Below are 55477 nucleotides of genomic sequence, written 5' to 3' on the forward strand. Positions count from 1 at the left end.
ACCTGGGGGCCAGTGAGGTGGATGCGCAGGGGCTGGGCCTGCGGCCAGGGCTCGGAGGACAGGGGCTGCAAATCTCGGGCGAAACGCTATCGAACTGGAGCGACGAAATCGACGGCGGCATCGCCCTAAACGGCAGCATGGCCCCCGAAACGCAAGCCATCACCGAAGCAGTGGTGGGCAAGGGCCAAGGTCCGCTGGCGGCATTGGCAACGGCCGGACTGGACAAGCAGCAGCAGATAGCGGCCTACGGTCAGTTGCTGGCTAGCGGTCAGATACAGCTCAACGCGCAGGGCGTGCCCATCGTGCAGCCGGGGCAGGTGCTGCAGTTTGATCTGTCGGACACAAGCGCGGCGCAGCTGGGCGGGCGGGCCATTGCGGTGGAGAGTGCGGGGCGGGAGGCGCTGGCCCAGCAAGCCAGCGCAGCAAGCCAAGGCATGAGTCCCGAGCAGGCCGCTGAGATCTACATGCGATACGGAGGACGCTCTGCCAGCTACGCAGGCTTGGAGCCCAACTGGAGCGGCCGCATGGTGGACGTACCAGGGGGTGCGGTAGACGCCCTGGGCAACCCCACCGGCATGCCCGAGCAAGTCTGGGTCAGTGACAAACCATCGAGCAGTTGGTCGCAAGGCGTAGGCAATGCACTACAAACCGGCGCCATGCTGATAGACGGAGCTGTGCAACTGGGAGTGAATGGCACCATCAACGGCATGCTGGCCCGCCCCGCCAGCGGGCTGGCGGCGCTGCCCGCATTGTTCATCAACGGCACAGAAGCCTACACCGCCATCCAGGCAGACCTGCAAGAGCGCATGAGCCTGCAAAGCAACAACCCTGGGGCCATCGCCATCCAGCAAAGCCTGGGCCAGATGCTGCAGCCCGTGGGACAAACCCTGGACCAGCTGAGAACCGCCAGCGAGAACCGGTTCGGTGATGGTTGGACGACGGCGGGCTTCACGGCTGCGCAAGCGGCGTTGGAAGTGGGTGGGTTCTTGGGCGGCGTAGCGGCCATCCCTGGAGGTCGGGCTGCACTGTACGGGCTGGGGGACAGCATCCAGGGGGGATTGAATACACTGGTGGATGCCATGCCGGTGGGGTCCGGGGATGCTGCGCGCAGGGGCGCGGCGTCGCAGGTGGGGGCTGTGGGGGATTTGGAGAGGCTGAGGGATACCCACAAGACGAACGATGTGTCGCGCTCATACGGTAGCAATGAATTGGAACGGCATTTTGTTGGTCCGCAGCGCCCAATTAGTCGACAGCGTTTAGATATGTTAACTGCGCATCCTGATGCGCACTCAATTGAGCGTCACGGCGGCTCAGTCACAGATCCGCAGCTGATGTATAGATCGCTAACTGGGATTGCCCCCGATGGGCATGTGAAGATTGATGGAAAGAGCGGTAAGGTCATCTTGCCCCCTATGTCTTCCGCTTTCCATTCCGATCAACTTTTAGCTTACGCCGATGATGCCATTCGAAACAACGGCACTTTGGCCACAAAGATCACTCAGAACCCTGGGGCTCAGTATGTAACGCTAACTCCAGAGGATGTCGGTGATCTTGGTTACAACTTGGGGCGAGGTTATGCCCGTATCGGTGGCAGTAAGCTTGATCCAACATTGCAAGGGGCGCCGAAGTTGATTGAAAACCTCAGGAGCGTTCAGGCTACTTATGGGTTCAATCCGCTCACAAATCGGTGGGAGCCTGTGACAATTTTCCCTGCGAGATAACGAATGAATCAATATCCAGTTCTCAAGAATCTACTGGTTTCCATCATGTCGGTAGATGTCGGCTTGTCGCAAGAGCGTGAGGAGGCGGCTTTGGTGGCTTCTCTGGCAAACGGAGAGTATCGTCAGAAAATTCGCCACGAGTTAGAGGCTGCATTTCTCGATGAGGATTTTTCCTGGATGAACCTGCTCGACAATGAAAATTATTGTGTCTTTCCGGCTGACTCCGAGGAAGAGGCAAAAGAATACGTCAAGGCACGACTGTGGAATAGGATAGTTGCGATGGAGTCTTGATCTCGGTCTGCTAGTTTTTTGCTAGCGGGCATCGCCTGATGGACCTCCCAGAGGCTTTATTGCTTGTCGCATCTCGGACGACCATATGGGCGCTTACATACCCGGGGCAAAACTGCCCAATTTCTCATTGCGCCACCAACCAGCCCACCTCGCACAACCAGACCCATGTTAGTGAGGCCCTCCGCGCCAGCGTATTGACGCCATCAAGGGGTATTTACCTCACCCGCTGTCGGGGGCTGTAGGACGTCTCAGGTATTCCAGCCTGGCAGGTCGCGCTGCACCTTGCGCAGTAGTGCAGGCCAGGCAAAGGCGCCGCCCAGGCCGCCCGTCTGCACACGCATGGCCTGGGCCACGCCGCTCACGATCTGGGGGTTTACGGCGATCAACTCGCCACCTGCCTGCGCGTCGATCTGAATGCGGCAGGTGTTCTCGAAGGTGTACATCGAGAGGAACGCGTCGGCAATCGTCTTGCCCACGGTGAGCAGGCCGTGGTTGCGCAGCATGAGGAAGTTGGCCTCGCCCAGGTCGGCCTGCAGGCGTGGCTTTTCTTCGTCGCGGAAGGCCACGCCCTCGTACGCGTGGTACGCCAGCGAGCCCAGCACGAAGGTACTTTGCTGGCTGATGGGCAGCACGCCGCCCTTCTGGGCGCTGACGGCCACACCGGCACGCGTGTGGGTGTGCAGCACGCAGCCGGCTTCGGGCCGGGCCTCGTGCACGGCGCTGTGGATCACAAAACCGGCCGGGTTCACGGGGAAGGGCGAGTCGTGCAGCTTGTTGCATTGCATGTCCACCTTGATCAGGCTCGATGCCGTGATCTCGTCGAACATGAGGCCGTAGGGGTTGATGAGGAACTGGTGCTCGCCCGGACCCGACACCGATTCGGGCAGTTTGGCGCTGATGTGGGTGAAGACCAGGTCGCTCCAGCCGTACAGCGCAACGAGCCGGTAGCACGCGGCCAGGTCGCAGCGCAGCTGCCATTCTTCGGGGCTGACGCTGTCTTGCAGCGAAGGGATGTTAAGCATGGGGTGTCTCCGATGGTGGGGGTAGGACACCCACTGTAGGGCGGTAGGGCGGGCGAGTCTGTCAGGCAGGCTACAGGTGCTTCGCTTTTTGTGAATGCTATGAAAATAATAGCTTCCTAAGTCCATCCATTAAGCGCCAGGGCCGAATTTTGTTCAAATTCCTGTGCCCTGGGGCCCAGCCCGGTCTATCAGCGCCCGTGTCCTTGCTGCTGCCGTATCTGGCGCCGCCCCAGCCAGCCCAGTCCCAGGGCCGCCAGCACCAGCATCCATGGATCGTTCACCGGAATCCCCGTGGAGAGGGCCATCACTTGGAGGTTCAGTGTGATGGTGGAGGACAGGCCGTTGGCGTCCGTGACCTGGATGACCAGGACATAGAGTCCCGGTGTGGTCGGTGTTCCGCTCAGCAGGCCGTTGGGCCCCAAGGTCATGCCCGGGGGCAGGGGGCCGGAGTTCACGGTGAAGGTGTAGGGGCCGGTGCCGCCGGTGACCTGGATCTGTCCACTGTAGGCGGTGTTCGCGACCAGCACGGGCGGAGGGGTGATGGTCAGCGCACCTGTCACGGTGCCTGCACCCAGCAGGTCCAGCTCGCGCCCCAGGGCGTCGGACACCGTGATGGTGAAGCTGTAGGGCGCCGAGCTGGTGGGCGTGCCCGTGAGATCGCCCGTGCCCGACAGGCTCAGGCCCGCCGGAAGAAGCCCTGCGCTGACGAGGAACTGGTAGGGCGCCACACCATCGCTGCCGACAAAGGTCACGCTGTAGGGCACGCCCAGCGCGGGGGTGGGAATGCTGGACGGGGTAACGGTGATGTCCTGCGCGGCGGCGCTGGCGGCCCACAGCACCAGGCTGGCAACGCCGAGCCATGTGGTGAAGCGGCGCAAGCCGTGGCGCAGTGCCTGCGCTGCGCGGGCCATCATCGCGCGCTCCCGTTTTTGCGTGCGAGCTGTTGCTCCAGGGCCGAAAGGCGTTCCGCCAGGGCCATGAGTTCTGCATCCTTGGCGTCCAGCTTCTGGTGGAGGGCCTGGACCGTGGCGGCCGCAAGGCCGGCGACATCGCTGGGCGCAAGCGTCCGGGGGCTGGCGCCCACCTGAAAGCGCTGGTGTACATCCTCGGCCATGGGCCCCAGGTGCAGGCTGGCATTGAGATCGCTCAGATAGCGCCAGGCATACAGCGGCAGGTTCAGCACTTCGCCAAGGACTGCATGGACCGGGGCCGGGCTGATGTCGTGTTTGAGCGTGCGGCTGGAGCCCTGGCTGAGCGTGCCGGCCACCACCAGGCCCCCGCCTGCCTGCATCGACAGCGCATTGCTGCCACTGCCGCTGGGCGCCAGGCTGAAGGCCGAAGCCGTAGCGTGTTGCGTCCAGTACGCGGTGCCTGTGCCATGTGCAAGCCGCGCAGCGATGGCGCCGTTGTTCTGCAGCTCCATCTGCACGCGGGGCAGGGCGGTGGCGCTGGTGTTGTCCACCAGCAGGGCTCCGCTGCCGTCCGCGCGCCGCAGGTGCAACGGGGCAGCAGGGCGCGGCGTGCCCAGGCCCACGCTGCCGTTGCCCGCAATATCAACGCTGGCATGTGGCGCCCCCGGCCGGATGCGCAGGGGAAGGAGGGAGCCTCCGGTGACATCGCGCACGAAGAAATTGGCTTCGTTGCCCGCCACATCCCAGGTCTGGGCTGTGTAGCCGTCAGTGTTGTTCTGCTCTTGCCGCAGCGCCGGGGTGTTGGAGGACAGCACATGCAGATCAAGCACGGGTACGCCGGTGCCCACCCCCACGCGCCCTTGCGGGTCCACAACCAGGCTGTTGGCGGGCGCTCCGGCCAGCCAGCGCACGGGGGTCAAGCTGCCTGTGACATCGTCGATGCCGAGGTAGCTGGCCCCGCCGCTGGCGCTGTCGTTGGCGATGATCTGCCAGTCGTTGCCGGGAAACGCGCCCGCACTGGTGTCTTCAAACTTGATGCGCAGGTTGTTTTCCTTCAGGCGCAGGGTGTCGAAGCCAAAGCTCTCGTTGTTGACGCAGTCAAACCCCATGCAGATGCTGCCTTGCACGATCTGGTCGTCGGCGACCAACTGGTCTTTGGTGGCAAGGCGGAGGGTGCGGGCGGCCTTTGAAGATGGGGCGGACTGCGCGGCGGGGCCGTCGGCTGTATCCCCTTCGCCCGGGGGCAAAAGTGCGGGTGGCAGCACAAACGCACCGCCCGCCACCGACACGTTGCCGGCCAGCATGGCGCCCCTGGGCCCGGCAGCGCTGGAGGCACCCACGGGGTTGGCCGCCACGGGGGTTGCATCGTCGGGCCGCACGGCAGCGGTGGTGGGGGCCAGCGTCAACTCGTAGGTGTAGCGCCCGTCGGGCAAGGGATGGTCTTGCAGCGACAACACCAGCGGGCCGGACAGCACCAGGTCCTGGGGCGCATCGCCCTCGCGGGCGATGCGCAGCACGGCGCGGCCATGGGGTGCGGTGGGGGTCCACTCCAGCCGGGTGGCCTGAAGCCGTGCCGCAATGGCGGGGGGCTGCACTTCGCTGCCGGTTTGTGCGTGCACGAGGGGTGGGCTCAGCAGGGATGCCAGGGTGGCGGCAACCAGGGCGGCAGCGCGCGGCCGCAGCCTGGTCAGGAGGGGCAAGCAATGGTGGGCAGGCATGTTGGCAATCCCTAGCGTGCTGCGGGCGTGGCGTTCTTGGTGGGCACGCCCGAAGCGCCCGGAGCGCCTGTTGGGGCCATCTGCGCTTCGAGCAGGGAGATGCGGGCCCGGATCGCGGCGATGTCTGCCTCGCGCTCGTTCACCTTGCGGGCCAGCGCCTGCACGGCGCCCAGGGTCACGCCGGCCAGATCGCCGGGGGCCAGGCTTTTGTCGTCCTGCCCCAGCTGGAAGATCTTGCGGAAGTCCTCGGCCATGGGGCCGACGTGGCGCTCTTGTGTGGGGCTGGATTTGTAGCGCCAGTGGTAGAGCGGCAGGGCCAGCACCTTCTCCAGCAGGGCGGCGCCATTGACCGGCTCGATGCCGGTCTTGAGCGTGCGGCTGGAGCCTGTGCTCAGGGTGCCGGTGATTGCCAGGTTGCCGTTGGCCGCCAGCGTGAACTGGGGGGTGCCAGCGCCCTGGGTGGCCAGCGTGAGCGCGGTGCCTGATGTCATGTCCCAGCCCGTGGCCGGTGCCGTGGTAAAGCGCAGCACGGCAGGCCCGTTGTTGGCCAGATTCAGCAGTGTGCGCGGGGCCGTTGTGCCGCTGGTTTCCTGCACCAGCACCTGGGCCGTGCCATCGGTGCGCCGGACGTGCAGCGCCGCGCCGGGCGAAGCGGTGCCTATGCCCACTGCGCCGGAGGCCGCAATGTCCAGGCTGCTGGTGGGCGCGCCGGGGCGAATGCGCAAGGGCAGGCGCGAGCCGTTGGTGACGTCGCGCACGAAGAAGTTGGCCTCGTTGGCGCCGATGTCCCAGGTCTGCGCCGTGAAGCCGCCTGCCGACGACTGCTCCAGCCGAATGGCGGGGGTGTTGCCGGTCAGTGTGTGCACGTCCAGCACCGGCGTGGCAGTGCGCAGGCCCAGCCGGCCCGTCGAGCTGACGTACAGGCTGTTGCTGGGGGCGCCAGCACTGACGGTGAAGACCTGGCGGTTGGCCGTGGCATCCTCGACCGTGAAATACGATGCCCCGCCCGAGGCGGTGTCATTGACACGGATCCGCCAGTCGTTGGCCGGAAAGGTGCCAACGCTGGTGTCGTCGAAATGAATGCCGAGGTTGTTTTCCTTGAGCCGGAGCGTGTCAAAGCCAAAGGATTCGTTGTTGACGCAATCAAAGCCCGCGCACAGGCTGCCCTGCACGATCAGGTCGTCGGCCACCACCTGGTCCTTGGTGGTGAAGGTGCTGCCGGTCTTGGTGGGCAGCACAGGGGCGCCTGGCTCGGTCGCATCCACCGCCAACTGGCCCTGAATGACCACGAACGAGCCCGCCGTGATGCGTTGCTGCATCGTGGCCTGTGCCTGGGCGGGGTCCATGGCCGCAGGGGGCTCCAGGCTCAATTCATAAAAATAGCGGCCATCGGCCAGCCCTGCACGCTGGGGCTCCAGCACCACGGGGCCGCGCGCAAACGGCAGGTCGCTGACCGTGCCATCCGGGCGGGCCAGCCGCAGCTTGGCAGCGCCGTGGGGGGCCGCAGCCGTCCAGGTGACGCGATCAGCCTGGCGCGTGGTGGAGATGGCCTGGGCCGGGGATTGGGCAGCACAGGTGGCAGCCGCGAGGGTTGCCATCAGGGCGATGGTGGCTCGGTACAGGGGTTTCATGGGGCTTTCTCGAAGGTGGGCAGGGGCTGCCCAGGGCGCCAATATGGCCATTGCCGCCCGCAGAACCAGCGGCCCATCAGTGGCGACGAGTCTGGCCGAGCGATGCCAGATCGTCAATCGAGTAATGCCAGGGGTCGCGCTGCGGAAAAGCCCTGCGCCTGTGCTCAGCCCGCTTGCGGAATCGGCGCCCGCATGCCCGCGTTGATGAGGTTCCACGCGTTGATCACGCCAATGGCAAAGCCCAGTTCGGAGATTTCCGCTTCGTTGAACACCGCCTGCAGCTTGGCGTATTCCTCGTCGCTCGCATCGCTGTGGGGCGTGGCGGTGATGATCTCGGCCCAGCGGAAGGCGGCGCGTTCGCGCTCGCCGAAGAACGGCGCCTCGCGCCACCCCGCCACGGCGTTCAGGTGGCGCGGGTCCATGCCGTCCTTGACCAGGTAGGTCCAGTGCATGTCCATGCAGTATGCGCAGCCGTTGATCTGCGACACGCGCAGAAACACCAGCTCGGCCAGGCGCGCGCCCAGCGGGCCCTTCTTGATGGTTTCGGAAAGGCTCACCAGGCCCATGAAGGCTTTGGAAGACAGCTTGTGATAGGGCAGGCGGGCGGTGTGTTGGGTGGTCGATGACATGGCGGTTCCTTGGATGTAGGTGGCAATGGTTCGGGGTAGAAAAACCTTGGGCATGAAGGCGGCGGTGGTGTTGCTGCCTTTCATACTGCTTAGACGTTGCCAGGTCTGCCGTTGTGACACTGGGCGCCAAAAATCCTCAAGGGATTTCACCCCAGCGTGGCCGGGATGCCCGCCAGCTTGTCCGGATTGCGCACCGCATAGATCGCCACAATCCGCTCCCCGTCCGTCACAAATGCCTGCGCCGATTCAAGGTGGCCATCCACATAGCGCAGCAGCCCCGGCTCGCCATTGATGAGCGCCATGCGGTACGCCACCTGCGCACCCAGGCGGCGGAACAGCGCCCAGTACAGGTTGGCAATGCGAAACGGCCCCACCAGCGGCTTGGGGAAGGACGGGACCTTGCCACCGCCGTCGCCAATCAGTTGCGCGTCTTCGCTCAGCAGCGCCTCGATGGCGCTGCGGTCGCCACTTTTGGCGGCCAGCATGAAACGCTGCAGCAACTGGTGGTGCACTGCGTGGGGCACCTCAAAGCGTGTGCGCGCTTGCTGCACGCGTTCGCTGGCGCGGTGCACCATCTGGCGGCAGGCGGCCTCGGTTTTGCCCAGCTGGGCGGCGATCTCGGGGTAGTCGTAGTCAAACACCTGGCGCAGCAAGAATGCAGCGCGCTCCTCGGGCCCCAGGCGCTCCAGCACGTACAGGAAGGCCACCGACAGCTCGCCTGCCAGTTCGGCGGCTGCCTCCGGCGTGTTGTGGTGTTGCGCGTCGCCGGTGGTGTGGTCGCGCAGCTCCACCAGCGGCTCGGGCAGCCACCAGCCCACATAGGCCTCGCGCTCGGCCTTCAGTGCCCGCAGCCGGTCGATGGACAGCCGCGTGACCACCGTCACCAGCCAAGCCTCGGCCGACTGCAGCGCGGTGGGGTCCTGGCGGCTCCAGCGCAGCCAGGCGTCCTGCAGCACGTCCTCGGCATCGGCGCGCACGCCCAGCATGCGGTAGGCAATGCCGAAGAGGCGGGGGCGCAGGGTGGTGAAGGGGTCGGTGGCGGGTGGGACGGTGGATGCGGGCTGTGTGGTCATGGTGGTGTGCGTGAGAGACCTGCGGGTCTTTTACAGACGTTGGAGGTCGCGGTCTTGTGACAAGGTCCCCACAGTCGCTTTTGTTTTGATAGCTGCCAGCGCTTGCTGTATAAGCGCTAGAAGCACTTTTGACCTGAAATGGAAAGGATGCAGAGATGGCAGCTTTGTACGCAACCCAGCGCGCGCAAGCAACCCCGCGCGTGGGCCGGATGGGGAACGGCGCGAAGGCGGCGGCAATGCTCTTGTTCGCGCTGGTGCCCTGGGCGACCCCGGTCCAGGCCCAATCGCAAACACCGCTATCCGCCGCTGGTGTTGCCCAGCCGCTGGAAAACCGCTGCGGCTGGTTTCACAACCCCACCCCCAACAACGCCACCCTGACCGACCGTGATGGCGAGTGGGTGGTCTCCACCCAGGGTGGAGACAGTGCCGAAGGCGACTGGCCCGTGTTCACCGACGCGCAGTGGAAGGAAACTAATGGCCACTATGGCTACGGGTGTGCGTGCATGAAGGTGGTGGTGGACCGCAGCGACGGGCGGGTGCTGCGCATTGCTTCGGCGACGGCGAAGCCGTTGAAGGCGTGCCGGGAGGACCGGGCGCTGCCGAAGCCTTGAAGAAGGAAGGGAGTGGCAGTTGGCGGTGGGTGTGGCATTGCCATCAAGCCAAATTCCAGGCCAAAAAACACGGTCCTTCCACGTGGGTCTTCTTGTTGCGGTGGCTATAGTGAGGCCGCGCCCACCAACCACCCCAGTTATGAGCATTCATCTGCGAATCGCGCGCCCCGTGCTGGACCTTTGCCGCACTGTCGCCCAGTACCAGCAAGGCCTGGGCTTTGAAGAACTCGCCCACTTTGCGGACCACGATGGCTTCGATGGAACCATGCTGGGTTTCCGCGACGCGGATTTCCACTTTGAGTTCACCGTCTGCCGCCGGCACCCAGTGACGCCGCAGCCAACGCCCGAAGATCTGTTTGTCTTCTATGTGCCCGATCATCAGGCGTGGACGGAACGTTGCCAGGCGATGCGTGGCGCTGGCTTCAAGGAGGTCGAATCGTTCAATCCGTACTGGAGCCAGCAGGGCTGCACGTTTGAGGATGCGGACGGGTACCGGGTGGTGATTCAGCGAGCTGCATGGCGCAGTCCTCTGACTCCTCAGAGTTAGCTTGCGTAGGCTATGGGACCAACTATCAATCAGATTCGCAATGTATTGCGAATCTGATGGCTGCAGGGGCCGTTACCCAAGACTGAAACCAAAAGCCAATGGTGTAAATAGGCAGCCCATCATTGCTTCGCCGTGCGCAAGAGTTCACAGTGCTGGTTCCTATTTCACTCACTCCAAGGAGAGCACCATGCCCCACGCGTTGAACTGGTTTGAGATTCCCGTGACCGACTTCACCCGCGCCAAGACTTTCTACGAGACGGTGTTGGGCATCACCATTGCGCCGATGGAAATGGGCACGACCAAAATGGGCATGTTGTCGACCGACCCCACCGCCATCGGTGGCGCCCTCGTGCAGGGCGAGGGCAGCATGCCCTCCCAGAACGGGACGATGGTGTACCTGAACGGCGGTGTTGACCTGGCCCCGATGCTGGCGCGCGTAGCGCAGGCGGGTGGGGCGGTGGTGGTGCCCAAGACGGAGATTGGCAACGACTTTGGCTTTTTTGCCCATTTTGTGGACACCGAGGGCAACAAGGTTGGGCTGCACTCGATGAAGTAGTGGGTACCCCGCCCGATGGAAACAGGACCGCCTACGCCACCCGTTCGCCAACACTTCCCGGCTGCGTGAGGCGCTCCAGCCGCGTTAGATACGCCAGCGCCTGCCCATTGCTGGTTCCGCACATTTCCACCGACGGCATCAACCCGCCGCACACCGCCGGTCGCTCAGGCTGCCCAAAAATGCGGCAGCGCGCATCGTCCCCCAGTTGAACGCACCGCACCCCCGCAGGTTTGCCCTGCGGCATGCCCGGGATGGGCGAGCTGATGGAGGGGGCGGTGCAGCAGGCGCCGCAGCCAGGGCGGCAGTTCATGGGTGGTTGCTATTGTTTGCGTAGCTGCTAGCGCTTGTCGGGCAAGCGCTAGAGGCCAATTTGACTCAAATTTTGGCGTTCACTGGCCAGCGGCAGCATCGCCGTGCAGGCGGCTGGATGCCCACAGCACCTGGTCGACCACGGCGCGCACGCGGTCGCGGTGGGCTTGCTGGATGAGGGCGCCGCTGTCGTCAAACGCGCTGCCCGCCGAGCCCAGTGCAAACGCCTTGGGCGCCAGCCAGCATTCGGCGTTGATGAGCAAGGGGGCCAGATGGCTTTGCGAGCGCAGGCCGCCCAGTGCCCCCGGCGACGCGCTGAGCATGCCCACCACCTTGCCGCGAAAGCTCTTGCCGCCGTCCTGCCAGTCAGGGTTGCCTTTGACGGGGCTGGAGGCCCAGTCGATGGTGTTCTTGAGCAGGGCGGTGTAGCTGCCGTTGTACTCGGGCGAGCAGATGACCCAGGCGGGGTGCTGCCACAGAATTTCTTTGAGCCGGATCACGTCGGCGGGCGTGCCCTGGGCTTCGAGGTCGGCGTTGTACAGCGGGATGTCGAACTCGGACAGCTCCAGCAGCGTGACGGTGGCGCCCGCGTCGCGTGCGATGGCGGCGGTGGCGTGGGCCAGTTTGCGGTTGAAGGATTGCTGGCGCGTGCTGCCGGCAAAGATGAGGAGGGAGGGAGTGGTGTGTGGCATGGTGCCTGCGATTGAATCACAGGCGTGCGGCAGGAATCCTGCAAGCGAGGCAGGCCGGGCAGGGTTATTCCGTGGTGTGGCTGCACGGTGTTCGGGGCGGATGTAGCGATCTACGTGCCGCGACCGGCAAGCCGCCCCACCAGCGTCCCCAGCGCTGTGGCAAAGCAACCCAGGCTGAGCAGCGCACGCCACAGGTTGGCGGCATTCCACTGGTCACGCACTTTGGCCCAGTCGGCGGGCAGGGCCTTTGGGTTCCAGGCTTCTGTTGTGTAGTTCAGGGGCAGGTTGACCTGCTGGGTGAAGAACACAATGCCCAGCAGGTAGGCCACGCCGACCACGGCCAGCAGGCGCCACCACAGTGTGCGGTGTTCACGCCAGGCCGTAGCCACGGCCAGCGCGCACCACAGCGGTGGGCCAAAGAACAGCGCAAAGAACAGGGCGTGCCGGACGTTGCGGTTGAAGGCGGACTGCACGGTGGCGTAGGTGGCGCCGTCCATCTGCAACATGGCCAGGTTGACGTTGGCGCTGTAGGTGCCGAAGAACCCGGCCATGAGGCCGAGCCACAACACGGCGAGGGCGTGCGGGATGAGGACGAGCAGGGCAGGCGGCGGGTTGTGGGGGCGTGGGATGGTGGTCATGGCGGGCATGTAGAACGATGCCCGCAGTCTGCCGATGCCCCGCACCCCGCGCCTTATCCTTTGATAAGCCCCATCTCGCTGCGCAGGCGCGACAGAGAGACATCGGTCACGCCCAGGTAGGACGCGAGGTGTTTGAGGGCGATGCGATCCGCCCACTGCGGGTGCTGCTCCAGCAAACTGGCGTAGCGCTGGCGGGCGCTGAGCTGCAAGAACTCCTGTTCGCGTTGCATCTTGCCGTCGAGCAGGGCGCAGAGCACCCGGTGCTCCAGCGCGTCCCACGGTGCCCAGCCCGCGCTGGGCAGTGGGTCACTGGGATGGGTGGGCAAGGGCAGCGCCCACACCACGCTGTCTTCCATCGGTTCCACGTGAAACATCACCGGCTGCTGGCGCAGTGTGGGGGTGATGGGCCAGCACAGGGCGCCGTCCAGAAAGAAGTTCTTGTTGGACTCGGCCCCGTCGCGGTCCAGGTAGTACAGCCGCAGGGCGCCGCGCTCCACCCACCACAGGTGCCGCCAGTGTTCGCCCGCCCGCAGCAGGGGCTGGCCACGCTCCAGCAAGCGCCGTTCGGCGCGTACCCACCAGGTCTCCACGGCCGGAGGCGGGACGCCAAGCAACTCGGTCAGGAAGAGGGTGAGGGGGCTGGAAACAGACACGGCCTGCACAAAGTGGGAAAATCGCGGGTTGCCTGCTGGGGCGCCAAGTGCGCCCGCCACCAGCAGGGCCGGCATGCGGCGCCTTTGACAGGGTGCCCGCGTGCACCGGGTGTTTTGATTATCGGGCCCGCCAGGCCCCGGAGTGTCCCCCCATGTTGTATCCCCAGGAATTTGATGTGATCGTTGTCGGCGGTGGCCATGCAGGCACCGAGGCCGCGCTGGCCGCTGCGCGCATGGGCAGCAAAACCCTGCTGCTGACCCACAACATCGAGACGCTGGGCCAGATGAGCTGCAACCCCAGCATTGGCGGCATCGGCAAGGGGCACTTGGTGAAAGAGGTGGATGCGCTGGGCGGGGCGATGGCGCTGGCCACGGACGAGGGCGGCATCCAGTTCCGCATTCTCAACAGCTCCAAAGGCCCTGCCGTGCGTGCCACGCGCGCCCAGGCCGACCGCATTCTGTACAAGGCCGCCATCCGCCGGATGCTGGAGAACCAGCCGAACCTGTGGCTGTTCCAGCAGGCGGTGGACGACCTGATGGTGGAGGGCGACCGCGTGGTGGGCGCCGTCACGCAGGTGGGTATCCGGTTCCGCTCGCGCACGGTGGTGCTCACCGCCGGGACGTTCCTGGACGGCAAGATCCACGTGGGGCTGAACAACTACGCGGCGGGCAGGGCGGGTGACCCGCCTGCCGTGTCGCTGTCGGCACGCCTCAAGGAGCTGAAGCTGCCCCAGGGCCGCCTGAAGACCGGCACGCCGCCCCGGCTGGATGGGCGCAGCATCGACTTCTCGAAGTGCACTGAGCAGCCCGGCGACGGCATGCCCGGTGGTGTGAACGAGGGCACGGTGCCCGTGTTCAGCTTCATGGGCAACGCAGAAATGCACCCGCGCCAGATGCCTTGCTGGGTGACGCACACCAACGAACGCACGCACGAGATCATCCGCAGCGGATTTGACCGCAGCCCCATGTTCACCGGCAAGATCGAGGGCGTGGGCCCGCGCTACTGCCCGAGCGTGGAAGACAAGATCAACCGCTTTGCCGACAAGGACAGCCACCAGATCTTCCTGGAGCCCGAGGGGCTGACCACGCACGAGTTCTACCCCAACGGTATCAGCACCAGCCTGCCATTCGACATCCAGTACGAGCTGGTGCGCAGCATGAAGGGGCTGGAGAACGCGCACATCCTGCGCCCCGGCTACGCCATTGAGTACGACTACTTCGACCCACGCTCGCTCAAGAGCAGCTTCGAGACGCGGCAGATCCAGGGCCTGTTCTTTGCAGGGCAGATCAACGGCACCACCGGTTATGAAGAGGCGGCGGCCCAGGGCCTGTTCGCAGGCATCAACGCCGCCCTGCAGTGCCGGGGCGACGCGCCCTGGCTGCCTGGCCGCGACGAGGCCTACCTGGGCGTGCTGGTGGACGACCTGATCACCAAGGGCGTGACAGAGCCCTACCGCATGTTCACCAGCCGGGCCGAGTTCCGCCTGCAACTGCGGGAGGACAACGCGGACATGCGCCTGACGGAAGCCGGTCGCAAAATGGGCCTGGTGGATGACGCCCGCTGGGATGCGTTCAGCCGCAAGCGCGATGCTGTTTCACGTGAAACAGAACGCCTAAAGGCCACGTGGGTGAATCCGCGCAGCCTGCCTGCGGCCGAATCCGAGCGGGTGCTGGGCAAGAGCATCGAGCATGAATACAACCTGTTTGAACTGCTGCGCCGCCCGGACGTGAACTACACCAACCTGATGTCCATGGATGGTGGCAAATACGCGACCAACGATGTTTCACGTGAAACGCTGGGCGATTTGAGCGAACCCGTGGTGGAGCAGGTAGAGATTGCCGCCAAGTATTCGGGCTACATCGACCGGCAACGGGATGAGGTGGGGCGCGCCGCGCACTTTGAAAAGCTGCGCCTGCCTGCCGAGCTGGACTACATGCAAGTCACCGCCCTGAGCATCGAAGCCCGCCAGGTGCTCAGCCGCCACCGGCCCGAAACCCTGGGCCACGCCTCGCGCATCACGGGCATCACACCGGCGGCGATCTCGCTGCTGATGGTGCATCTCAAGAAGGGCGGGTTCAAGGAGTTTGCGGTGGCTGCGGCTGCCAAGGCAGAAGGGGAAGTGGCGGCATGACGATGGCAGTGACAAACGACAGCTTGCGCCAACAGCTGCAGGCAGGGGCCGATGCCTTGGCCCTGGGTCTGACCGACGCCCAGATTACCCTGTTGATGGATTTTCTGGCCCTGCTGCAGAAGTGGAACAAGGTCTACAACCTGACCTCGGTGCGCGATCCGCAGGAGATGATGACGCACCATCTGCTGGACAGCTTGGCCGCTGTGCCGCCGCTGCGCCGCCATGTTGCTGTGCTTGCAGGGGAGGGCCACCACGCTGTGCGCTTGCTTGACGTCGGCTCGGGCGGAGGTTTGCCCGGTGTGGTGTTTGCCATCTGCTGCCCCGAGGTGGACGTGAGCTGTGTGGACACGGTGGGCAAGAAGGCGGCGTTCATCCAGCAGGCCGCGGTGGCGCTGAAGCTGCGCAACCTGCATGGCGTGCACGCACGGGTCGAGACGCTGACGACCCCCTTTGACATCATCAGCTGCCGCGCCTTTGCCTCGCTACCCGATTTTGTGACCTGGTCGCGGGCTGCATTGGTAGCGCCGCACGGGGTCTGGCTGGCCATGAAGGGCAAGCACCCCGAGGATGAAATTACGGCCCTGCCCACCGATGTGTCGGTGTTTCACGTGGAACAGCTCACCGTCCCAGGCCTCGACGCCGAGCGCTGCATCATCTGGATGAAGCCGGTCTGACCGTCGGCCGCTAGCTTGTTAGCGGCCGGGGCGGAGTGGTCGCGTAAACTCGGCACCTCACTTCGGGTGCATCCATCTGCGCACCCGTCCAGCACACCGGGAGAGATCATGTTCGGCATCGCAGACTACGGCGCCTTTGTCGCCGCCATTGTGTTGTTCCTGCTCATTCCGGGCCCCGGCAATCTGGCGCTCATCACCTCCACCAGCAAGGGCGGGGTGCGGGGCGGCCTGGCGGCCACGATGGGGGTGATCGCGGGTGACCAGGTGTTGATGTGGGCCGCGGTGGCCGGTGTGGCGGCGCTGCTGGCCACGTACCCCACAGCGTTCAATGCAGTGCAGTGGTTGGGCGCGGCCTACCTGGCCTGGCTGGGCTTCAAGATGCTCACGGCCAAACCCGGCGCACAACCCATCCTCAACATCCAGCCGCGCCACTACTTCAAACAGGCCGGCCTGATCACCTTGCTCAACCCCAAGGCCATCGTGTTTTACATGGCGTTCTTTCCTCTATTTGTGGACCCGGCCCGGCACCAAGGGTTGCTGACCTTTGGCGTGATGGCGGCGACGGTGGCGGTGCTGACGTTTATCTATGGGCTGGTCGCCGTGCTGCTCACGCACCACCTGGCCGAGCGCATGCGCGCCAACCCGCGCATCGGCCGCGTGCTGGAAAAGGTGGCGGGCGTCTTTCTGATCGGCTTTGGCATCAAGCTCGCCATCTCCAAATAAAACAACGACAACAACAACACGGACTGCAACACCCACATGGCCAAAATTTTCTGCGTTGCCAACCAAAAGGGTGGCGTTGGCAAGACCACCACCACCGTCAACCTTGCTGCGGGCCTGGCCAAGATCGGCCAGCGCGTGTTGATGGTGGACCTGGACCCGCAGGGCAACGCCACCATGGGCTCGGGCGTGGACAAGCGCAGCCTCGACCTCACGGTGTACGACGTGCTGCTCGAATCCGCCTCGGTGAAAGAGGCGGCCGTGTTGTCGGACAAATGTGGCTACTGGGTGCTGGGCGCCAACCGCGAACTGGCCGGGGCCGAGGTGGAACTGGTGGCGCTGGAGCACCGCGAAAAGCGCCTCAAATCCGCGCTGGCGGAGGCCGATGGTGACTACGACTTCGTGCTGATCGACTGCCCTCCGTCGCTGTCGATGCTCACCCTCAACGGCCTGTGCAGCGCCCACGGCGTGATCGTGCCCATGCAGTGCGAGTACTTCGCGCTCGAAGGGCTGACCGACCTGGTCAACACCATCAAGCAGGTGCACGCCAACCTCAATGCCGACCTGCAGATCATCGGCCTGCTGCGCGTGATGTTCGACCCGCGCATCACCCTGCAGCAGCAGGTCAGCGACCAGCTCAAGGGCCACTTTGGCGAGAAGGTGTTCAACAGCGTCATCCCGCGCAACGTGCGCCTGGCCGAAGCGCCCAGCTACGGCTTGCCCGGCGTGGTGTTTGACCCGGCGGCCAAGGGCAGCCAAGCCTTCGTCGAGTTTGCGCAAGAGATGGTGGACCGCGTGAAGAACATGCCTGCTGCTGCATCTTCCATGGCAAAAATGGCACCTGGCGCTTGATGGAAAAGCGCTAACAGCTATTAAATTGATAGTAATGAAGGCGTCCAACATCCTGTTGCTGCCCGGCTGGCAGAACTCTGGCCCCGACCACTGGCAAAGCCGCTGGGAGGCTGTGCACGGCTACCAGCGCGTGGAGCAGCACGACTGGATGCGTCCGCTGCGCGGTGACTGGTCGGCGCGCCTGGAAGAGACCGTGGTCGATGCCGACGGCCCCGTGGTGCTGGTGGCGCACAGCCTGGGCTGCGTTCTCACCGCGTGGTGGGCTGCGCATTCGGCCAACGCGCACCGCGTATTGGGTGCGTTGCTGGTGGCACCGGGCGATGTGGAGCGGCCCGATCTGGCCGCGCAGATCCACGGCTGGGCGCCCATTGCACGCAAGCCCCTGCCGTTCCCTGCCGTGCTGGTGGGCAGCCGCAACGATCCGTATTGCAGCCTGGAGCGCGCTGAGGGTTTGGCGCAGGCTTGGGGCGCTCGCTTCATCGACTACGGCGAGCGCGGCCACATCAATGCCGAATCGGGCCTGGGCGATTGGGACGAGGGGCACGGCTGGCTGATGCAGCTGGCCAACCCGGCATGAGCCGCTGGGCCTTGTGGCGCGTGGTGCGCCGTGTAGCCGTCAGCTACCAAATTTCTCAGTGATCCGATCCATGACCAAAATCAACCTGTCCGCCATCGCCGACCAACTGCCCCGCGCCTGGAACTCCACGGTCGTGGGCCAGGCGGCAGGCGCCAATCTCAAGGTGCTGCGCATGGACGATGCCGCCTACCCCGACGAGTCGCACGACTTTGACGAGGCGCTGCTGGTGCTCGACGGCTGCATGCGCCTGGACCTGCAGGGGCAGGTCACCGAGGTGAATGCGGGCGAGGTGTTCATCGTGCCCGCGGGGGTGCCCCACGCCGTCGCGCCCGGCAGCCATGGCACGCTGGTCATCATCGACCGCTGAAGAATCTTTCCCCCATTCCTTTTCGCGAGAAGCATTTCATGGTCACCAAAAAACCCAAGGGCCTCGGCCGAGGCCTGGAAGCCCTGCTGGGCCCCAAGGTCGAAGAAAAAGTGGAGCAGGCCCAGGCGGCCGAAGCCGGGCTGCCCAGCAGCCTGCCGCTGTCCGAGCTGGTGCCCGGCGTGTACCAGCCCCGCACGCGCATGGACGAGGGTGCGCTGTACGAGCTGGCCGAATCCATCAAGGCCCAGGGCATCATGCAGCCCATCCTGGTGCGGCGCCTCACGGGTGGCGACAACGCGGGCAAGTACGAAATCATCGCGGGCGAGCGGCGGTTCCGCGCCTCGCGCCTGGCGGGCTTGGCCGAGGTGCCGGTGCTGGTGCGCGACGTGCCCGACGAGTCGGCGGCCGCCATGGCGCTCATCGAGAACATCCAGCGCGAAGACCTCAACCCGCTGGAAGAAGCCCATGGCCTGCAGCGCTTGGTCAAGGAGTTTGGCCTCACGCACGAACTGGCCGCGCAGGCCGTGGGCCGCTCGCGCAGCGCGGCCAGCAACCTGCTGCGCCTGTTGAACCTGGCCGAGCCCGTGCAGACCATGCTGATGGCCGGCGACATCGACATGGGCCATGCGCGCGCGCTGCTGTCGCTGGACCGCGCTGCGCAGATCACGGCGGGCAACCAGATTGCGGCCAAGAAGCTGTCGGTGCGCGAGGCCGAAGCGCTGGTCAAGAAGATCGGTGCCGAGTTCAGCTTGGTGCCGCAAAAGCCCCAGAAGGAAAAGTCGCGCGACATGAAGCGCGTGGAAGAAGAGCTCTCAGACCTGCTCATGGCCGAGGTCGAGGTGCGCGTGAAAAAGCGTGTGAAACGCCATGGCCGGGTGGAGGACATGGGCGAGTTGGCGATTCAGTTCGGCTCGCTCGAAGCTTTGAATGGCTTGATCGACCGCCTGCGCGGCTGATCGACCGCTGGTCCGGGGCGCGGCGCTGTCGCCGCGCAAACATGCGTGAAATAGCGCACACAAACGGTTTCCACAGGTAACTTGCGCAGGCAAAATGCGTCTGTGCGGGGCCTACACTGCGCTGCGTTCAACACACCCGGGTTGACCGCAAGGCCTCTTCACAGGGCGGCGAAGGTGCCGCCCTGTGGCCCACGATGGTTTGCCGGGTGATCCATGTATCTCCTGGAGCAGACCCCCATGACCTCTTTGCGCTTCGTCCTGACCCCCGCCTGCCTGGCCATTGGCCTGTGCATCGCCAGCTTGGGCGCCCAGGCCCAAACCACCAAAGCCCCCAAAGTCCAGCTGTGGATGGATGTCTCCACCGGCACCATGGCGGGCATGCCTGAGATGGACAGCCTGCCCGGTGGCGGCGGCATGCTCGGCGGCCTGATGGGGGGGATGGGCGGTGGCGCGCAGGGCAGGGCGGGTGGTGGTAACACGTCCTATGGCCACGCCCGCGCCATGTCCATCATGCCGCCGCGTGTCATCGACATCGCCTTGCACAACACCCTGCGCCCCGGCGTCGAAGCCAGCCAGGCCATACCACCTGGCATGCGCATGGGCGAATCCCTTCCGCTGATCCCACCCCGTGCCCAGCCCACCCAGACCGAGCCGGGCGAGGTGCCGCAGGAATACCAGCAGCACCAGCCCAAGGGCCGCATCCTGCTGTACTGGGGCTGCGGCGCCTCGGTGCGTGCGGGCCAGCCGCGCGTCATCGATCTGGCGCGCGCCAAGCCGACCGACTACGCACAGGCGTTTGCCGGCCGCGCCGTGCCCGACCGGGGGCCGCGCGTGGGCCCGGCCTATGCGCTGTACCCCAACGAACGCAACCAGATGAGCCTGTCACGGGACAGCTCGCTGGTGGGCGAACACCAGGTGCGCGGCGACGGCGTGCCTGCCTCCATGAAGTTCACGCTGGGTGCGGCACAAGACCTCATGCCCGCCATCGACCTGCGCACCACCGGCAAGCCGCAGGACAGCATGGGCACCAGCTGGCAGCCCGTGCGCAATGCGCGCGCCTACTACCTGCACGCCATGTCGCAGAGCGGGGACGACCTCATCATGTGGTCCAGCGCCGAGACGCCCGACACGGGCATGGGCCTGTTCGACTACCTGTCGCCCGCCACCATCGACCGCTGGCTCAAGGAGCGTGTGCTGCTGCAGCCCGAAACCACGCAGTGCGCCATTCCGCAGGGCATCTTTGCGGGCGGCGGGCGTGACGCCACGCCCATGCTGCGCATGATGGCCTATGGCGGCGAAAGCCACATCGTGCACCCCCCGCGCCCGGCGGACCCCAAGGCCGCGTGGGAGCCCGAGTGGGCCGTGCGCGTGCGTGTGAAATCACACACCATGGCCATGCTGGGCGAGGAGATGCAGGGGCGGCGCGGGGGCATGGGGGCTGCTCCGCCGGCCGCTTCGGGCGGTGCCTATTCGAGCGGCATGGGCGGTGCGCCGACCGGCCAGCAGCCCGCTGGCGACGGCGGTGCGGAATCCGGCAATGCGGGCAACGTGGTGAACCCCGTCAACCTGCTGCGCGGCATTTTGGGCCGTTAAGAACCCATGTTGGCCCTGCGCATGCCCTGGCCCCTGCCCGCGCTGGTCGCGTGGGCGTGCGCGTGGCTGATTTTTGTGGCGCTCCAGCGTGCGGTTCCGCCCGTGGCTGCCTTGCTGGTCGCCTGCCTGCTGGGGACGGCGGCCAGTGTCCTGGGCGATAGCTGGTGGAGGCGCGGGCTGATTGCGGCGGGCTTTCCGCTGTCGCTGGCGCTGCTGGGCGCGGCCAGCCTGCCCACCTGGGCCTGGCTGGTGCCGCTGGCGCTGCTGCTGCTGGTCTACCCCCTGAACGCCTGGCGCGATGCGCCGCTGTTTCCCACGCCCCACCATGCGCTGCAGTCGCTGGCCTCGCAGGCCCCGCTGCCGCTGGGTGCCCGCGTGCTGGATGCGGGCAGCGGCGTGGGCGATGGCCTCAAGGCGCTGCGCCATGCCTACCCGGCCGCACAGCTGGAGGGCATCGAATGGAGCTGGCCCCTGCGCCTGCTGTGCGCCCTGCGGTGCCCCTGGGCCCAGGTGCGGCGCGCCGACATGTGGGCCGAGGACTGGAGCCCCTACCGCATGGTCTATCTGTTCCAACGGCCCGAAAGCATGGCCCGCGCCGCCGCCAAGGCCCAGGCCGAGCTGGCAACCGGGGCATGGCTGGTGAGCCTGGAATTTGCGGTACCCGGCGTTCTGCCCTGTGCACAGCTGCGTGCGCCCGGTGGCCGCGTGGTGTGGCTGTACCGCATGCCCCTGAACCGCGTCGAGGCATGAAATGGCACTGTTGGATTGCGATTTGAGCCGTTCGCCACGGTTACAGAAAAGATACAAGCTTTTGCTACATTGCGTCCCTGGCTACAACCCCATACAAAACTACCAAGAAACTCACAGCCAGAGGGGGCTGCCAGCAGCACGTGAACGCGCCGGGAGGGGGCGCACCGGCCGCCAGCACCTTCCTTGTCCGGACCTCCCATCCTGCAGGCCCCACCAGCCTCTACGGCGCACCACTCTGACGGGTGTGCCTGTAGTGCGGTGCCGTCTTGCGCGTGGACATGGCCGGGGTTTTCTGGTGCACCACCGACCGATCTGCAAGGAGCATTCATGACCGCCCATCCATCCCGTTTCCGCCCGCGCCTTCTGTGGGTGCTGGCCCTGAGCGCCGCCCTCACGGGCTGCGCCACCATGCAGAGCCATGACAAGCTGGCGACCGACATGCAGAACGCCGGCCGCAGCGGCGGCATTCCCGCAGCCATCGCCCAGCTCGAAAGCACGGCCAAGACCGAAGAAGAAAAAACCGCGCTGCTCTACAACATGGAACGCGGCGAGCTGCTGCGCATGGACCGCCGCTACCCCGACAGCACCAACGCCTTCCTGCTGGCCGACAACAAGGTCAAGGAATGGGAAGAAACCGCCAAGACCAACCCGAGCAAACTCATGGGCACCGTGGGCGCTGCGCTGATCAGCGAACGCCTGAAGGTCTACGAGGGCCAGGACTATGAAAAGGTGTGGGTGACTACGCGCCTGGCGCTCAACCGCATGGCCGTGGGCGACTTTGAAAACGCCCGTGTGGACATCAAGCGCACCCACGAGCGCGAAGCCATCATTGCCGAGTTCCGCGCCAAGGAAACCCTGGCCGCTGAAGAAGAAGCAAAGTCCAAGGGCGCCACCTCTGGCGGCAAGGAACTCAACGGCTACCCCGTCGAGACGCTCAACGACCCCGAGGTGCTGGCCCTCAAGAACGGCTATTCCAACGCTCTGAGCCACTACCTGGCAGGCTTCCTCTACGAAATGCTCAACGAGCCCGGCCTGGCAGCGCCTGGCTACCGCAAGGCCATCGAGCTCAAGCCTGATACCCCCGTGCTGGAAGAAGGCCTGCGTGGCCTGGACAACCGCACCGGCTTCACCTGGAAGCGCCGCCAGCGCATGACCGACGTGCTCTTCATCGTCGAAGCCGGTGACGCCCCGGCGCGCAAGCCCAAGGCCTTCACCATTCCCGTGCCCACGGGCCGTGGTCTGGTCACGGCCAGCATCTCCTACCCCGTGATCGAGCCGTCTTCCGATCCATTGCTGACCACCATTTCCGCTGCTGGCACCGACCTCAAGCTGGAAAAAGTGGTGGACGTGAACGTGATGGCGCGCCGCGCGCTCAAGGACGAAATGCCCGGCATGGTGCTGCGTGGCTTCACCCGCGCCGTGGCCAAGGGCGTGCTGCAGAACGAACTGCAAAAGCGCGGCGGCCTCATCGGCGGCATCATCGGCGCGGCCGCCTCGGTGGCCACCGAGCAGGCCGACGACCGCATGTGGCGCATGCTGCCCGGCCGCGTGTATGTGGCCCGTGGCTACCTGCCGCCCGGCGAGCATGTGGTGAGCGTGAACGGCCGTCAGCTGCCCCAGCCCATCAAGATCGACGGCCAGTACGCCCTGGTGCCCCTGCGCATGTATGAAAACAGCGTGCTGACCGGCGACGTGGCCATGCTGGGGCAGCTGCCCACCGTGGCGGCGGCACCGCAGCCCGCCGCAGAGCCTGCCACCACCGTGCGCACGACGACCACCACCACCACCCGCACGCGCTCGGTGCCCAAGTCGGCGGTCAAGTCCACCTCGGCCACGCCTGCCGCCAAGAACTGAAACCGAACATGTCCCATTTTCAAGGAGCCTCTGGCATGAGAACCCGTTTTGCCCTTGCTGCCGCCGCACCCGCAGTTGCGTGCGCGGTCCTCGCGATGACCCTGGCCACCGCTGCCCGCGCCCAGCTGCACGACCCGGCCACCCCGCTGGCCGTGGCGTCCAAGGTCGCCCTGCGTGGCGAAGCCAATAGCATCGCCGTGCGCGAGATGCGCATCGTGCGCAAGAACGACATCCTGGTGGTGCAGGCCGACATGGCCAACATGGGCCGCACCGACCGCACCGTGTTCTACCGCTTCAAGTGGCTGGACAACGTGGGCAACCAGGTGGGCGATGGCGAATCCTGGAAGCAGATGAGCGTGCTCGGCCTGGGCCAGCAGACAGTCAAGAGCGTGGCGCCCACCTCTGCGGCTGTCGATCTGCGCCTGGAAATGAATGTGGAGCCGCGCTGAAATGAAGCTCCCCCTGAGTCGCTGCGCGCCTTCCCCCTCTCTCACGCTTCGCGTGGGAGGGGGACGCAGCCAGCGCGGCGGGGCGGCCCTTGCGCGGCTGCCCGCGCACAGGGAGCGCCGGTCTCAAGCGGCCCAGGTCGAAAGAAGCGCAACGTATTACTAAGAGGAAACCAACACCATGAGCACCAATACCCTCCGGCGCAGCGCGCTGGTCCTGGCCTTTGCGGCCAGCACCCTGGCCCTGTCGGCCTGCCAGAACCTGTCCTCGCCCACCGTGCGTTTTGACCGCCAGGTCAACTACGGCGATGCCAAGGCCGTCGAGCTGGTGACCAACGAATTCGGCTCCACCGACCTGCAGATGATTGCCGAGAAGATGACCGGCGGTTTGCTCGAAACCGGCATCTTCCAGGGCCGCCCCACGGTGACGATCTCCACCGTGAAGAACAAGACCAGCGAATACATCGACACCACCAACGTGATGAACTCGATCCAGACCTCGCTGGTCAAGTCGGGCAAGGTGCGTTTCGTGCGCTCCATCAATGAGATGCAGGCCGGTGTGGACGAGCTGCAGCGCCAGAACCAGAGCGGCCTGTACAAGCAAGGCACCACCGCCAAGGTCGGCCAGATGACGGCCGCCAAGTACAGCATGGAAGGCGAGCTGACCAGCATCGTCAAGCAGAACAACGCGACCAAGGACGTGTACTACAAGTTCACGCTCAAGCTGTTTGATGTGCAGGAAGGCACGATCGAGTGGCAGGACGAAAAGGAAATCCGGAAGACGAGTAAGAGGTAACCCCCTGAGCGGCTGCGCCGCTTCCCCCTTTCTCTCGCGCTGCGCGCGGGAAGGGGGACGCCGCCAGCGCGGCGGGGCGGCCCTTGCGCGGCGGCCGCTGGCCTGGGCCGCGCCAGTTTCGAAGGATGTCGGCGCTGAGGCCACATCGCTCGATGAATTCATGACTTTCCGTTAGCTCACAAGGAGCACACCATGCAACGCAGAACCACTTTGCACACGGCCCTGGCCGTGATCGCCGCCACCACCATGGCCTGGGGCACGGGCGCCCAGGCGCAGCAGCCCGGCGCGGCGCCCAAGATCGCCGTGACCGACCTGGCCTATGCCCAGCGCGTGTCCGAATACTTTGTGGCCGGCACCTACCAGCGCAGCAGCCAGATGAGCGCAGGCGGCAGCCACAGCGGTGGCTACAGCCACGGCCCCTATGGCGGTGGCGGCTCGCACTCGGGCAGCCACTCGATGCAGGCGTCCGAGCAGGCCAGCGGCACCTACGTGGCCGGGCGCTACAGCTACATCGAGCAGCGCGAGCTGGGCGGCTACACCAACGACATCAAGGGCGCCATCCTGCAGGGCACGTACTTCCGTCTGATCCAGGGCAAGGGCTTTGACGCAGGCAAGCCCCAGCCGAGCAAGGCCGAGCAGGTGCTCAACCAGGTGCAGGGCGGCAAGATGGCCACGCCGCAGGTTCAGCCCCAGGTCAACGACGTGATCAGCCGCATCAAGAAGGGCGAGTTCAACGGCGCCGACTACGTGCTGTTCGGCGTGGTCTCCAGCATCGACTTCACCGACGCGCTCTCGCCCCTGCAAGGCACCACCAGCGCCACGCGCCAGTACGGCCTGCAGCTTCTGGCCGACTTCTCGCTCATCAACACCAAGACCTACGAGATCAAGGCCGCGTTCTCTGCCCAGGGCGAAGGCAACGACACCAAGATTTTGTCGATCCGTGGCGACATCGCCCCCCCCAACCGCGCCAAGGTGATGCGCGAAACCTCGCTGTCGCTGGCGCAGGACGTGTACCAGCAGCTCGCCATGCAGCTGGGCTACACCGACGCCAACCTGTCGCGCGGCGTGCGCCCGCCCGTGGTCTACCAACAGGGCGGCCAGCCCATGCCCATGCCGCAGCCCCAGCAGCCTGAGCAGGTCATCATCTTGAAGTAGCAGGGGTGGCAACCCCGTGAGGCGCTGCCACTCGGTGCCGACCGCCGGGGGCTGCAGCCCCTTGCTCGGCATCTCGCGCTGGGCGGCCACCCGTAGCAGGTGCAGCGCCCGGGGTGGTCGCAGTCATGCCAGACTGTGGCCTGTGCTCAACGTAAAACACCTTTCTGCTTCTACTGCACCTTTGCGGCCCTTGGCCAACCCGGTGCTGGCGTTTTTCGTCGCCACGGCCATTGCCGTGGTGCTGGGTGGCTGCGCCTCGCCCCCGCCGTTCTATGCGGCGGCAGCGTCTGAATCGCTGGTGAATGTGTACGGGCCAGAGGCTTCCACAGAGACGCCCACGGCGCCTGCACAGGCCAATGCACAGGAGGCTCCTGCAGCCACCCAGACGCCACCCCCTGCGGAGCGCTTTGTACTGCGGCCCTTGCCAGGCGCTGATGGCGCCACGCTCCTGGCCCTTACGCGCAGCGAGCGCACCGCCTCGCTGCGCTACCGCGTGATCGTCATCCCCGGCTCCGGCTGCGCAGGCATGGGGCCGATTGCCGACCGCTACTTTGCCGGCCTGCTGCATGCCCAGGTGCTGGTGTTGCACAAGCCCGGCGTGGACCCGCAGGCGCGCACGGCGCCTGCAGACTGCGCACGCGATTTCGTGCAGCAAGACCGCCTCTCCAGCTGGCTGGCCCACGCCCGTGCGGCGTTGGTGGCCGATGCGCAGCAACGCGCGCGCGAAGGCGCACCCGCGCTGCCGCAACTGCTGGTGGGCATCTCCGAAGGCGCCGAACTGCTGCCCGCCCTGGCACCCGAGGTTCCGCAACTCGCGGGCCTGGTGGTGCTGGCTTCCAGTGGCCTTGATCCGCAGGAGGCGGGAGCCCTGCAAGCCCAGCGCCTGGGGGCGCAAGCCGACTGGGAGGAACTGGGCCGCATGGTGGCTGGACGCCGCCCCGACAGCGCCGTAGCGCAGGGCCGCAGCCTGGGCTACTGGCGCGACCTGTGGAACTGGTCCTTGACCCTGCCGCTGGTGCGAAGCCCCTGGCCGTTGCTGCAGGTGTGGGGTGGCGACGATGCGCTGGTGCCCCTTGCGGCCTACGAGCGTTTTGCAGAGCTGGCCTCCTTGCGCACCGTGCCCTATTGCGCGCGCCGCCTGGACGGCGCCAACCACGGCTTGCAGCGCGGTGCGGGGCCGCTCACAGACGGCGTGCAGCTGGTCTGGGCCTGGATCGAGCAATGGGCGCGCAACCCGGCCTCAGGGCTGTGCGCGCCACTGCTGGACCGGCCCCTGATGCTGTTGCCATCAGTGGGCGTTCCCTGAGCCAGGATCGCACCGCAGACAGCTCCGCTGCTGCCGATGCGGTAAAAAAAGGACCCTCAGCCCGACGGTGGCCCTTGCGGCCCGGGAGGGACGGGATTGGCAAGGGCCTGCGCCTGCAGCCAGGCACAGAACACATCCAGCCGGGGCAGGGGGCCGCTGGTGCGGCGGCGCACCACGTAGTCATAGCCGGAGGCCACAAAACCCAGCGGGGCCACCAGCCGCCCCGCCAACACGTCGTCCATCACCAGATGCCAGGGGGCCACGGCAATGCCCAGCCCGCGCACGGCGGCCTCCAGCGTGAAGTAGTAGTGCTCGAACTCGGGCCCCGCCTGTGAAGGCGTGGGCAGCGGCACGGTAGCGCCCGCCGCTGCCCCCCACATGGCCCAGGCATTGCGCCGCGTGCGGGTGTGCAGGCGCAAGGGAGCGAGGGCCGGGTCGACCAGATCGGCGGGCTGGTGCAGCGCCACCCGTTGCGCCAGTTCGGGGCTCAACACCGGGCCCAGGTGTTCGGGGAACAACCGTTGTTCCTTGCTGGTACCCCACGCCCCGGTGGCCTCTTCGGCAGTGATGGCTAGGTCGCCGTGCATGCGGCCCGCACCGGTGCCTGCGTCGGTGGTGCGCAGGCGCACCTCGATGCCCGGGTGCTGCGCCTGGAAGTCGAACAGCCGGGGGATCAGCCACTTCACGGTGAAGGTGCTGAAGCAGGCCACGTCCAGCGGCCCCCGGCTGGGGTCGCTGACCTCACGCACCGCATCGGCGATGTGGGCAAAGGCGGTGGTCAGCACCGGCTGCAGCACATGCGCTGCCGGGGTGAGGGTAGGGCGGGCCTTGGTGCCGTCAAACAGGGCCACGCCCAGGTGCTGCTCCAGCTGGCGCACCTGGCGGCTGATGGCGCCGGGCGTGACTGCCAACTCGTCCGCGGCCGCCGTCATGCGGCCCAGCCGGGCGGCGGCCTCGAACGCGCGCAGGGCACTCAGTGGGGGCAGGCGGTGGCTCATCTATGTGATTTTAGAGCACATAAATTCAGCCAAATCATCGCTTTTCAATCAAGAAATTGATAGCAAAAATAGATGGAATTTCAAGAGATAGATGCTTGAAATGCTTGCAAATTGGCAAGCACTGGTTTGAATGTCTTTATTTGATTTGAATGAACATAGGAAAACTGATGCCCTTTATCCGCACCAACGTTCCGCAGGACACCCCCGCCGCCACGCGCGATGCCATCGTGCAAGGCATTCACCAGGCCCTGGTGGGCGCCATCGGCATGCCGCCGGACGAGCTGTTCAACCTGGTGGCTGGCTACGCCCCCGGCGAATTTGCCTGCAGCCCCACCTTTAACGGCGTGGCGCGCTCCGACCGCGTGGTGGTGGTCGAGATCACGCTGCGGCGCGGGCGCAGCGACGCGATGAAGCGCACCCTCTACGCTGCCATTGCGCGCAACCTGCAGGCCATGGCGGGCGTGGCCCCGGCCGACGTGTTCATCTTCATGCACGAAAACGATTATTCCGACTGGTCCGTGGGCCACGGGCGGCTTGCGATGGACCTGGTGCAAAACAGCGCGGCAGCCTGAGCCGTGGCGCTCGCTACCGGGGCCGGAACATCCTGAACAACTGCTCCGGCCCCACCGTGAAGTAATCGGCCGGGCCCCCGCCGCGCAGGATGTGGCCTGCGTTCGCCGTGTCGTACACCCCGTCCTTGAGCCGCGCCTTGTCGATGTGCACGGCCACCACCTCGCCCAGCACCAGCCAGGTGTCCACCTGCATTCCGTCCGCGCCCTGCAGCTGCAGGATCTGCGTGCTGCGGCATTCAAAGGTGACCGGACTTTCGGCCACGCGCGGCGGTGCGACCAAAGTGGAGGGAAGGGGGGTGAGGCCCGTCAGCGCGAACTCGCTGACCTCGGGCGGCACAGCGGCGCAGCTTTGGTTCATCACGTCGGCCAAATCGCGCGTGGCCAGGTTCCACACGAATTCGCCCGTCTCCTGCACGTTGCGCACCGTGTCTTTGAAGCCGATGCTGGCAAAGCCCACGATGGGCGGCACGTAGTTGAAGGCGTTGAAAAAACTGTAGGGCGCCAGGTTGGTGGCACCTGCTGCGTTCTGCGTGGAGATCCAGCCAATGGGGCGCGGCCCCACGATGGCGTTGAACGGGTCGTGCGGCAGGCCGTGGCCCAGGCGGGGCTCGTAGCTGTGGATGTCATCGCGGCGGGGTGGGGCGGTGGTCATGGGGGTGCAGTGAGGTGGATGGGGATGTGCACGCTGCAGCGGGTGTTCCTTTCACCGCGCAGTCTCCGGGTCGTACATTACCTCCGGCTTCTGCGGGAGGCAGTCACCGGGATTTCAAAGATGCTACTGAAGTAATAGCTAAAAGCGCTTTATGGTCAGCGCTAGGGGGCTATTTCTATCAAAAGGGGTGGCGCCCACTGGAGCAGTGGCTTTGGCGGTGATCAACACGTAAGACCGAAGGGCAGGGCTATCAGCCGCCCCCATGCCCGGGTGGCAGGCCGCAAAGGCTCCGCCCAAAAAAATGGACCCGCGAGGGGTCCATGGGTAGTCGGCGATTTCGGGTCACCGCCGAGGTGCCGGCAGCGCCTTATTTCTGGAACAGCACCAGCTGAGTCTCTGTCGGGGCCATGCCGCCCCTTTCGGCGTTCATCGTCACTTCGTAGCGTGTGCCGGGTAGCGGTATTTGCGATGTGAAGCTGAACGAGAAGTCACCGTTGCCATCTGCCTGCACACGCTGCGACAGCAATTCCTGATTCAGGCCAAACGCACCGACGAGCGTGCCGACCGCATTCACCTTGACATCCACCACCGCGCCAGGCACGGTGCGGGCGCGCACGACCACGGCGCCTCTGTCCACTGTGGCATGGTTGGCATGGCTGGTCACCTGCAGCTGCACCGTGGTGGGCGCGGCGTTCACTTGCGAAGCGATGTTGAAGGTCCAGTTCTGGCGCATGCCGTTGCCCACCAGGTCCCGGGCGGTCACTTCGACCGGATACCGGCCGGTGGGCAGGTCAGCGCGGTAGGTGAAAAACTGCGGCGTGACCTGCGAGGCGGACGTGACATCGCGACCCGCGATCACGATGCGAACGCTTTTGGGGTCTACACCCACACCACCGACGTCATCAAACGTGCCGGACACCGAAGTGGCCGCACTGCGCGGGACCGTTTCCCCGTCGCGCGGCGACACGTGGCGAATCACCGGCGGTTTGGCATCGGCGATCAAAGGCTGGGTCAGGGTTGACGAAACCGTGCGGTCCCCGACACGCAAGGTGGCGACCGTGGGCCGCGAGGGCGCCAGGTTGTCCATGCGGCGGATGGTGTACGCGCCCTCATACACGCCGGGCGATACCTCGCGCATCGGCACGTTGTCGATGACACCGGGAATGTCGAAATCCGCCCGGCCTCCGGGCGCGCCGTTCAGCGTAAAGCGCAATTCCGCGCCGGGCTCCATCCTGTCAATGGGGGCGACCGAGAAACGGTCGATCTTCAGTCCGGGTGGCGGTGCGGCCACCACGTTCCGGTCACCAATGTTGGCCGGAAGCGTGTAGTTGCTGGTGATGGTGCGGTTGCGCACCTTCAGCGTGGCGCGCACGGCGCTGCCTTCGTTGAGCCGGTCCTGGCGGCGGACTGTGTAGCTGCCCGTGTACACGCCCCGTTCGGTTTCCTGCAGCACGATGGCGCGGGGCACGCCAGCCACACGGAGCTGAACCTTGCCCCGCGGTGTGCCTTCTACCGTGAACTGCAGGTCGGCGCCGGCCCGCAGACCGTCGTCTGTCGCTACCTGCAGTGATCGCAATTCAGGGGCGGCGGGCTGCGCCATGACCGTACCTGGAACGACCATCAGGGCGCTGGCGACGGGAAGAAGCAGGAAAAGGGCTGCCACATGGTGGCGAATCTGTTTTGTCATGGGGTTCAAACCTGGTGCTAGGGATGAACTCACTGTGGGTGCAACACATGTTTCCAAACGTAGGCGGGCAGCGAAAAGTTCGAAGGACAAGACGCCGTTGGCGCGTCAGGAGCGCGCCGTTTTGAGCCCTTTCACGCGTGTGTAGGCCGGTGGTGCAGCCTCGCACAGCCTCTATTGCACAGGCGCCGGGTGTTGCTGCCCCAGAAACCGCCCCGGTGGCTGCCCCACCGACTTGCGCACCATCGCGCTGAACGCACTGGGGCTGTAGCCCAGCTCGGCGGCGATCTGGCCCATGGGCATGCGCCCGGCAGCCAGCGACACGGCCTTGGCCAGGATGACCTGCTGGCGCCACTGGGTGAAGGTGCTGCCCAGTTCGGAACGGAACAGCCGCGCCACGGTGCGCGGGCTGGCGCCGGTGTCCTGCGCCCAGTCGGCCAGTGTTTCATGGCGCGTGGGGTCGGCCAGCACGGCCTCGCACAGGTGGCGCAGGCGCTTGTCCTGGGGCAGGTCCACGCCCAGCTTCACGGCGGCGGCGCGGGCCAGTTCATCGCGGATGAGGGCGCTCAGGTGCTGCTCGCGCAGCCGCTGGGCGGGCGTGAGAGCGGGGCCGCCGTCGGGCGTGGTGGGCATCTCGCGCACCAGCGAGCGCAGCAGGTCGGACACCTCCAGTACGCGGCACTGGCGCCAGGCGGCCGAATCGTCTTCGCCGCGATGACTGGCGCCCGGGCCATCGCCGCGATGACTGGGGCCGGCGCCATCGCCGCCGAGGGCGCCGGGCCCGCACCGGCCGCGCGGCTGGTGGAAGTACAGCGTGCGCAGGTCGGCGTCTTCCACCATGGTCACGGCATGTTCCACGCCGGGTGGAATCCAGAGCGCGCGCGACGGCGGAACGATGTAGGTGCCGTGGTTCACCGTGAGCCGGATCACGCCCGTGGTGGAGATCGCAACCTGAGCCCAGGGGTGGCTGTGGGGCATCACCTGGGTGTCGGCGGCCAGCCAGCGCAGCTTGGCGCGCACCGGGCGGGCGGTGGTGGGCACAAACAGCTCGGGCGTGAGCGAGCCCACGTACGACAGCCCGCGCCCCGCTCCGCGCGAGCTCCCGGCCTTTGGACGGGGGACGACCTGGGCGGCAAAGTGCTCCACCACCGGCTCGGGGGATGGGGCGGGTGCGGCGGCGGGGTTTGGCATGTTTGCGATAGAAGTTGGCCGCCTATCGTAAACCTGCCGAAGCCTGCGTGCCTAAGATCAAGCCCATGACCGCTTCATCCTCTGGCGCCACCGCCAACCCCGTGCCCTTGCGGCAGGACGCCCGCACCATCGGCCTCGTTGGCCTGGCCCATGGCAGCTCGCATTTCTTCCACATGCTGCTGCCGCCGCTGTTCCCGTGGCTGATCGGCGAGTTTGGCTTCAGCTATTCCGAGCTCGGCCTGCTGGTGTCGGTGTTTTTTGTGATCTCGGGCGTGGGCCAGGCGCTGTCGGGCTTCATCGTGGACCGCGTGGGCGCGCGGCCGGTGATGTTTTTTGCGCTGTCGAGTTTTGCGGCGGCGGGCCTGGCGGCGGGCACCGCGCAGGGCTACTGGGGCCTGTTGCTGGCGGCCGCGCTGGCCGGGCTGGGCAATGCGCCGTTCCACCCGGTGGACTTCACCATCCTCAATAAGCGCGTGTCGCCCCAGCGCCTGGGGCATGGCTTTTCGGTGCACGGCATCAGCGGTAACCTGGGCTGGGCCACGGCGCCGGTGTTCATGGCGGGCATTGCCACGGCCACGGGCTCGTGGCGCACGGCCTGCCTGTGCGGGGGCCTGTTCGCCCTGGTGGTGCTGGCCATCATGGTCTGGAACCGCGATGCGCTGGACGACCGCCAGGGCGCCTGGGCGCACCAGGCCAAGGGCGGGGCAGGGGCTGCCAAGCCCGAGCACCCCATGGCCTTCCTCAAGCTGCCCTCGGTGTGGCTGTGTTTCTCGTTCTTCTTCTGGAGCACCTGCGCCCTGAGTGCCATCCAGAGCTTCGCCAGCCCCGCGCTGCAGTCCATGTACGGTCTGCCGCTCAGCATCACGGCCATGGTGGTCACCGGCTACATGCTGTGCGGCGCGGTGGGCATGTTGATCGGCGGCTTCCTGGTGGGGCGTGTGCAGCGGCTGGAGAAGATCATCTCGGTGTGCCTGCTCGGCTCGGCCGCGCTGCTGGTGGTGGTGGGCCTGGGGCTCCTGCCCGCCATGGCTGCCGTGGTGGTGGCTTCGGTGGCTGGCCTTGGCACAGGCCTGGCCGGCCCTTCGCGCGACATGCTGATCAAGCGCGCTGCGCCCCCGGGCGCCACGGGCCGTGTGTACGGTACCGTGTATTCGGGTCTGGACCTGGGCTTTTGCCTGGCCGCCCCGGTGTTTGGCGCCATGCTGGACCACGGCATGACCTCAGGCATCTTCTACGGCTCGGCCTTCACGCTGGCGCTGAGTGTGGTGTCGGCGGCGCTGGTGGGGGTGGGGGTTGCGGCACGGGCTGCCAGGCCCCTGGCGACGGCGGTCTGAAGGACGCTGGGGCAGCTACGGGCACTCCCGCCGCGCTGGCGAGGCTGTCGAGAGACAGGTCGAACGCGTTCTAATGCCAGGCTGAACGCGCGCCCCGCGCCGGTAGCCCCAGCCGGGGCTTGGCCGCAACGGAGCTTGCTGCTTTTGGTCACCAACCCTTCATTGCCCTGTTCGTACACACCCATGCGCAAGATTGCTTTGGAATCCATCGCGGCGGGCACCTTCGCTGCGCTGGCCATGATGCCGGCGGGCTGGCTCTTTCGGCTGCTGGAGATGCGCGTCGGGCACTACGGCCCCAAGTTTGCGGCCCTGTACCTTGCGCAGCCCGGGCCCGTCACGCTATTCGTTCAACACCTGGTTCTAGGCTGGGTGTCTGCCCTTCCCCTGGTAGTGTTGCCACTGCACCGTATGGTCACAGGCGGGGCGCTGGGTGTGGGTGCTGTCTACGGTGCACTTTATTACGCAACCGTCAACTCGCTGGCGCTCCCGATCTACTTTGGTGATCCATTGCCCTGGAGCCTGGGGCTGGCCGTGGTGCTGCCGAGCCTGGTGGTGCACGTGGTTTTTGGTGTGGCGGTGGCTTTCGGAGTGCTGGCGATGAGGCGCAGGGGCGGGGGTGGACGTTAAATATCGTCGCGGTCGATTTGCAGCCGACGATCTCTCAGTCCGACAACTCTTAGGCTCCCGCATACTCCTGCCATGCCATTTCCCCTTGAAGAACGCCGCGCCTTGCTCAACGTGAAGGGCGTGGGGCCGACCGTCGTCGCTCGGCTTGAACAGATGGGCTTTGAATCGCTGGCGCATCTGGGCAAGGCCAATGCCCTGGACATTGTTTCCACGGCCTCGGCCATGGTGGGCTCCACCTGCTGGAAGAACAGCCCCCAGGCCCGCGCAGCGATCCAGGCGGCCATTGCACTGGCCCAGTCGCGGCCTGCTTGACCTTTCAGCTGCAAGCCTGGGTGGGGTGTGTTGCAATGCGGCCCGGCGATGGGGCAACAAGTGGCCCCTGCTGCTGCCTCACACCATTTCCAGGACACCCCATGACCCACCCCATCTACAACGCCAGCATCCCCGTCTTTCGCCAGATGCTGGGCTCCCTGAAAGACGTGCTGGCCAAGACCGAGGCCCATGCCACGGCGCGCAAGATCGAGCCGGATGCCCTGCTGCAGGCCCGGCTGTTCCCCGACATGTTCCCCATGGCGCGCCAGGTGCTGATTGCCTGCGACTTTGCCAAGGGCGTGGCGGCGCGCCTGGCCGGGGTGGAGGTGCCGTCCTTCCCCGACGCCGAGCGTCCCGGTTTCGCCGACCTGAATGAACGCATCGACACCGTGCTCACGTTTGTCGAAGGCCTGCCAGAGGCTGCGTTTGCCGATGCCGCCACGCGCCAGATCACCATCCAGCCCGGCACGCCGCGCGAAAAACAGTTCGTCGGCGAGCACTACCTGCTGCACTACGGTCTGCCGCAGTTCTTCTTCCACGTGAACGCGACCTATGCCATTGCGCGGCACAACGGTGTGGAGCTGGGCAAACGCGACTACATGGGCAAGTACTGATCAGTGCCTGTGCGCAGACGGTCACCTCGGTGGCCGCTACTGCGCATAGTTCAGCGGCAGCGCCGTGGTGAACTTGATTTCTTCCATCGCAAAGCTCGAACTCACGTCTGACAGCGCCACGGCCTGCGTGAGCCGCTTGTAGACCGAATCGTAGGCGCGGATGTCGGGCACCACCACGCGCAACAGGTAATCCACATCCCCGCTCATGCGGTAGAACTCGACGATCTCGGGGATGCCCATCACGGCATCCCGCAGGGTGTCAAACCATTGCTGGTGGTGCTGGTTGGTCTTCACGGCCACGAACACCGTCACACCCACATTCACCTTGCGCGGGTCCACCAGGGCGACATGGCGGGTGATGTAGCCCTTCTCGCGCAACCACTGAATGCGCCGCCAGCAGGGCGTGTTGGACAGGTGCACGGCCTCGGCCAGCTCGGCCAGCGGCGTCTCGGCGTTGTGTTGCAGCATCGCCAGCAGCTGGCGGTCAATGGAATCCAGATTCTGTTTCAAGGGATATGTGAGAAATCGTTTCCCTTATTGGGCGTTAATCAGGGCATAAAAGCAAAGTTTTTTCAGGGCTGTCGTTACATACTGTCAAGGCATCGTTGGCACGGAATCTGCGTCAAGTCCCCGTAATTTCGCACCGTGCATCCACCCGGTGCGTGGTGCGCTGTTTGCCCATGGCACGCCGTTCCTGGCCCCTCCCGTCGCCCTTTTTTCAAGGATTTCATCCATGTCGCTTTCTGTTTTTCGACGCAACCCCTACGCCCTGGGACTGAGCATTGCCGCATTGGCCGTGCTGGCCGCCTGTGGCGGCAGTGACGGCCCCACCACCCCGGTGGCCACGCCTGAGCCCACCGAGCAGTACGTGCCGCCCGAGCCGCCCTCGGGCTACACGCCCAAAACCATCAGCTATGCCAACAAGGACATGGTGGCGGCGGCCAACCCGCTGGCGGTGAAGGCAGGTGTGGACATCCTGGCCAAGGGCGGCACGGCCACAGATGCCGCCATTGCCGTGCAGATGGTGCTGAACCTGGTGGAGCCGCAGTCGTCGGGCATTGGCGGTGGCGCCTTCATGCTGCACTACGACAAGGGCGCCAACAAGCTGCTGGCCTACGACGGCCGCGAGACCGCGCCCAAGGCCGCCACGCCCAACCTGTTCATCGGCGCCGATGGCAAGCCGCTGGCGTTTCTGGCGGCGGTGGACGGCGGCCTGTCGGTCGGCACGCCGGGCGTACTGCGCATGCTCGAAGCCGCGCACAAGGCCCACGGCAAGCTGCCGTGGAAGGACCTGTTCGAGCCTGCCATCAAGCTCAGCGAAGACGGCTTTGCGATCTCGCAGCGCATGAGTGTGTCCATTGCCGGGTCGGCCGCGCGCATCAAGGCCCAGGGCGAGCCCGGATCCAGCTATTTCCTCAACGCCGACGGCACCGCCAAGGCGGCGGGCACGCTGCTCAAGAACCCTGAATTTGCAGCCACGCTCAAGGCCATTGCAGCGGGCGGTGCCGATGCGTTCTACAAGGGGGACATCGCCAAGGACATCGTGGCCAAGGTGGTCAGCCATCCCACCAACCCCGGCAAGCTCGCGCTCGATGACCTGAGTGATTACACCCACAAGGTGCGCGAGCCCGTGTGCGGCGTCTACCGCGTGCAGTACCGCGTGTGTGGCATGCCCGCGCCCAGCTCGGGCGGCATCGCGGTGCTGCAGACGCTGGGCCTGCTGCAGGGCTTTGACCTGGCGACCATGAAGCCCAACACGCTCGACTCCGTGCACGTGGTGTCCGAGGCCTACCGCCTGGCCTATGCCGACCGCGCGCTGTATGTGGCCGACCCTGACTTCGTCAACGTGCCCCAGGCCGGGCTGATCAATGCCGACTACCTCAAGGAGCGCGCCAAGCTCATCAGCCTGCAAAAGAGCATGGGCGTGCCGGTGGCCGGCATCCCGCCTGGTGTCACGGGCGCCACGGGCAAGGACAGCTCACTGGCCCTGCCATCGACCACGCACATGTCCATCATCGACAACGCGGGCAACGCCGTGTCCATGACCACCACCATCGAGAACGGCTTCGGCAGCCTGCAGATGGTGCGCGGCTTCTTGCTGAACAACCAGCTCACCGACTTCTCGTTCACGGCCACCGACGCGGCAGGCAACCCCATTGCCAACAGCGTGCAGGCCGGTAAGCGCCCCCGCAGTTCCATGGCACCCACCATCATCTTCAACGCCGCCACGGGCGACCTGGAAGGTGTGGTCGGCTCGCCAGGAGGCAGCGCCATCATCCAGTACACCGCCAAGACCATCCTGGGCATGACGGACTGGGGCCTGAACGTCCAGCAGGCCATCAACCTGCCGAACTTCGGTGCGCAGACCAACGCCACCACGTCCATCGAAAAGGGCTCGCTCATCGACACCGCTGCCATCCGCGACGGACTCAAGGCGCGTGGCCACACCGTGGCGCAGACCGACTCCTTCACCAGCGGCCTGCATGGAGCGGTGTTCAACGGTGTGCGGTCCAACGGCAATGCGGGCCTGCTGTCGCGCAACCCAAGTGCGGGCACCTATGCCGGCGGCGCCGATCCCCGCCGGGAGGGGTTTGCGCTGGGCAACAACTGAGCTGCGCAATGTGATCGGTGGCGGCTCCAGAGCAGGGGCTACGCTGATACTGATGAAGGCTGCCGGGTGGACTACCGGGCAGCCTTTTTTTGTGGGTGCTCCGTGGTGACCGCCGGATGCTTTTCGCCCGCCAGCGTCTGGAGCAAGCGGGTGAAGGTCGCTGTCGGGCCCACGTTGTCCTCGGCGCGATAGACCAGCGTCAGGGGCACATTCAGCCGCCCGCCATCCACCAACGGCCGGTAGGCAATGGCGTGGCGGTGCACGCCCAGCATCGATGAAGGCACCACGGAAATGCCCGTGCCCGCAGCCACCAGGTTGAGGTTGGTCAGCATGCGCGCCACCTCGGCCACCACGCGGGGGCGCACGCCCTGCTCGGCACACAGCGCCAGCAGGTTGGCATACAGGCCGGGCGCGCCCGGGCGGCGCACCAGGATCATGGGCTCGCCCTCCAGGTCGGCAATCTGGATGGGCAGCGGCTTGCCGCGCCGCTGGCGTTGTGCCAGCGGGTGGTCGATGGGCAGGGCCACCATGGCGGGCTCGTGCTGCAGCGTATCGAACACCAGGCCCGCAGGCCTCGCCACGGGTACGCGCAGCAGGCCGCAGTGCAGGCGGCCATCGGCCACGGCCTCGGTGATCTCGGCGGCGTTGTTCTCGCCAATCTCCAGCACCAGACCGGGGTGGCGGGCGCGGCACTCCCGCAGGGCAAACGGGGTGAATTCATGGGCGGCGGCCGAGCTGGTGAAGGCAATCACGAGCCGGCCGGTCTTGCCCTCGGCCAGCAGCTGCATGCGGCTTTGCAGTGCGTCGAAGTCATGCACCAGTCGGGCGGCATCGGCCTGCAAGGCGTGCCCGGCCTCGGTCAGGGTGACGCCCTTGGCGTGGCGCTTGAACAGCACCAGGCCCACCGTGTTTTCAAGGGCCTTGATCTGCTGGCTGAGCGGTGGCTGGGCCATGCCCAGCAGCTCTGCCGCGCGGGTCATGTGCCCGGCTTCGGCCACCGCGAGAAAGTAGCGCAACTGGCGGATGTCCATGTCAGAGGTCGGGTGCAGATGGCAGGATGTTCATATGTACATCGTATCGCCTAGGGCATTTTTGCCTATTTGACGTATTGAAAGCCGGTTTCTACGATGCAGCGGCATCCGGTTTGAAACGGCCCATAAGAATCCTCAAGGAGACACATCCACCATGACTGCCCCGCAACCCCATTTGCCTCTGCCCCGCCTGGCCCTGCTGGGCCTGGCGTGCCTTGCGGTGGCCGCCTGTGCGCCCATGGCGCCCAGCAGTGCACCAGCGGCCAGCGCGGTCTCTGCCAAGGCCGAGGCCGCCCCCGTGGCTGCGGCCTGCCCCAAGGACCTGGCACCCATCGCCCGCTGCCTGTCGGGCCAGGATTCGGCGGGTGCGTATTACCTGATCGCCATGCCGCAGCAATGGAACGGCCACCTTGTGCTGCATGCCCACGGGGGCCCCGCGCTGGGTGCGCCCAGGATGGAGCGGTCGGTCGAAGACCTCACGCGCTGGTCCATCATGGTCCGTGCGGGCTACGCCTGGGCGGGCAGCACCTTCCGCCAGGGCGGCGTGGAGGTGCGCGCAGCGGCCGAGGACACCGAGCGCCTGCGGCAGATCTTTGTGCAGCACGTAGCGCAGCCGCAGCGCACGGTGCTGCACGGCCAGTCCTGGGGCGCCAGCGTGGCAGCCAAGGGGGCCGAGATGTTCCAGACCACCGCCAATGGCAGGCGCCCTTACGACGCCGTGCTGCTCACCAGCGGCGTGCTGGCAGGCGGCACGCGCTCGTACGACTTCCGCACCGACCTGCGCGTGGTCTACCAGTACCTGTGCAACAACCACCCCCGGCCCACCGAGGCGCAGTACGCGCTGAATATCGGCCTGCCTGCCGACGCTGCGATGACGCAGGCGGACCTGTCAGCGCGCCTGAACGAATGCCTGGCCCTGAACAAGCCCGCTGCCGAGCGCACGCCCGAGCAGCAACGCAAGGTGCAGACTATCGTGGATGTGATCCGCATCCCTGCGAATTCCATCCAGGGCCATATGAACTGGGCCACGTTCCACTTCCGTGACGTGGTGCAGCACCGTACGGGCGGCGCGAGTCCGTTTGGCAACCAGGGGGTGTTGTACCGGGGCTCGCCAGACGATGCCGCCCTGGACGCGGCCGTGCTGCGCTACCGTGCCGACCCTGCGGCCGTGACCCGCTTCGCGCAGGACACGGACCTGACCGGCCGCATTCCCGTGCCTGTGCTCACCGTGAAAGGCGTGGACGACCCCACCGCCTTCGTCGAGCTGGATGCAGCCTTCAAGGCCACCATGGCGCAGGGCGGCAGCGCGGCGCGCCTGGTGCAGACCTTCACCCAGCACAACACCCACAGCTACCTGAGCGACCCGACCTACCCCACGCTTTTGGCGGCGCTGCTGCGCTGGGTGGACACGGGCGACAAGCCCACGCCCGAGGGCATTGCGCGGCAGTGCGCAGGCATGGAGACCCCCTTTGGCAAGGGCTGCGCCTTCCTGCCTGGCTATGTGCCTGCGCCGCTGGCCAGCCGGGTGGCTGAGCGCGAGCGGCCGTAAACCAGCCGCCAGCGCAAAAAACAAAGGCCCCGCTGGAACAGCGGGGCCTTGTGTCAATGTGCTACAAAATTCATAGCTTATCGCGCTTTCTAGATAAGCGCCAGGTGCCAATATCTCCAAAAAATCACAGTCAGAGCACCTGTCTTCTCACACCGGGTGCAGCCCCGGCCGGGGCCGCCCCGCCGCCTCTGCTTACTTGACGGAGGCAAGCGCCTTGTTCAGCGTGGCGCTGGGGCGCATCACGGCGTCCAGCTTGGCCACGTCGGGCAGGTAGTAGCCGCCGATGTCGGCAGGTGCGCCCTGCACGGCCGCCAGCTCGGCCACGATGGTCTGCTCGTTGTCGGTCAACTGCTTGGCCAGGGGCGCAAACTTGGCGGCCAGCTCGGCGTCTTCGGTCTGTGCGGCCAGTTCCTGCGCCCAGTACAGCGCCAGGTAGAACTGGCTGCCACGGTTGTCCAACTGGCCGGTCTTGGGGCTGGGGTTCTTGTTGTTGTCCAGCAGCTTGCCCGTGGCGGCGTCCAGCGTCTGGGCCAGCACCTTGGCCTTGCCGTTGCCGGTCTTTAGGCCCAGGTCTTCCAGCGACACGGCCAGCGCCAGGAACTCACCCAGCGAATCCCAGCGCAGGTGGTTTTCTTCCACCAGCTGCTGCACATGCTTGGGGGCCGAGCCGCCCGCGCCCGTTTCGTACATGCCGCCACCGGCCATCAGTGGCACGATGGACAGCATCTTGGCCGAGGTGCCCAGTTCCATGATGGGGAACAGGTCGGTGAGGTAGTCGCGCAGGATGTTGCCGGTGGCGCTGATGGTGTCCAGGCCACGGATCACGCGCTCCAGCGTGTAGCGCATCGCACGCACTTGGCTCATGATCTGGATATCGAGGCCGACGGTGTTGTGCTCGTGCAGGTACATCTTCACCTTGGTGATGAGTTCCTTTTCGTGCGGGCGGTACGAGTCGAGCCAGAACACCACGGGCATGCCGGAGTTGCGGGCGCGGTTGACGGCCAGCTTCACCCAGTCGCGGATCGCGGCGTCCTTGACCTGGCACATGCGCCAGATGTCGCCAGCTTCCACGTTCTGGCTCAGCAGCACTTCGCCGGTGGCCAGGTCGGTGATGTTGGCCACGCCGTCTTCAGCGATCTCGAAGGTCTTGTCGTGGCTGCCGTATTCCTCGGCCTGCTGGGCCATCAGGCCCACGTTGGGCACGGTGCCCATGGTCTTGGGGTCGAACGCGCCGTGCCACTTGCAGAAGTTGATGATCTCCTGGTAGATGCGGGCGAAGGTCGATTCAGGCATCACGGCCTTCACATCCTTCAGGCGGCCGTTGGCGTCCCACATCTTGCCGCCGTTGCGGATCATCGCGGGCATGGAGGCGTCCACGATGATGTCGTTGGGCGAGTGGAAGTTGGTGATGCCCTTGGCCGAATCCACCATGGCCAGCTCGGGGCGGTGCTCGTGGCAGGCGTGCAGGTCGCGCTTGATCTCGTCGCGCTGGCTTTGTGGCAGCGTCTCGATCTTGGTGTACAGATCGACCATGCCGTTGTTCACGTTCACGCCGAGTTCTTCAAAGGTCTTGGCGTGTTTCTCGAACGCATCCTTGTAGAAGATCTTCACGCAGTGGCCGAACACGATGGGGTGCGACACCTTCATCATCGTGGCCTTCACGTGCAGCGAGAACATCACGCCGGTCTTGCGCGCGTCTTCGATTTCCTTTTCGTAGAACTCCAGCAGCGCCTTCTTGCTCATGAACATGCTGTCGATCACTTCGCGGTCGAGCAGGCTGACCTTGGGCTTGAGGATGATGGCCTTGCCGCTCTTGGTGATCAACTCCATCTTCACGTCACGGGCGCGGTCCAGCGTCATGGACTTTTCGCCGTGGTAGAAGTCGCCAGCGTGCATGTGCGAGACGTGCGAACGCGATGCCTGGCTCCACTCGGCCATGCTGTGCGGGTTCTTGCGTGCGTATTCCTTCACGGCCTTGGGCGCGCGGCGGTCGGAGTTGCCTTCGCGCAGCACGGGGTTCACGGCCGAGCCGATGCACTTGCCGTAGCGGGCCTTGATCTCTTTTTCCTTGTCGTCCTTGGGCTGGTCCGGGTAGTCGGGCAGGGCGTAGCCCTTGGCCTGCAGCTCGGCGATGGCGGCCTTGAGCTGCGAGACGGACGCACTGATGTTGGGCAGCTTGATGATGTTGGCGTCGGGCTGCAGCGTTTTCTTGCCCAGCTCGGCCAGGGTGTTGGGAGCGCGCTGGTCTTCCTTCAAAAACTCGGGAAACTCGCCCAGCACGCGGGCGGCCACGGAGATGTCGCTCTCCGTCACATTGATGCCTGCGGGCGCCGCGAACGTGCGGACGATGGGCAGGAAGGAGGCCGTGGCCAGACGGGGTGCTTCGTCGGTCAGGGTGTAGATGATGGTCGGTTGCTGGGTCGTCATGGCTTGTCTCACGAAACAGAGTAGGTAGGTGCCCCCGGCTGCGTCGCAGCGGGGCCAAACGCGGATGCTCTCTGATTCTCCTTGCTCGGGGCTGTCACCGCCCGCTGTTTTTGCAATCGAATCTCACAATGCAAAATTATCATAAGCCCGGGGCACTTTTTTTCACCAAATAGGTGGTAATCACCCTGCGGCGCTCTGCAGTTTGACCGCGTTGGCGGCAGCGCGCCACCCCCTGTACACCCTATGAAAGGCCCCCTGGAACAGTCACCACGCGGCCAGGCAGGACGGCAAACTGCGCCCAGTGCGCGGGCAGGGCTTCGGGCGCCGTGCCGGTGAAGGCCCCGAAGGCGGGCAGGATCAACTGTCCATCGCCCCACCCAAAGCACGGCGCCCGCAGCGCATCCCGCGCCGGGCCGCGCAACCGCAGCGTGGGGTGCAGGTGCCCGGCAACCACCGTGTGGCCCCCAACGGCCTGCGGGTGGTGGCAGGCCAGCACCGGCACATGGGCGCAAGGCAACCAGGGCTCGTTGACCAGCGCCAGAGCCAGCGTGGCCGGTGGGTCGCCCGCATGCAGGTCGTGGTTGCCGCGCACCAGGGTCATCGCCACACGGGCATGGCGCTGGCGCCAGGGCAGCAACTGCTGCCACAGCGCATCGGCCGCGCCGCTGCGTGCGTGCAGAAAGTCGCCCAGAAACACCAGATGGTCGGCGCCGGTGGCAGCGAGCACCGCATCCAGCCGCGCCAGGTTGTCGGCCGTGGTGCCATGCGGCACCGGCTGGCCCGCGCGGCGGAAGGTGGCTGCCTTGCCGAAATGCACATCCGCCACCAGCACCATGCGGGCAGCGGGCCACCACAGGGCGCGCTGGGGCAGCAGCTGCAGCGCGGTGCCGCAGGGCAGGGTGATGGCGTGCGCACCGATGGTGTGCGTGGGGGTGGCCAGCGAGGTCATGGTGCTCAGAATCCGTGGCGTCTGCGGGCGCGACGAGGGCTGTCCCCGGCCGGGTCTCGGCGCGTGCGCCGTGCCGAGGTCGCGGAGCCTTCAGGGAGGTCCCACGCCATGTCCGTGGATTGCACAGGGTGCTGCGCCAGGTGGGTGCCCGTGGTGGCGTCGGCCGCCTGCTCCAGCGCTTGCACCATGCGCGCCAGCCGGTCGGCCAGGGTCTCGGTGCTCAGGCGCTCGCGAAAGCGCTCCACCATCAGCGGCAGGGCAAACGGGGTGGGGCGCGTGAGGGCATGGATGGACAGGGTCTGCGCCTGCATGCCGCGCAGCGTTCGGGCCAGTCGCTCCATGTCCAGCTCGTTCGCCAGCAGCTCGGCACGGGCCTGGGCCAGCAGCAGGTTGTCGGGGTCGTACTGCGCAAACACGTCGTAATAGAGCGACGACGAGGCCTGCAGCTGGCGGCTGCTGCGCTGCTCGCCGGGGTGGCTCTGGAAGATCAGGCCCGCAATGCGCGCGATCTCGCGAAAGCGCCTGCGCGCCATTTCGGTGGCGTTCAGGCTGGCCAGCACTTCATCTTCGAGCCCGCTACCGATGGTGGTGTACGTGCCTTCGCCGATCAGGCGCGGCAGTAGCGCGGGCCAGTCCACGGGCTTGGCCGACAGCAGCTCCAGCCCGTAGTCATTGACCGCGATGGAGAAGGTGTTGGGCACCTGCTGCGACGCGCGCCAGCCCAGCAGCCCGGCCAGGCCCAGGTGCACCAGGCGGCCTGCCAGTGGGTACAGGTACAGGTGCCAGCCCTCGCGCGTGTGCAGGGTCTCGGCCACCAGGCGACTGGGTGTGGGCAGGGCCGACCAGGCCTGCTGCAGCTCCAGCAGTGGCTGGGCGCAGCGCATCTCGGGCGTGGTGAACTTGCCGCGCTCCGCCTGCGCCAGCTGTTCCAGCATCGCATCGGCCAGCGTGTTCGACAGCGGCATGCGCCCGCCGCTCCAGCGCGGTAGCGCAGCGCTGCCCTTGGGGGCGATGCGCACATAGGCCGTCATCTGCTGAGTGCGCACCAGCTCCAGCAGGCGGCCCGCGAACATGAACACATCGCCCTTGCGCAACCGGGCGATGAAGCTCTCTTCCACCGACCCCAGGCGCCCGCCGCTCACAAACTGCACCTGCATGCTGGCATCACTCACGATGGTGCCGATGTTGCTGCGGTGGCGGCGCGCCAGGCGCGCATCGGGCACGCGCCAGATACCCTCGTCGTCGGGCACCACGCGGTGAAAGTCCGGGTAGGTGGCCAGCGATGCGCCGCCCTGGCGCACGAACTGCAGCGCCCACTGCCAGTCGTTGTCGGCCAAGGCCGCGTAGGCGGGTGCGCGGCGCACCTCGGCCAGCAGCGCGTCGGGCACAAAGCCGCCGCCGAGCGCCACGGTGACTAGGTGCTGCACCAGCACGTCAAGCGGCGCACGCGGCGTGTGCCGGTCTTCAATGCGGCCCTGCGCCAGTGCGTGGCGCGCAGCGGCTGCCTCCACCAGCTCCAGGCTGTGCGTGGGCACCAGCGTGATGCTGGAGCTGCGCCCCGGCGCATGGCCCGAGCGGCCTGCACGCTGCACCAGCCGCGCCACGCCCTTGGCCGAACCGATTTGCAGCACCTGCTCCACCGGCAAAAAGTCCACGCCCAGGTCCAGGCTGGAGGTGCAAACCACGGCCTTGAGCTGCCCGGCCTTCAGGCCTCGCTCCACCCAGTCGCGCACCTCATGCCCCAGCGACCCATGGTGCAGTGCGATGGTGCCGGCCCAGTCGGGCCGTGCCTCCAGCAGCGCCTGGTACCAGCGCTCCGCCTGAGACCGGGTGTTGGTGAACACCAAGGTGGACGCTGCCGCTTCGATCGACCGCACCACCTGCGGCAGCAGGCTCAGCCCCATGTGGCCCGCCCACGCAAAGCGGTCGGCACGCGCGGGCAGCATCACCTGCACCTCCAGCCGCTTGTCGATGCGGCCTTGCACCAGCACGGCGGGCGGTGGCTGTGGCGCTTCCGCCGTGCTGGGCAAGGGCTGGGGCAGCAAGGTGTGCAGGGCCTCCTCCAGGTTGCCCAGCGTGGCCGACATACCCCACACCTGCAGCGCCGGGTTCCAGCCCGACAGGCGCGCCAGCGCCAGTTGCACCTGCACGCCGCGCTTGTTGCCCACCAGTTCGTGCCATTCGTCCACCACCACCAGGCGCACGCTGGCCAGGCGCTCACGCGCATCGGCGCGGGCCAGCAGCAGCGACACGCTTTCGGGCGTGGTCACCAGCAGCGTGGGCAGACGGCGGTCTTGCGCGGCGCGTTCGCCGCTGGCGGTGTCGCCGGTGCGCAGGCCGCTGGTCCAGGTGGGGGCCAGTTCGGGCAGCGGTGCCTGCAGGGCGCGCAGCGAATCGGCAGCGAGTGCACGCATGGGCGTGATCCACAGCACGGTGAGCGGTGGTGCCGCAGCGCGGCGCGTGCGCAAGGCGGTGCGGGCGGTGGGGGCTTCTTCAGTCGCCGGTGCAGTACCGGCCCGCACCAGATGCCGCAGCGCGCCCAGCCACACCGCATAGGTCTTACCCGCGCCCGTGGTGGCGTGCAGCAGGCCCGAGCGGCCCTCGCCCATCGCGCGCCACACGTCTTGCTGGAAGCCGAAGGGCTGCCACCCGCGCGCCGCCATCCAGGCGGCTGCGGCACTCGGTGCCACCGGGGGAAGGGGCTTGCGCGGGCGGCGTGTCGTGCTCATGCGGCCGCGTCCTGCCCAGGCAGCAGTGCCATCAGCGTTTGCAAGGTATCGGCCTCGGCCACGGGTTTGTCTTGCCGCCAGCGCAGCATGCGCGGAAAGCGCACCGCAATGCCGCTCTTGTGGCGTGGGCTGCGCGCAATGCCTTCGAAGCCCAGCTCAAACACCAGCGTCGCGTCCACGCTGCGCACAGGCCCGAAGCTCTCGCGCGTGGTCTTGCGGATGATGGCATCCACCTGCGCAATCTCGGCGTCCGTCAGGCCCGAATAGGCCTTGGCAAAAGGCACCAGTTGCCGGTCCGGGTCGTCCTGCGGCCCGGTCCACACGGCAAAGGTGTAGTCGGTGTAGAGGCTTGCGCGGCGGCCGTGGCCGCGCTGGGCGTAGATGAGCACCGCGTCCACGCTCATGGGGTCGATCTTCCACTTCCACCACACGCCCACATCCTTGGTGCGGCCCACGCCGTACTGCGCGCTGCGGTGCTTGAGCATGAAGCCCTCGGTGCCCATGCTGCGCGCGGCCTCGCGCTGGCGTGCCAGGTCTTGCCAGTCGGCGCCATGCAGCAACTCGCTCAGGCGCAGGGCCTTGTGGGGCGGGGGGGCGATGGCGGTGTCATTGGGCGGCTGCAGCGTGGCCTCCAGCAGCGTGCGGCGGGCCTGTTGCGGCTCTTGGCGCAGGTCCTGCCCGGCGTGTTCGAGCAGGTCGTAGGCCACCAGCGCCACAGGCAGCTCGCGCAGCAGCTTGGGGGTCAGCGTCTTGCGACCCAGGCGCTTTTGCAGGTCGGCAAAGGGGCGGGGCTGGGGCTCGCCCGGCAGCCACACCAGGATCTCGCCATCGACCACTGTGCCGTCAGGGAGCTGCTCCATCGCGGCCTCGGCCAGTTCGGGGAAGCGGTCGGTCACCAGCTCTTCGCCGCGTGACCAGATCCACACCGCACCGCCCCGGCGCACGATCTGCGCGCGGATGCCGTCCCACTTCCATTCCACCAGCCAGTCACCTGGCGTGCCCAGCAGTGCGGGCATCTCGGCCACGGGCTGGTTGAACGGGTGGGCCAGGAAGAACGGGTAGGGCTGGCCTGCATCGGCAGCATCCTGCGTACTGGCATCGTCGTCCACCGGCGCGATCAGCGCCTGGTAGTCGCTGGCCTGGGGCTGCCGGCCGATCTGCGTGTAGCCCATCAGCCGGTGCGCGATGCGCTTGGGGTCCAGCGCGCTCACCGTGGCCAGCGCTTGCGTCACCTGCAGGCGCGACACTCCTACGCGGAAGTTGCCGGTGATGAGCTTGAAGTACACAAAGCGCTGCTCGGGCGCCAGCATGTTCCATTGCGTGCGCAGACGGGTATCGGCGTCACCCTGCGGCAGGGCGCGCAGGGGCAGCAGCTGGGCCATCCATTCGGCCAGTGTCAGTTCGGTGGGCTGGGCGGGCGGGGGCAGCAGCAGCGCCAGCGTTTCGGCCAGGTCGCCCACGGCCTGGTAGCTTTCTTCAAACAGCCACTCGGGCAGGCCCGCAGCCTCTTGCGCCAGCGCCTTCAGGCGCTTGGTCGGCACCATCTGGCGGGGTTTGCCGCCTGCGAGAAAGTAGGTGGCCCAGGCCGCATCGGCAGGCGGCACCACGCGCAGGTAGGCCACCAGCGCCGCGAGCTTGGCCGACTGTGCGGTGGTGGCGTCGAGCGCCTGGAATAGCTGGGCAAAGGCCTTCATGCCTTCGCCTTGGGTGCGGGTTCGCTGCTTGGCTCGGGCGCAGCCCCTGCATCGTCCTCGTTGTCATCGGCGCCGTATTCGGTGGCGAACACCTGGGCGTCCAGCCCCTGCTCGCGCAGCCAGCGCACCATCACGGCCGTGCTGCCGTGCGTCACGATGACGCGCTCCGCGCCCGTGGCGCCAATGGCTTTTTGCAAGCTGGGCCAGTCGGCGTGGTCGCTCATCACAAAGCCCCGGTCCACGCCCCGGCGTCGGCGTGCGCCGCGCACCAGCATCCAGCCGCTGGCAAACGCGTCAGAAAAATCACCAAAGCGCTTGAGCCAAGGGGTGCCAGCGGCCGAGGGCGGCGCCAGCACCAGCGCGCGTTTCAGGTCGGCCTTGGTGAGGCCCGTGTCCGTCACGCGCAGCGTGGGCGGCAGGTCCACTCCCGCCGCGCGGTACACGGCGTTGAGCGGCTCCACCGCGCCATGCACCACGATGGGCCCGATGCTGGCGTCCACCCCATGCAGCAGCCGCTGCGTCTTGCCGAAGGCATACGCATACAGCACGCTGGCCTTGCCCGCCGCTGCGTTCGCCGCCCACCAGGCATTAATGTCGGCAAACAGCGCGGGCTGCGACGGCCATCGGTAGATCGGCAGGCCGAAGGTCGATTCGGTGATGAAGGTGTGGCAGCGCACCGGCTCGAACGGCGGGCAGGTGCCGTCGTCTTCGAGCTTGTAGTCGCCCGAGGCCACCCACACCTGGCTGCCATGTTCGACGCGCACCTGGGCCGAGCCCAGCACATGCCCGGCCGGGTGCAGCGACACGCGCACGCCATGGTGGTCGATGGCCTCGCCGTAGGCCAGCGTCTGCAGTGCGATGTCCGCCCCCAGCCGGTTGCGCAGCGTGCCCGCGCTGTCGTGGTGCGCCAGGTAGTGCGCCGAGCCCATGCGTGCGTGGTCTGAATGGGCATGCGTGATCACGGCCCGCTCCACCGGCCGCCAGGGGTCGATGTAGAAATTGCCCTGCGGGCAATACAGGCCTTCGGAGCGGTGGACGATCAGGTCGCTTGCGTGCATGGTCAGGACATCGTAGGCGGCGGGCCAAAGCCGGGGCGCGGGCTGGGGATTGCGTGACGACGCTTCATGACTAAAATTTGAATAAAAATGGCTGCTAGCGCTTATATGATGAGTGCTGGCAGCTATAAATATGTGAGCAATTGCGCTGGACGTGATTCATTCCGTCAGCGCGGTCAACGCCTCGTCCCATCATCTTGTGCAGCTTCACCCTGTCTGCAGGCCAACACCGCTTTTGTATGCGCACCGAAATCGCCCGCCCGTCAGACGCCGTTGCCATTGCTGCCGTGTTGCGCGAGGCCGCGCAGTGGTTGGTCGATCAAAAAATTCCGCTCTGGCTCGTGTCTGATTTCACAGATGACAGCGTGCAGCGTGATGTGGATGGCGGGTTGTATGTGGTCGCCAAAGCGAGCGAAGCTGTAGTTGGTGTGGTGCGCTTCCAGCGCGAAGACCCAGTCTTCTGGCCGGACGCTGAACCGGGCACCTCCGCGTTCTTGCACAAGCTGGCCGTGCGGCGTGCTTGGGCGGGGCAGGGGGTATCTACGGCACTGCTGGCATTTGGGTGCCAGCACGCAGGCAGCCTGGGCCTGCGCTATCTGCGGCTGGACTGCGTGGCCGACCGGCAACCGCTGCGAAGGCTGTATGAGGGCTTTGGTTTTACCCTGAACGACTGTGTGCGCAAAGGCAGCAGAGAGTTTGCGCGGTACCAGATCGTGCTGTAGCCGCGCTGTGACCATCTTCAGGAAGGAACGATTCATGCGCCGTGTTTGTGTGTTCCGCCGGTTCGTCATGGCGTTGTTGGTGGCCGTCGCCATGGCCCCATTCCTGACCACTGCCCAGGTGGCTGGCAACCCCGCCCCGCGCACCAATGCCTTCAACGACCCCTTTGTGCAGGTCACCAGCGCCATCCCGGCTTGCCCCGTGCCTGAAGGCCCGCTCTACACCGAGGCCGAGGTGCGCGAGCTGGCGCATGTGCGATCGCAACACGGCGGCAGCTGCCACCGCGTGGGGCGCTGCCGCCTGCCCAACTCGTACCTGTACGACGCCGAGATCATCCCGCGCGTGCAGCGCTACATCCAGCAGGATGGCCGTTTTGACGACACCAGCGTGTGGGTGTTGGGCGAGCGGCGGCTGGTGACACTGATGGGTTGTGTGCGGTCGCAGGCGCAGGCTGAGGCGCTGGAGAAAGCCGTGTGGCTGGTGGACGACGTGATGGGGGTGATCAACCTGCTGCAGGTGGGCGTTGAGCGCGATGGCGTGCGCTACCCGGTGCGGTCAGTGCCGTAGCCGGTGCACCGGCCTGCCACGGCCCTTTTATCCCAGCCGCACCCGGCGCGCAATCGGTCCCGACACGGGGCTTGCATCGCCGGTGCCACACATGGCGCGTGGGGGCTTGGGCTGGCCTGTTTCCTGCTGCATATTGCCGTTTCTCCTATTTCATCAAGGAAATTTCGCCATGCAATTCAAGCGTTCCCTGCTTGCGGCCGCTACCCTGGCCCTGGCAACCGTTGCTCCCACCGCGTCGGCAAAACCGTTCAAGTGGGCAGGCTCCAGCGACATCCAGACCATGGACATCCATTCGCAAAACAGCGCCCTGGGCAATGGCATCCATGCGGCTGTGTATGAGTCGCTGGTGATGTTCAACAGCCGCACGCTCAAGGTCGAGCCACTGCTGGCCACCTCGTGGCAGCAGGTCAGCCCCACGCAGCTGCGCGTGAAGCTGCGCCAGGGGGTGAAGTTCAGCGACGGCTCGGCCATGACGGCCGATGACGTGGTCTATTCGCTGCAGCGCGCGATGAGCAAGACCTCCACCTACTCTATCTACACCCAGGGCATGGACCGCATCGCCAAGGTGGACGGCGAGACCATTGACATCTTCCTGAAGAACCCCAACCCGGTGATACTGAACCAGCTCACCGAGCTGCGCGTGATGAGCAAGGCCTGGGCCGAGAAGTACAACTCGGTCGAGCCCAAGGACATCAAGGCCAAGGACGAGACCTATTCGCATCGCAATGCCATGGGCACCGGCCCCTTCGTGCTCAAGGAATGGGTGCCCGACCAGAAGATCGTGTTCGCGGCCAACCCCCACTGGTGGAATGCAGGCAAGGCCGAAGGCAACGTCACGGAGATCACCTACACCCCCATCAAGTCCGAAGCCACGCGCATCGCCGCGCTGCTGTCGGGCGAGGTGGACATGGTGCGCGACACCAGCATTCAGGATCTCGCCCGCATCAAGGCCAACCCCGCCCTCAAGGTCATGGAGATGGTGGAGAACCGCACCGTGTACCTCGCCATGGACCAGTTCCGCGAAGAGCTGGTGGGCAGCAACATCAAGGGCAAGAACCCGCTCAAGGACCTGCGCGTGCGCAAGGCGCTCTACCAGGCCATCGACAGCGCCACGCTGCAGCGCGTGACCATGCGCGGCATGTCCAAACCCACCGGAGCCATCGTGTCGCCGCTGGTCAATGGCTGGACGGAAGCCGTGGACAAGCGCCTGCCCTTTGACGCCAATGCCGCGAAGGCCTTGCTGGCCGAGGCAGGCTACAAAGACGGCTTCGAGGTGGACTTTGCCTGCAGCAACAACGCCATCGTGCAGGACGAAGAGCTGTGCCAGGCGATCACCTCCATGTGGTCGCGCATTGGCGTGAAGGCCAAGCTGCGCACGCTGCCAGCAGTCACCTACTACCCCATGGCACAGCGGCACGAGGCCAGCATTGCGCTGCTCAGCTGGGGTGTGCCTACATTCGATGCGCTGTACACCCTGCAGTCACTCGTCCGCACCAAGACCACGGGCGGCGACGGCAACTACAACCTGGGCCGCTACACCAATGAACGCATGGACTACATCGTGGACCGTGTGAAGACCGAAACCGACCTGCCCGTGCGAAACCGCCTGCTCACCGAAGGCCTGCAGCTGCAGAACGACACCGTGGCACACATCCCCCTGCACAACCAGATGCTGGCCTGGGCCATGAAGAAAAACGTGGAGCTGGTACAGCGGCCGGACAACCGGATTGACTGGCGTTTGATCAAGGTGAACTGACGGGCAGGGGGGCGAAAGGCCGTCCGCTGACGGACGGCCTTTCGCGGCGCGCTCACGCTGGCAGATTCAGCCGCAGCACGCTGTTTTCACTGCCCACGTACAGGCTGTTGGCATCCGGGCCTGGGCTGATGAATTTCACTATGTTCAGGCTGGCGGGCAAGGAGCCCAGGCGTACGCCGCCGGGCGTCGGGTCGGCCTGCCCGGCCACCAGCTCCAAGCCCTTGGCAACGGTCCAGCGGTACACGGCGCAGGCGTTGGAGATGATGAACACCTCGCCGGGCCGACCAGGCAGGGTGCAGAGCTTGTGGTAGTGCATCGAATACGCATCGGTTCCACTTACCGGGGGCAGGGCAAAGGACTGGCGCGTAGTGCCTTCCAGGCGCACCAGTTCGGGCACGTGGTGCTGCACGCCCTTGCGGTCCGCGGTCAGCACGGGCCGGTTGCACAGCACCCACGACACGGGCGAGTTGCCACCCTCGAAGGCGAGGTCCGTCACGTCCATGTGCCAGGGGCGTTGATCCAGCAGGGGGTAGTTGTCGGGAGAGTGGATGAGTTGCGGGTCGCCCACCACCACTTGCACCTGCCCCGCAGCGCTGATGGTGCCGATCAGCGAGACGCCGGAGTTTTTGAAGGGCATCCAACTAAGCGGAATTGGGCGGACCCGCGTGGCAAACCACAGCAGGCCGGTTGTGTCGGCCCGCAGCGCGGACAAGCCCAGGTCGTTGGACGGGCTCATGCTGTCCAGGAGACTGCTCTTGGCCCAAGGCTCCCAGGCCGTGCCGGCCCCGCCCCTGGGTGCGCGCAGCAGTGTCTTGGTGTCCTGGTCGTAGGTCACGAGGTAGCCATATGCGCTGGACAACAGCCGAAAGCTGGAAGGGTAGGTGACAGGCATCGAAGTCACTTGGCCCGCCGGTGTGACCGTGCGCAGCGGCGTAGGGACCGACTGCGGCGGCGTACCGGGCAATCGGATCTGAGCCCCCACTGCCACATACAGCGGGCCCGATGCTTCCGAGGTGGCGTGGGCACCCCGCTCAAAGTCAAATCGCGCCCCGTCGCCACTGCTGTCCGCGTGTCCGCGTTGGTCGGCCAGGCCGACCCAAGGTTGCGGCACAGCGGTCGGTGTTTTCACCCTGTCCAGCACCAAGAGCACGCCGGGGCTCTCGATGGAGGATTCGTCCAGAGGGCCCCGCCACGCATGCGCCACCAAGTGTCCGGTGAGGGGGTTGGACACCGCCGCATCCACCCGCCCTGGCAGGTGCCAGACGTCCGTGCGCGTGCCATCCAGCGCGTAGTGGGCCATCGTGTTGAACGCAGCGTCAAAGCCCCAGTACATGTCGATGCTGCCTTTGACGGGCGCGAAGGGTTCGGCGTGGGCCACACTTCTCCAGTTGTTCGGCAGGACTTCCCAGAAGTCTGGGCCTGACGGGGCCCTCGCCAGTTCCGCCCATTGCACGCGGTTGTTCTGAAAATCATCGGTAAACCTGCGCACTGCCCCAGTGGGGGATACGATCAAGCGGCTGTTATTGGGCACTGGCAGCAAGGAAACCACGGTTCCATCGGAGGCCAAAGTTCGCAGCGTGTAGTTGGTGGCGCCAGCATCGCGGTCCAGAAAGTACACCAGCCCATCGCCCGCCAGCAGCGGGTTCCCGAACCAGAGGATCTGCGCCGCAGGGCCTTTGCCATCCTGCATGGTGGTGGCGTTGGGTTGGCCTGCCAGCGTCACCAGCGTTTCATTGTCGAAGAACGAAACCACAGTGCTGGAATCGCCCACCGCAGCATGGGCGATCACGTACCGGTCTTGCGCATCAAAGACCCCGAAATTCACGGGCACCTGTTGGTTGAACGCAAAGTACGACAGCGTACCTTCTGGGGTGATCCTTCCTACTTTTTGTTCACGGCCGTACCTGCCAACGAACCAAAGATCGCCCTTGCTGTTGAAGGCATGTCCCGCCATCACTGGGGGCAAACGTGCATCGGCCAACGCGCCAGACAGAAAACCTGAGCCGCCCAATGCGCCCGCCATCAAACTGAGCGAGGCTGGCCCCGGCGCGGGACCGGGCGGTGGGGCTGGCGCGGGGGCAACCTCTCCCCCGCCACCGCCGCAGGCCGACAAACCAGAGGCCGTCATCCACAGGGCAAAGTGGCGGCGAGTGAGGGCAGAGGAAACCTTCTCGGTCGAAGTGCGCATGGACAGTCTTGTGAAAGTTGAGAAATCACTGCTTATAAAACACCGATGTAGCAGATGTGGAGGTTGTTACCAGGAGTTGCAGTGACGCGCGTGCCAGCTGTGAGCACCGAGCACTGCGGGCACGCAGAGTGCGCGGGCGTTAGCGCGCGGGCTGCAGCATGATGATCGCCATGCCCGCCAGCGCGACCAGCACCCCCACCACATCCCAGGGCGTGGGCCGGATGCCATCGACCACCCACAACCAGGCCAGCGCCGCGCCGATATAGACCCCGCCATAGGCCGCATACACGCGCCCCGCGCCTGCGGTGTCATGCAGCGTGAGCAGCCACGCGAACAGGGCGAGGCTCAGCGCTGCAGGGAGCAGCAGCCACATCGGTTTGCCCTGTTTGAGCCACAGCCAGGGCAGGTAGCAACCCACAATTTCAGCCAGGGCGGTGGCGATGAAGAGCAACAAGGTCTTCATCATTGTTCGGGGCCGCGAATGGCGGTGGATGGTGGTGTCTCTGGGCTGGTTGCCAGCCACTGGCGCAGCGCCAGTTCGCCCTTGGCGGTGAAGTGCACGACGCGCGAGCCCTGTGCCCGGTGCGCCCATCCGCCGTCGAACAGGCGTTGCAGCAACGCAGCGCCCAGCGCGCCGCCCAGATGGTGGCGGCGCTCGCTCCAGTCCAGGCAAGGGCGGCACAGCATGCGCCGCTGCTGCGCCAGTGCCGTGGTGTCAATGTCCACCTGGGCAAACCACTGCGCGCCTGCGGGCGTCACCGCTGCACCCTGGGGCGTGGCGTCCAGCAGCCCCTGGCGCACCAGGGCTTCGTAGAACTGCACGCCCACTTCGCCGGCCAGGTGGTCGTAGCACATGCGCGCGCGGCGCAACGCGGGCTCCCGGGGGCTTGCGCGCAGGCGCACGGCACCGGCGCGGAAGGCCACGTTCATGAGCGATTCCAGCAGGTGCGCCACATCGCGATCAGCCAGCCGGAAGTAGCGGTGGCGGCCCTGGTGCTCGACGGTCAGCAGGCCCGCATCGAGCAGCTTGGCCAGGT

53 protein-coding genes (1 of these 53 cut by a window edge) are annotated in these 55477 nt (G+C 66.1%); 29 read left to right on the forward strand and 24 right to left on the reverse strand.

What is annotated here, in order from left to right:
* Window positions 1-1721 (forward strand): hypothetical protein (locus KW832_RS19820; RefSeq protein ID WP_218301399.1); only part of this gene is annotated, 1721 nt, incomplete at its 5' end.
* A gap of 45 nt (window positions 1722-1766) precedes the next feature.
* A complete protein-coding gene (locus KW832_RS19825; RefSeq protein WP_218301398.1) occupies window positions 1767-2012 on the forward strand; it encodes a hypothetical protein in 246 nt (81 codons plus the stop codon).
* Between the two features lie 248 nt (window positions 2013-2260).
* On the opposite strand, the gene KW832_RS19830 is transcribed toward KW832_RS19825, so the two are convergent.
* From KW832_RS19830 to KW832_RS19855, 6 genes are all read right to left on the reverse strand, one after another.
* On the reverse strand, window positions 2261-3034 hold the full coding sequence (locus KW832_RS19830) for a class II aldolase/adducin family protein (protein ID WP_218301397.1): 774 nt from the start codon (window positions 3032-3034) through the stop codon (window positions 2261-2263).
* Between the two features lie 188 nt (window positions 3035-3222).
* Window positions 3223-3948, reverse strand: a complete 726-nt coding sequence (locus KW832_RS19835; RefSeq protein ID WP_121421766.1) for an Ig domain-containing protein — start codon at window positions 3946-3948, stop codon at window positions 3223-3225.
* Complete coding sequence (locus KW832_RS19840; RefSeq protein WP_218301396.1) at window positions 3945-5564, reverse strand: tail fiber domain-containing protein; 1620 nt, start codon at window positions 5562-5564, stop codon at window positions 3945-3947. Before KW832_RS19840 ends, KW832_RS19835 begins: the two co-directional genes overlap by 4 nt.
* Before the next feature lie 110 nt (window positions 5565-5674).
* Window positions 5675-7294: a tail fiber domain-containing protein gene (locus KW832_RS19845; protein ID WP_218301395.1), complete on the reverse strand. Its 1620-nt coding sequence runs from the start codon at window positions 7292-7294 to the stop codon at window positions 5675-5677.
* Window positions 7295-7458: 164 nt separating this feature from the next.
* Entirely contained in the window at window positions 7459-7923 is a 465-nt protein-coding gene (locus KW832_RS19850; RefSeq protein WP_121508892.1) for a carboxymuconolactone decarboxylase family protein, read from the reverse strand.
* A 146-nt stretch (window positions 7924-8069) separates the two neighbouring features.
* The gene (locus KW832_RS19855; RefSeq protein ID WP_218301394.1) at window positions 8070-8996 is read right to left on the reverse strand and encodes an RNA polymerase sigma-70 factor; all 927 of its coding nucleotides are present in this window, start codon (window positions 8994-8996) and stop codon (window positions 8070-8072) included.
* Between the two features lie 155 nt (window positions 8997-9151).
* Between KW832_RS19855 and KW832_RS19860 the strand changes: the two genes are divergently transcribed.
* From KW832_RS19860 to KW832_RS19870, 3 genes are all read left to right on the forward strand, one after another.
* The gene (locus KW832_RS19860) at window positions 9152-9607 is read left to right on the forward strand and encodes a DUF4087 domain-containing protein (RefSeq protein WP_255577862.1); all 456 of its coding nucleotides are present in this window, start codon (window positions 9152-9154) and stop codon (window positions 9605-9607) included.
* A 139-nt stretch (window positions 9608-9746) separates the two neighbouring features.
* A complete protein-coding gene (locus KW832_RS19865) occupies window positions 9747-10154 on the forward strand; it encodes a VOC family protein (RefSeq protein WP_218301393.1) in 408 nt (135 codons plus the stop codon).
* Between the two features lie 187 nt (window positions 10155-10341).
* Window positions 10342-10710: a VOC family protein gene (locus tag KW832_RS19870; RefSeq protein ID WP_218301392.1), complete on the forward strand. Its 369-nt coding sequence runs from the start codon at window positions 10342-10344 to the stop codon at window positions 10708-10710.
* 31 nt (window positions 10711-10741) lie between these two features.
* On the opposite strand, the gene KW832_RS19875 is transcribed toward KW832_RS19870, so the two are convergent.
* From KW832_RS19875 to KW832_RS19890, 4 genes are all read right to left on the reverse strand, one after another.
* Window positions 10742-11020 carry a YkgJ family cysteine cluster protein gene (locus KW832_RS19875; protein ID WP_121421772.1) on the reverse strand — a complete coding sequence of 93 codons (279 nt, stop codon included), beginning with the start codon at window positions 11018-11020 and terminating at the stop codon, window positions 10742-10744.
* Window positions 11021-11099: 79 nt separating this feature from the next.
* Window positions 11100-11711 carry an NADPH-dependent FMN reductase gene (locus tag KW832_RS19880; RefSeq protein WP_218301391.1) on the reverse strand — a complete coding sequence of 204 codons (612 nt, stop codon included), beginning with the start codon at window positions 11709-11711 and terminating at the stop codon, window positions 11100-11102.
* Window positions 11712-11821: 110 nt separating this feature from the next.
* Entirely contained in the window at window positions 11822-12349 is a 528-nt protein-coding gene (locus tag KW832_RS19885; protein WP_121508891.1) for a DUF1772 domain-containing protein, read from the reverse strand.
* 53 nt (window positions 12350-12402) lie between these two features.
* On the reverse strand, window positions 12403-13077 hold the full coding sequence (locus KW832_RS19890) for a Crp/Fnr family transcriptional regulator (protein WP_255577863.1): 675 nt from the start codon (window positions 13075-13077) through the stop codon (window positions 12403-12405).
* A 77-nt stretch (window positions 13078-13154) separates the two neighbouring features.
* Between KW832_RS19890 and mnmG the strand changes: the two genes are divergently transcribed.
* From mnmG to KW832_RS19960, 14 genes are all read left to right on the forward strand, one after another.
* Window positions 13155-15134: a tRNA uridine-5-carboxymethylaminomethyl(34) synthesis enzyme MnmG gene (gene mnmG / locus KW832_RS19895; protein ID WP_218301390.1), complete on the forward strand. Its 1980-nt coding sequence runs from the start codon at window positions 13155-13157 to the stop codon at window positions 15132-15134.
* Window positions 15131-15808 (forward strand): 16S rRNA (guanine(527)-N(7))-methyltransferase RsmG, encoded by a 678-nt coding sequence (rsmG, locus tag KW832_RS19900; protein ID WP_218301389.1) that lies wholly within the window; start codon window positions 15131-15133, stop codon window positions 15806-15808. Before mnmG ends, rsmG begins: the two co-directional genes overlap by 4 nt.
* Window positions 15809-15916: 108 nt before the next feature.
* A complete protein-coding gene (locus tag KW832_RS19905) occupies window positions 15917-16531 on the forward strand; it encodes a LysE family transporter (RefSeq protein WP_055402191.1) in 615 nt (204 codons plus the stop codon).
* Window positions 16532-16567: 36 nt separating this feature from the next.
* Window positions 16568-17380 carry a ParA family protein gene (locus KW832_RS19910; protein ID WP_218301388.1) on the forward strand — a complete coding sequence of 271 codons (813 nt, stop codon included), beginning with the start codon at window positions 16568-16570 and terminating at the stop codon, window positions 17378-17380.
* A gap of 34 nt (window positions 17381-17414) precedes the next feature.
* A complete protein-coding gene (locus KW832_RS19915) occupies window positions 17415-17957 on the forward strand; it encodes an alpha/beta hydrolase (protein WP_218301387.1) in 543 nt (180 codons plus the stop codon).
* Between the two features lie 70 nt (window positions 17958-18027).
* Window positions 18028-18324 carry a cupin domain-containing protein gene (locus KW832_RS19920; RefSeq protein ID WP_010465108.1) on the forward strand — a complete coding sequence of 99 codons (297 nt, stop codon included), beginning with the start codon at window positions 18028-18030 and terminating at the stop codon, window positions 18322-18324.
* A gap of 38 nt (window positions 18325-18362) precedes the next feature.
* Window positions 18363-19280: a ParB/RepB/Spo0J family partition protein gene (locus KW832_RS19925; protein WP_055402181.1), complete on the forward strand. Its 918-nt coding sequence runs from the start codon at window positions 18363-18365 to the stop codon at window positions 19278-19280.
* Between the two features lie 237 nt (window positions 19281-19517).
* The gene (locus KW832_RS19930; RefSeq protein ID WP_218301386.1) at window positions 19518-20873 is read left to right on the forward strand and encodes a hypothetical protein; all 1356 of its coding nucleotides are present in this window, start codon (window positions 19518-19520) and stop codon (window positions 20871-20873) included.
* A gap of 6 nt (window positions 20874-20879) precedes the next feature.
* Entirely contained in the window at window positions 20880-21623 is a 744-nt protein-coding gene (locus tag KW832_RS19935) for a hypothetical protein (RefSeq protein WP_055395759.1), read from the forward strand.
* Between the two features lie 327 nt (window positions 21624-21950).
* Window positions 21951-23477, forward strand: a complete 1527-nt coding sequence (locus tag KW832_RS19940) for a COG3014 family protein (protein WP_218301385.1) — start codon at window positions 21951-21953, stop codon at window positions 23475-23477.
* A 35-nt stretch (window positions 23478-23512) separates the two neighbouring features.
* On the forward strand, window positions 23513-23926 hold the full coding sequence (locus KW832_RS19945; protein WP_055395763.1) for a YcfL family protein: 414 nt from the start codon (window positions 23513-23515) through the stop codon (window positions 23924-23926).
* 178 nt (window positions 23927-24104) lie between these two features.
* On the forward strand, window positions 24105-24719 hold the full coding sequence (gene lpoB / locus KW832_RS19950; protein ID WP_218301384.1) for a penicillin-binding protein activator LpoB: 615 nt from the start codon (window positions 24105-24107) through the stop codon (window positions 24717-24719).
* Between the two features lie 192 nt (window positions 24720-24911).
* Window positions 24912-25874, forward strand: a complete 963-nt coding sequence (locus KW832_RS19955; protein ID WP_218301383.1) for a hypothetical protein — start codon at window positions 24912-24914, stop codon at window positions 25872-25874.
* Window positions 25875-26064: 190 nt separating this feature from the next.
* Window positions 26065-27180, forward strand: coding sequence for an alpha/beta hydrolase (locus KW832_RS19960; RefSeq protein ID WP_370628765.1), 1116 nt, complete (start codon window positions 26065-26067; stop codon window positions 27178-27180).
* Between the two features lie 56 nt (window positions 27181-27236).
* On the opposite strand, the gene KW832_RS19965 is transcribed toward KW832_RS19960, so the two are convergent.
* Window positions 27237-28178, reverse strand: coding sequence for a LysR substrate-binding domain-containing protein (locus tag KW832_RS19965; protein ID WP_218301381.1), 942 nt, complete (start codon window positions 28176-28178; stop codon window positions 27237-27239).
* A gap of 167 nt (window positions 28179-28345) precedes the next feature.
* On the opposite strand from KW832_RS19965, the gene KW832_RS19970 reads away from it, so the two are divergent.
* Window positions 28346-28750 carry a tautomerase family protein gene (locus tag KW832_RS19970; protein ID WP_218301380.1) on the forward strand — a complete coding sequence of 135 codons (405 nt, stop codon included), beginning with the start codon at window positions 28346-28348 and terminating at the stop codon, window positions 28748-28750.
* Window positions 28751-28763: 13 nt separating this feature from the next.
* Here KW832_RS19970 and KW832_RS19975 read toward each other — a convergent pair whose 3' ends face one another.
* From KW832_RS19975 to KW832_RS19985, 3 genes are all read right to left on the reverse strand, one after another.
* The gene (locus KW832_RS19975; RefSeq protein ID WP_218301379.1) at window positions 28764-29402 is read right to left on the reverse strand and encodes a flavin reductase family protein; all 639 of its coding nucleotides are present in this window, start codon (window positions 29400-29402) and stop codon (window positions 28764-28766) included.
* Between the two features lie 367 nt (window positions 29403-29769).
* The gene (locus tag KW832_RS19980; RefSeq protein WP_218301378.1) at window positions 29770-31089 is read right to left on the reverse strand and encodes a hypothetical protein; all 1320 of its coding nucleotides are present in this window, start codon (window positions 31087-31089) and stop codon (window positions 29770-29772) included.
* A gap of 171 nt (window positions 31090-31260) precedes the next feature.
* The gene (locus KW832_RS19985; RefSeq protein WP_218301377.1) at window positions 31261-32277 is read right to left on the reverse strand and encodes a helix-turn-helix domain-containing protein; all 1017 of its coding nucleotides are present in this window, start codon (window positions 32275-32277) and stop codon (window positions 31261-31263) included.
* Between the two features lie 65 nt (window positions 32278-32342).
* On the opposite strand from KW832_RS19985, the gene KW832_RS19990 reads away from it, so the two are divergent.
* The 4 genes from KW832_RS19990 (at window position 32343) to KW832_RS20005 (ending at window position 35164) form a co-directional block, all read left to right on the forward strand.
* Window positions 32343-33611, forward strand: coding sequence for an MFS transporter (locus KW832_RS19990; RefSeq protein ID WP_121422976.1), 1269 nt, complete (start codon window positions 32343-32345; stop codon window positions 33609-33611).
* 183 nt (window positions 33612-33794) lie between these two features.
* Complete coding sequence (locus KW832_RS19995) at window positions 33795-34238, forward strand: hypothetical protein (protein WP_218301376.1); 444 nt, start codon at window positions 33795-33797, stop codon at window positions 34236-34238.
* Between the two features lie 72 nt (window positions 34239-34310).
* A complete protein-coding gene (locus KW832_RS20000; RefSeq protein WP_055395781.1) occupies window positions 34311-34550 on the forward strand; it encodes a hypothetical protein in 240 nt (79 codons plus the stop codon).
* Window positions 34551-34651: 101 nt separating this feature from the next.
* Window positions 34652-35164, forward strand: a complete 513-nt coding sequence (locus tag KW832_RS20005; protein WP_055395783.1) for a DUF1993 family protein — start codon at window positions 34652-34654, stop codon at window positions 35162-35164.
* Between the two features lie 36 nt (window positions 35165-35200).
* On the opposite strand, the gene KW832_RS20010 is transcribed toward KW832_RS20005, so the two are convergent.
* Window positions 35201-35662: an Lrp/AsnC family transcriptional regulator gene (locus tag KW832_RS20010; RefSeq protein WP_055395804.1), complete on the reverse strand. Its 462-nt coding sequence runs from the start codon at window positions 35660-35662 to the stop codon at window positions 35201-35203.
* 235 nt (window positions 35663-35897) lie between these two features.
* Here KW832_RS20010 and ggt point away from each other — a divergent pair, with 235 nt between their 5' ends.
* Window positions 35898-37775 carry a gamma-glutamyltransferase gene (ggt, locus tag KW832_RS20015; protein ID WP_218301375.1) on the forward strand — a complete coding sequence of 626 codons (1878 nt, stop codon included), beginning with the start codon at window positions 35898-35900 and terminating at the stop codon, window positions 37773-37775.
* 71 nt (window positions 37776-37846) lie between these two features.
* Here ggt and KW832_RS20020 read toward each other — a convergent pair whose 3' ends face one another.
* Window positions 37847-38806: a LysR family transcriptional regulator gene (locus tag KW832_RS20020; protein ID WP_218301374.1), complete on the reverse strand. Its 960-nt coding sequence runs from the start codon at window positions 38804-38806 to the stop codon at window positions 37847-37849.
* Window positions 38807-38960: 154 nt separating this feature from the next.
* On the opposite strand from KW832_RS20020, the gene KW832_RS20025 reads away from it, so the two are divergent.
* The gene (locus KW832_RS20025; RefSeq protein WP_218301373.1) at window positions 38961-40355 is read left to right on the forward strand and encodes a hypothetical protein; all 1395 of its coding nucleotides are present in this window, start codon (window positions 38961-38963) and stop codon (window positions 40353-40355) included.
* A gap of 192 nt (window positions 40356-40547) precedes the next feature.
* Here the strand turns inward: KW832_RS20025 and KW832_RS20030 are convergent, their stop codons facing one another.
* The 5 genes from KW832_RS20030 to KW832_RS20050 form a co-directional block, all read right to left on the reverse strand.
* The gene (locus KW832_RS20030) at window positions 40548-42782 is read right to left on the reverse strand and encodes an NADP-dependent isocitrate dehydrogenase (RefSeq protein ID WP_055395789.1); all 2235 of its coding nucleotides are present in this window, start codon (window positions 42780-42782) and stop codon (window positions 40548-40550) included.
* 241 nt (window positions 42783-43023) lie between these two features.
* Window positions 43024-43731 (reverse strand): ligase-associated DNA damage response endonuclease PdeM, encoded by a 708-nt coding sequence (gene pdeM, locus KW832_RS20035; protein ID WP_121507996.1) that lies wholly within the window; start codon window positions 43729-43731, stop codon window positions 43024-43026.
* A 5-nt stretch (window positions 43732-43736) separates the two neighbouring features.
* Entirely contained in the window at window positions 43737-46460 is a 2724-nt protein-coding gene (locus KW832_RS20040) for a ligase-associated DNA damage response DEXH box helicase (RefSeq protein WP_218301372.1), read from the reverse strand.
* Window positions 46457-48154 (reverse strand): ATP-dependent DNA ligase, encoded by a 1698-nt coding sequence (locus tag KW832_RS20045; protein ID WP_218301371.1) that lies wholly within the window; start codon window positions 48152-48154, stop codon window positions 46457-46459. Before KW832_RS20045 ends, KW832_RS20040 begins: the two co-directional genes overlap by 4 nt.
* A complete protein-coding gene (locus KW832_RS20050) occupies window positions 48151-49212 on the reverse strand; it encodes a ligase-associated DNA damage response exonuclease (RefSeq protein ID WP_218301370.1) in 1062 nt (353 codons plus the stop codon). The genes KW832_RS20045 and KW832_RS20050 overlap by 4 nt, the downstream gene beginning before the upstream one ends.
* Before the next feature lie 236 nt (window positions 49213-49448).
* Between KW832_RS20050 and KW832_RS20055 the strand changes: the two genes are divergently transcribed.
* The 3 genes from KW832_RS20055 to KW832_RS20065 all read left to right on the forward strand — a co-directional run bounded on the left by KW832_RS20055 (window position 49449) and on the right by KW832_RS20065 (window position 52252).
* Entirely contained in the window at window positions 49449-49931 is a 483-nt protein-coding gene (locus KW832_RS20055; protein ID WP_176887722.1) for a GNAT family N-acetyltransferase, read from the forward strand.
* 34 nt (window positions 49932-49965) lie between these two features.
* Window positions 49966-50496, forward strand: a complete 531-nt coding sequence (locus KW832_RS20060; protein WP_218301369.1) for a BON domain-containing protein — start codon at window positions 49966-49968, stop codon at window positions 50494-50496.
* 169 nt (window positions 50497-50665) lie between these two features.
* A complete protein-coding gene (locus tag KW832_RS20065) occupies window positions 50666-52252 on the forward strand; it encodes an ABC transporter substrate-binding protein (protein WP_218301368.1) in 1587 nt (528 codons plus the stop codon).
* Window positions 52253-52304: 52 nt separating this feature from the next.
* Here KW832_RS20065 and KW832_RS20070 read toward each other — a convergent pair whose 3' ends face one another.
* The 3 genes from KW832_RS20070 to KW832_RS20080 form a co-directional block, all read right to left on the reverse strand.
* Window positions 52305-54440 carry a hypothetical protein gene (locus KW832_RS20070; protein WP_304505084.1) on the reverse strand — a complete coding sequence of 712 codons (2136 nt, stop codon included), beginning with the start codon at window positions 54438-54440 and terminating at the stop codon, window positions 52305-52307.
* A gap of 139 nt (window positions 54441-54579) precedes the next feature.
* Window positions 54580-54903 (reverse strand): YnfA family protein, encoded by a 324-nt coding sequence (locus KW832_RS20075; protein ID WP_218301367.1) that lies wholly within the window; start codon window positions 54901-54903, stop codon window positions 54580-54582.
* On the reverse strand, window positions 54903-55477 hold the 3' portion of the coding sequence (locus KW832_RS20080; RefSeq protein WP_218301366.1) for a helix-turn-helix transcriptional regulator. The gene runs 151 nt beyond the window's last position; the window shows 575 of its 726 coding nt (coding positions 152-726); its start codon lies off the right edge, out of view — the gene reads right to left on this strand; the stop codon is at window positions 54903-54905. Before KW832_RS20080 ends, KW832_RS20075 begins: the two co-directional genes overlap by 1 nt.

The organism is Acidovorax sp. sif0632 (genome assembly GCF_019218805.1).
In the GTDB taxonomy this organism is placed as follows: domain Bacteria; phylum Pseudomonadota; class Gammaproteobacteria; order Burkholderiales; family Burkholderiaceae_C; genus Acidovorax; species Acidovorax facilis.

Excerpts from the sequence above, each read along its gene's own strand:
- KW832_RS19995 (WP_218301376.1), top strand. The coding sequence starts at position 33,795 with ATGCGCAAGATTGCTTTGGAATCCATCGCGGCGGGCACCTTCGCTGCG.
- lpoB (WP_218301384.1), top strand. The coding sequence starts at position 24,105 with ATGAGCACCAATACCCTCCGGCGCAGCGCGCTGGTCCTGGCCTTTGCG.
- KW832_RS20045 (WP_218301371.1), bottom strand. The coding sequence starts at position 48,154 with ATGAAGGCCTTTGCCCAGCTATTCCAGGCGCTCGACGCCACCACCGCA.
- KW832_RS19985 (WP_218301377.1), bottom strand. The coding sequence starts at position 32,277 with ATGCCAAACCCCGCCGCCGCACCCGCCCCATCCCCCGAGCCGGTGGTG.
- ggt (WP_218301375.1), top strand. The coding sequence starts at position 35,898 with ATGTCGCTTTCTGTTTTTCGACGCAACCCCTACGCCCTGGGACTGAGC.
- KW832_RS19905 (WP_055402191.1), top strand. The coding sequence starts at position 15,917 with ATGTTCGGCATCGCAGACTACGGCGCCTTTGTCGCCGCCATTGTGTTG.
- KW832_RS19885 (WP_121508891.1), bottom strand. The coding sequence starts at position 12,349 with ATGACCACCATCCCACGCCCCCACAACCCGCCGCCTGCCCTGCTCGTC.
- KW832_RS20060 (WP_218301369.1), top strand. The coding sequence starts at position 49,966 with ATGCGCCGTGTTTGTGTGTTCCGCCGGTTCGTCATGGCGTTGTTGGTG.
- rsmG (WP_218301389.1), top strand. The coding sequence starts at position 15,131 with ATGACGATGGCAGTGACAAACGACAGCTTGCGCCAACAGCTGCAGGCA.
- KW832_RS19970 (WP_218301380.1), top strand. The coding sequence starts at position 28,346 with ATGCCCTTTATCCGCACCAACGTTCCGCAGGACACCCCCGCCGCCACG.
- KW832_RS19915 (WP_218301387.1), top strand. The coding sequence starts at position 17,415 with ATGAAGGCGTCCAACATCCTGTTGCTGCCCGGCTGGCAGAACTCTGGC.
- KW832_RS19845 (WP_218301395.1), bottom strand. The coding sequence starts at position 7,294 with ATGAAACCCCTGTACCGAGCCACCATCGCCCTGATGGCAACCCTCGCG.
- KW832_RS19980 (WP_218301378.1), bottom strand. The coding sequence starts at position 31,089 with ATGACAAAACAGATTCGCCACCATGTGGCAGCCCTTTTCCTGCTTCTT.
- pdeM (WP_121507996.1), bottom strand. The coding sequence starts at position 43,731 with ATGACCTCGCTGGCCACCCCCACGCACACCATCGGTGCGCACGCCATC.
- KW832_RS19930 (WP_218301386.1), top strand. The coding sequence starts at position 19,518 with ATGACCTCTTTGCGCTTCGTCCTGACCCCCGCCTGCCTGGCCATTGGC.
- KW832_RS20055 (WP_176887722.1), top strand. The coding sequence starts at position 49,449 with ATGCGCACCGAAATCGCCCGCCCGTCAGACGCCGTTGCCATTGCTGCC.
- KW832_RS19990 (WP_121422976.1), top strand. The coding sequence starts at position 32,343 with ATGACCGCTTCATCCTCTGGCGCCACCGCCAACCCCGTGCCCTTGCGG.
- KW832_RS19910 (WP_218301388.1), top strand. The coding sequence starts at position 16,568 with ATGGCCAAAATTTTCTGCGTTGCCAACCAAAAGGGTGGCGTTGGCAAG.
- mnmG (WP_218301390.1), top strand. The coding sequence starts at position 13,155 with ATGTTGTATCCCCAGGAATTTGATGTGATCGTTGTCGGCGGTGGCCAT.
- KW832_RS19870 (WP_218301392.1), top strand. The coding sequence starts at position 10,342 with ATGCCCCACGCGTTGAACTGGTTTGAGATTCCCGTGACCGACTTCACC.
- KW832_RS19975 (WP_218301379.1), bottom strand. The coding sequence starts at position 29,402 with ATGACCACCGCCCCACCCCGCCGCGATGACATCCACAGCTACGAGCCC.
- KW832_RS19940 (WP_218301385.1), top strand. The coding sequence starts at position 21,951 with ATGACCGCCCATCCATCCCGTTTCCGCCCGCGCCTTCTGTGGGTGCTG.
- KW832_RS20075 (WP_218301367.1), bottom strand. The coding sequence starts at position 54,903 with ATGAAGACCTTGTTGCTCTTCATCGCCACCGCCCTGGCTGAAATTGTG.
- KW832_RS19865 (WP_218301393.1), top strand. The coding sequence starts at position 9,747 with ATGAGCATTCATCTGCGAATCGCGCGCCCCGTGCTGGACCTTTGCCGC.
- KW832_RS19955 (WP_218301383.1), top strand. The coding sequence starts at position 24,912 with ATGCAACGCAGAACCACTTTGCACACGGCCCTGGCCGTGATCGCCGCC.
- KW832_RS19890 (WP_255577863.1), bottom strand. The coding sequence starts at position 13,077 with ATGCCGGCCCTGCTGGTGGCGGGCGCACTTGGCGCCCCAGCAGGCAAC.
- KW832_RS19875 (WP_121421772.1), bottom strand. The coding sequence starts at position 11,020 with ATGAACTGCCGCCCTGGCTGCGGCGCCTGCTGCACCGCCCCCTCCATC.
- KW832_RS19880 (WP_218301391.1), bottom strand. The coding sequence starts at position 11,711 with ATGCCACACACCACTCCCTCCCTCCTCATCTTTGCCGGCAGCACGCGC.
- KW832_RS19920 (WP_010465108.1), top strand. The coding sequence starts at position 18,028 with ATGACCAAAATCAACCTGTCCGCCATCGCCGACCAACTGCCCCGCGCC.
- KW832_RS20025 (WP_218301373.1), top strand. The coding sequence starts at position 38,961 with ATGACTGCCCCGCAACCCCATTTGCCTCTGCCCCGCCTGGCCCTGCTG.
- KW832_RS19855 (WP_218301394.1), bottom strand. The coding sequence starts at position 8,996 with ATGACCACACAGCCCGCATCCACCGTCCCACCCGCCACCGACCCCTTC.
- KW832_RS19825 (WP_218301398.1), top strand. The coding sequence starts at position 1,767 with ATGTCGGTAGATGTCGGCTTGTCGCAAGAGCGTGAGGAGGCGGCTTTG.
- KW832_RS20020 (WP_218301374.1), bottom strand. The coding sequence starts at position 38,806 with ATGGACATCCGCCAGTTGCGCTACTTTCTCGCGGTGGCCGAAGCCGGG.
- KW832_RS20070 (WP_304505084.1), bottom strand. The coding sequence starts at position 54,440 with ATGCGCACTTCGACCGAGAAGGTTTCCTCTGCCCTCACTCGCCGCCAC.
- KW832_RS19835 (WP_121421766.1), bottom strand. The coding sequence starts at position 3,948 with ATGATGGCCCGCGCAGCGCAGGCACTGCGCCACGGCTTGCGCCGCTTC.
- KW832_RS20005 (WP_055395783.1), top strand. The coding sequence starts at position 34,652 with ATGACCCACCCCATCTACAACGCCAGCATCCCCGTCTTTCGCCAGATG.
- KW832_RS20000 (WP_055395781.1), top strand. The coding sequence starts at position 34,311 with ATGCCATTTCCCCTTGAAGAACGCCGCGCCTTGCTCAACGTGAAGGGC.
- KW832_RS19850 (WP_121508892.1), bottom strand. The coding sequence starts at position 7,923 with ATGTCATCGACCACCCAACACACCGCCCGCCTGCCCTATCACAAGCTG.
- KW832_RS19925 (WP_055402181.1), top strand. The coding sequence starts at position 18,363 with ATGGTCACCAAAAAACCCAAGGGCCTCGGCCGAGGCCTGGAAGCCCTG.
- KW832_RS19945 (WP_055395763.1), top strand. The coding sequence starts at position 23,513 with ATGAGAACCCGTTTTGCCCTTGCTGCCGCCGCACCCGCAGTTGCGTGC.
- KW832_RS19830 (WP_218301397.1), bottom strand. The coding sequence starts at position 3,034 with ATGCTTAACATCCCTTCGCTGCAAGACAGCGTCAGCCCCGAAGAATGG.
- KW832_RS19935 (WP_055395759.1), top strand. The coding sequence starts at position 20,880 with ATGTTGGCCCTGCGCATGCCCTGGCCCCTGCCCGCGCTGGTCGCGTGG.
- KW832_RS20065 (WP_218301368.1), top strand. The coding sequence starts at position 50,666 with ATGCAATTCAAGCGTTCCCTGCTTGCGGCCGCTACCCTGGCCCTGGCA.
- KW832_RS20030 (WP_055395789.1), bottom strand. The coding sequence starts at position 42,782 with ATGACGACCCAGCAACCGACCATCATCTACACCCTGACCGACGAAGCA.
- KW832_RS19965 (WP_218301381.1), bottom strand. The coding sequence starts at position 28,178 with ATGAGCCACCGCCTGCCCCCACTGAGTGCCCTGCGCGCGTTCGAGGCC.
- KW832_RS20050 (WP_218301370.1), bottom strand. The coding sequence starts at position 49,212 with ATGCACGCAAGCGACCTGATCGTCCACCGCTCCGAAGGCCTGTATTGC.
- KW832_RS20040 (WP_218301372.1), bottom strand. The coding sequence starts at position 46,460 with ATGAGCACGACACGCCGCCCGCGCAAGCCCCTTCCCCCGGTGGCACCG.
- KW832_RS19860 (WP_255577862.1), top strand. The coding sequence starts at position 9,152 with ATGGCAGCTTTGTACGCAACCCAGCGCGCGCAAGCAACCCCGCGCGTG.